This window comes from Streptomyces sp. HSG2, assembly GCF_016598575.1.
Classification (GTDB): domain Bacteria; phylum Actinomycetota; class Actinomycetes; order Streptomycetales; family Streptomycetaceae; genus Streptomyces.
In genome coordinates, this window is record NZ_CP066801.1 from 2,667,135 (window position 1) to 2,723,654 (window position 56,520).

Annotated in this window: 51 protein-coding genes, 5 tRNA genes, 1 other RNA gene and 3 pseudogenes (2 of these 60 running past the window's edge); 21 read left to right on the plus strand and 39 right to left on the minus strand. The window is 72.3% G+C overall.

Features of this window, described 5'->3' with window-relative positions; genetic code table 11:
* Positions 1-543: the start of a PAS domain-containing protein gene (locus JEK78_RS11180; protein ID WP_200258072.1), read on the minus strand. Its footprint begins 3,897 nt before the window's first position; the window shows 543 of its 4,440 coding nt (coding positions 1-543); it begins with the start codon at positions 541-543; its stop codon lies beyond the left edge, outside the window.
* Positions 544-799: 256 nt separating this feature from the next.
* Complete coding sequence (locus JEK78_RS11185; protein ID WP_200258075.1) at positions 800-1,372, minus strand: SSI family serine proteinase inhibitor; 573 nt, start codon at positions 1,370-1,372, stop codon at positions 800-802.
* 172 nt (positions 1,373-1,544) lie between these two features.
* Here JEK78_RS11185 and JEK78_RS11190 point away from each other — a divergent pair.
* Positions 1,545-1,635, plus strand: a tRNA-Ser gene (locus JEK78_RS11190).
* Positions 1,636-1,852: 217 nt separating this feature from the next.
* Here JEK78_RS11190 and JEK78_RS11195 read toward each other — a convergent pair.
* Positions 1,853-2,224, minus strand: a complete 372-nt coding sequence (locus JEK78_RS11195) for a hypothetical protein (protein ID WP_200258078.1) — start codon at positions 2,222-2,224, stop codon at positions 1,853-1,855.
* 543 nt (positions 2,225-2,767) lie between these two features.
* Here JEK78_RS11195 and JEK78_RS11200 point away from each other — a divergent pair.
* The 6 genes from JEK78_RS11200 (at position 2,768) to JEK78_RS11225 (ending at position 10,039) form a co-directional block, all read left to right on the plus strand.
* Positions 2,768-2,840 (plus strand) — tRNA-Arg (locus JEK78_RS11200).
* Between the two features lie 180 nt (positions 2,841-3,020).
* Positions 3,021-3,971: an amidohydrolase family protein gene (locus tag JEK78_RS11205; RefSeq protein WP_200258080.1), complete on the plus strand. Its 951-nt coding sequence runs from the start codon at positions 3,021-3,023 to the stop codon at positions 3,969-3,971.
* A 132-nt stretch (positions 3,972-4,103) separates the two neighbouring features.
* Positions 4,104-4,844, plus strand: a complete 741-nt coding sequence (locus JEK78_RS11210; protein ID WP_200258083.1) for a response regulator transcription factor — start codon at positions 4,104-4,106, stop codon at positions 4,842-4,844.
* The gene (locus tag JEK78_RS11215; protein ID WP_200258086.1) at positions 4,841-6,394 is read left to right on the plus strand and encodes a HAMP domain-containing sensor histidine kinase; all 1,554 of its coding nucleotides are present in this window, start codon (positions 4,841-4,843) and stop codon (positions 6,392-6,394) included. Before JEK78_RS11210 ends, JEK78_RS11215 begins: the two co-directional genes overlap by 4 nt.
* 40 nt (positions 6,395-6,434) lie before the next feature.
* Complete coding sequence (locus JEK78_RS11220; RefSeq protein ID WP_200258088.1) at positions 6,435-7,910, plus strand: bifunctional glycosyltransferase family 2/GtrA family protein; 1,476 nt, start codon at positions 6,435-6,437, stop codon at positions 7,908-7,910.
* The gene (locus JEK78_RS11225; RefSeq protein ID WP_200258091.1) at positions 7,907-10,039 is read left to right on the plus strand and encodes a glycosyltransferase family 39 protein; all 2,133 of its coding nucleotides are present in this window, start codon (positions 7,907-7,909) and stop codon (positions 10,037-10,039) included. Before JEK78_RS11220 ends, JEK78_RS11225 begins: the two co-directional genes overlap by 4 nt.
* A 482-nt stretch (positions 10,040-10,521) precedes the next feature.
* Here the strand turns inward: JEK78_RS11225 and JEK78_RS11230 are convergent.
* Both JEK78_RS11230 and JEK78_RS11235 read right to left on the minus strand, forming a co-directional pair.
* A pseudogene (locus tag JEK78_RS11230) lies at positions 10,522-12,090 on the minus strand (MDR family MFS transporter); the annotation flags it as partial.
* Positions 12,091-12,108: 18 nt separating this feature from the next.
* Positions 12,109-12,627 (minus strand): MarR family transcriptional regulator, encoded by a 519-nt coding sequence (locus JEK78_RS11235; RefSeq protein WP_200258097.1) that lies wholly within the window; start codon positions 12,625-12,627, stop codon positions 12,109-12,111.
* Between the two features lie 359 nt (positions 12,628-12,986).
* On the opposite strand from JEK78_RS11235, the gene JEK78_RS11240 reads away from it, so the two are divergent.
* Complete coding sequence (locus JEK78_RS11240; RefSeq protein WP_200258099.1) at positions 12,987-13,181, plus strand: hypothetical protein; 195 nt, start codon at positions 12,987-12,989, stop codon at positions 13,179-13,181.
* A gap of 63 nt (positions 13,182-13,244) precedes the next feature.
* Here JEK78_RS11240 and JEK78_RS11245 read toward each other — a convergent pair whose 3' ends face one another.
* The 7 genes from JEK78_RS11245 to JEK78_RS11275 all read right to left on the minus strand — a co-directional run bounded on the left by JEK78_RS11245 (position 13,245) and on the right by JEK78_RS11275 (position 17,646).
* The gene (locus JEK78_RS11245; protein WP_200258100.1) at positions 13,245-14,147 is read right to left on the minus strand and encodes an RNA polymerase sigma factor SigF; all 903 of its coding nucleotides are present in this window, start codon (positions 14,145-14,147) and stop codon (positions 13,245-13,247) included.
* Positions 14,148-14,505: 358 nt separating this feature from the next.
* A complete protein-coding gene (locus JEK78_RS11250) occupies positions 14,506-15,363 on the minus strand; it encodes an RNA polymerase sigma factor SigF (protein ID WP_200258102.1) in 858 nt (285 codons plus the stop codon).
* Between the two features lie 405 nt (positions 15,364-15,768).
* Entirely contained in the window at positions 15,769-16,062 is a 294-nt protein-coding gene (locus JEK78_RS11255) for a Dabb family protein (protein ID WP_200258104.1), read from the minus strand.
* Positions 16,059-16,238: a hypothetical protein gene (locus tag JEK78_RS11260; RefSeq protein ID WP_200258106.1), complete on the minus strand. Its 180-nt coding sequence runs from the start codon at positions 16,236-16,238 to the stop codon at positions 16,059-16,061. The genes JEK78_RS11255 and JEK78_RS11260 overlap by 4 nt, the downstream gene beginning before the upstream one ends.
* 166 nt (positions 16,239-16,404) lie before the next feature.
* Positions 16,405-16,492: transfer RNA gene (locus JEK78_RS11265), tRNA-Ser, on the minus strand.
* 117 nt (positions 16,493-16,609) lie between these two features.
* The gene (gene tadA / locus JEK78_RS11270; protein ID WP_200258108.1) at positions 16,610-17,041 is read right to left on the minus strand and encodes a tRNA adenosine(34) deaminase TadA; all 432 of its coding nucleotides are present in this window, start codon (positions 17,039-17,041) and stop codon (positions 16,610-16,612) included.
* Positions 17,042-17,109: 68 nt separating this feature from the next.
* On the minus strand, positions 17,110-17,646 hold the full coding sequence (locus JEK78_RS11275; protein ID WP_200258111.1) for a hypothetical protein: 537 nt from the start codon (positions 17,644-17,646) through the stop codon (positions 17,110-17,112).
* Positions 17,647-18,156: 510 nt separating this feature from the next.
* Here JEK78_RS11275 and upp point away from each other — a divergent pair.
* Entirely contained in the window at positions 18,157-18,792 is a 636-nt protein-coding gene (upp, locus tag JEK78_RS11280) for a uracil phosphoribosyltransferase (RefSeq protein WP_200258114.1), read from the plus strand.
* Between the two features lie 54 nt (positions 18,793-18,846).
* On the opposite strand, the gene JEK78_RS11285 is transcribed toward upp, so the two are convergent.
* From JEK78_RS11285 to JEK78_RS11300, 4 genes are all read right to left on the minus strand, one after another.
* Complete coding sequence (locus JEK78_RS11285; RefSeq protein WP_200264109.1) at positions 18,847-19,479, minus strand: LytR C-terminal domain-containing protein; 633 nt, start codon at positions 19,477-19,479, stop codon at positions 18,847-18,849.
* Between the two features lie 174 nt (positions 19,480-19,653).
* A complete protein-coding gene (locus tag JEK78_RS11290; RefSeq protein ID WP_200258117.1) occupies positions 19,654-19,950 on the minus strand; it encodes a type II toxin-antitoxin system VapB family antitoxin in 297 nt (98 codons plus the stop codon).
* Between the two features lie 228 nt (positions 19,951-20,178).
* A complete protein-coding gene (locus JEK78_RS11295; protein WP_200258118.1) occupies positions 20,179-20,844 on the minus strand; it encodes an HdeD family acid-resistance protein in 666 nt (221 codons plus the stop codon).
* A 142-nt stretch (positions 20,845-20,986) separates the two neighbouring features.
* Positions 20,987-21,940, minus strand: coding sequence for a LysR family transcriptional regulator (locus JEK78_RS11300; RefSeq protein WP_200258119.1), 954 nt, complete (start codon positions 21,938-21,940; stop codon positions 20,987-20,989).
* Between the two features lie 352 nt (positions 21,941-22,292).
* On the opposite strand from JEK78_RS11300, the gene JEK78_RS11305 reads away from it, so the two are divergent.
* Positions 22,293-23,327 carry a zinc-binding alcohol dehydrogenase family protein gene (locus tag JEK78_RS11305; RefSeq protein ID WP_200258120.1) on the plus strand — a complete coding sequence of 345 codons (1,035 nt, stop codon included), beginning with the start codon at positions 22,293-22,295 and terminating at the stop codon, positions 23,325-23,327.
* Positions 23,328-23,388: 61 nt separating this feature from the next.
* Here the strand turns inward: JEK78_RS11305 and JEK78_RS11310 are convergent, their stop codons facing one another.
* From JEK78_RS11310 to JEK78_RS11325, 4 genes are all read right to left on the minus strand, one after another.
* Positions 23,389-23,970 (minus strand): HhH-GPD-type base excision DNA repair protein, encoded by a 582-nt coding sequence (locus tag JEK78_RS11310; protein ID WP_200258121.1) that lies wholly within the window; start codon positions 23,968-23,970, stop codon positions 23,389-23,391.
* Positions 23,971-24,168: 198 nt separating this feature from the next.
* Entirely contained in the window at positions 24,169-26,592 is a 2,424-nt protein-coding gene (locus JEK78_RS11315; RefSeq protein WP_200258122.1) for a helicase-associated domain-containing protein, read from the minus strand.
* Between the two features lie 231 nt (positions 26,593-26,823).
* Positions 26,824-27,783, minus strand: coding sequence for a phosphorothioated DNA-binding restriction endonuclease (locus JEK78_RS11320; protein WP_200258123.1), 960 nt, complete (start codon positions 27,781-27,783; stop codon positions 26,824-26,826).
* A 670-nt stretch (positions 27,784-28,453) separates the two neighbouring features.
* The gene (locus JEK78_RS11325; RefSeq protein ID WP_200258126.1) at positions 28,454-29,011 is read right to left on the minus strand and encodes a helix-turn-helix domain-containing protein; all 558 of its coding nucleotides are present in this window, start codon (positions 29,009-29,011) and stop codon (positions 28,454-28,456) included.
* Positions 29,012-29,088: 77 nt separating this feature from the next.
* Here JEK78_RS11325 and JEK78_RS11330 point away from each other — a divergent pair, with 77 nt between their 5' ends.
* Positions 29,089-30,741 carry an SAM-dependent methyltransferase gene (locus JEK78_RS11330; RefSeq protein WP_200258128.1) on the plus strand — a complete coding sequence of 551 codons (1,653 nt, stop codon included), beginning with the start codon at positions 29,089-29,091 and terminating at the stop codon, positions 30,739-30,741.
* Positions 30,742-30,825: 84 nt separating this feature from the next.
* On the opposite strand, the gene JEK78_RS11335 is transcribed toward JEK78_RS11330, so the two are convergent.
* Both JEK78_RS11335 and JEK78_RS11340 read right to left on the minus strand, forming a co-directional pair.
* Positions 30,826-31,128, minus strand: a complete 303-nt coding sequence (locus tag JEK78_RS11335; protein WP_200258131.1) for a hypothetical protein — start codon at positions 31,126-31,128, stop codon at positions 30,826-30,828.
* On the minus strand, positions 31,125-31,373 hold the full coding sequence (locus tag JEK78_RS11340; RefSeq protein WP_200258134.1) for a hypothetical protein: 249 nt from the start codon (positions 31,371-31,373) through the stop codon (positions 31,125-31,127). The genes JEK78_RS11335 and JEK78_RS11340 overlap by 4 nt, the downstream gene beginning before the upstream one ends.
* Positions 31,374-31,559: 186 nt before the next feature.
* Between JEK78_RS11340 and JEK78_RS11345 the strand changes: the two genes are divergently transcribed.
* Positions 31,560-31,787, plus strand: coding sequence for a winged helix-turn-helix domain-containing protein (locus JEK78_RS11345; protein WP_200258136.1), 228 nt, complete (start codon positions 31,560-31,562; stop codon positions 31,785-31,787).
* A gap of 170 nt (positions 31,788-31,957) precedes the next feature.
* Positions 31,958-32,488 carry a chloramphenicol phosphotransferase CPT gene (cpt, locus tag JEK78_RS11350; RefSeq protein WP_200258137.1) on the plus strand — a complete coding sequence of 177 codons (531 nt, stop codon included), beginning with the start codon at positions 31,958-31,960 and terminating at the stop codon, positions 32,486-32,488.
* A gap of 45 nt (positions 32,489-32,533) precedes the next feature.
* On the opposite strand, the pseudogene JEK78_RS11355 reads toward cpt, so the two are convergent.
* A pseudogene (locus tag JEK78_RS11355) lies at positions 32,534-32,923 on the minus strand (transposase); the annotation flags it as partial.
* Positions 32,924-32,927: 4 nt separating this feature from the next.
* Between JEK78_RS11355 and JEK78_RS11360 the strand changes: the two are divergent.
* A pseudogene (locus tag JEK78_RS11360) lies at positions 32,928-33,065 on the plus strand (acyl-CoA desaturase); the annotation flags it as partial.
* Between the two features lie 280 nt (positions 33,066-33,345).
* Here JEK78_RS11360 and JEK78_RS11365 read toward each other — a convergent pair.
* From JEK78_RS11365 to JEK78_RS11385, 5 genes are all read right to left on the minus strand, one after another.
* Complete coding sequence (locus JEK78_RS11365; protein ID WP_200258138.1) at positions 33,346-33,783, minus strand: hypothetical protein; 438 nt, start codon at positions 33,781-33,783, stop codon at positions 33,346-33,348.
* A gap of 67 nt (positions 33,784-33,850) precedes the next feature.
* Positions 33,851-34,582 (minus strand): hypothetical protein, encoded by a 732-nt coding sequence (locus JEK78_RS11370; protein WP_200258139.1) that lies wholly within the window; start codon positions 34,580-34,582, stop codon positions 33,851-33,853.
* 7 nt (positions 34,583-34,589) lie between these two features.
* A complete protein-coding gene (locus tag JEK78_RS11375) occupies positions 34,590-35,396 on the minus strand; it encodes a hypothetical protein (RefSeq protein ID WP_200258140.1) in 807 nt (268 codons plus the stop codon).
* 196 nt (positions 35,397-35,592) lie between these two features.
* Complete coding sequence (locus JEK78_RS11380) at positions 35,593-36,723, minus strand: pyridoxal phosphate-dependent aminotransferase (RefSeq protein WP_200258141.1); 1,131 nt, start codon at positions 36,721-36,723, stop codon at positions 35,593-35,595.
* Positions 36,720-37,373 (minus strand): PAS domain-containing protein, encoded by a 654-nt coding sequence (locus tag JEK78_RS11385; RefSeq protein ID WP_200258143.1) that lies wholly within the window; start codon positions 37,371-37,373, stop codon positions 36,720-36,722. Before JEK78_RS11385 ends, JEK78_RS11380 begins: the two co-directional genes overlap by 4 nt.
* Before the next feature lie 252 nt (positions 37,374-37,625).
* Between JEK78_RS11385 and JEK78_RS11390 the strand changes: the two genes are divergently transcribed.
* A complete protein-coding gene (locus JEK78_RS11390; RefSeq protein WP_200258146.1) occupies positions 37,626-38,669 on the plus strand; it encodes a zinc-dependent alcohol dehydrogenase family protein in 1,044 nt (347 codons plus the stop codon).
* 447 nt (positions 38,670-39,116) lie between these two features.
* Here JEK78_RS11390 and JEK78_RS11395 read toward each other — a convergent pair whose 3' ends face one another.
* The 8 genes from JEK78_RS11395 to JEK78_RS11430 all read right to left on the minus strand — a co-directional run bounded on the left by JEK78_RS11395 (position 39,117) and on the right by JEK78_RS11430 (position 45,078).
* Complete coding sequence (locus JEK78_RS11395) at positions 39,117-39,749, minus strand: YIP1 family protein (protein WP_200258149.1); 633 nt, start codon at positions 39,747-39,749, stop codon at positions 39,117-39,119.
* Positions 39,746-40,003: a hypothetical protein gene (locus tag JEK78_RS11400; protein WP_200258152.1), complete on the minus strand. Its 258-nt coding sequence runs from the start codon at positions 40,001-40,003 to the stop codon at positions 39,746-39,748. The genes JEK78_RS11395 and JEK78_RS11400 overlap by 4 nt, the downstream gene beginning before the upstream one ends.
* Before the next feature lie 21 nt (positions 40,004-40,024).
* Positions 40,025-40,546 (minus strand): stage II sporulation protein M, encoded by a 522-nt coding sequence (locus JEK78_RS11405; RefSeq protein ID WP_200258155.1) that lies wholly within the window; start codon positions 40,544-40,546, stop codon positions 40,025-40,027.
* Positions 40,543-41,250: a heme ABC exporter ATP-binding protein CcmA gene (ccmA, locus tag JEK78_RS11410; protein WP_200258158.1), complete on the minus strand. Its 708-nt coding sequence runs from the start codon at positions 41,248-41,250 to the stop codon at positions 40,543-40,545. Before ccmA ends, JEK78_RS11405 begins: the two co-directional genes overlap by 4 nt.
* On the minus strand, positions 41,237-42,907 hold the full coding sequence (locus tag JEK78_RS11415) for a hypothetical protein (protein ID WP_200258161.1): 1,671 nt from the start codon (positions 42,905-42,907) through the stop codon (positions 41,237-41,239). Before JEK78_RS11415 ends, ccmA begins: the two co-directional genes overlap by 14 nt.
* A gap of 103 nt (positions 42,908-43,010) precedes the next feature.
* Positions 43,011-43,346: a hypothetical protein gene (locus tag JEK78_RS11420; protein ID WP_200258163.1), complete on the minus strand. Its 336-nt coding sequence runs from the start codon at positions 43,344-43,346 to the stop codon at positions 43,011-43,013.
* 170 nt (positions 43,347-43,516) lie between these two features.
* A complete protein-coding gene (locus JEK78_RS11425; protein ID WP_242483039.1) occupies positions 43,517-44,119 on the minus strand; it encodes a response regulator transcription factor in 603 nt (200 codons plus the stop codon).
* A gap of 871 nt (positions 44,120-44,990) precedes the next feature.
* Positions 44,991-45,078 (minus strand) — tRNA-Ser (locus JEK78_RS11430).
* Positions 45,079-45,150: 72 nt separating this feature from the next.
* On the opposite strand from JEK78_RS11430, the gene ffs reads away from it, so the two are divergent.
* The 6 genes from ffs to JEK78_RS11460 all read left to right on the plus strand — a co-directional run bounded on the left by ffs (position 45,151) and on the right by JEK78_RS11460 (position 54,651).
* Positions 45,151-45,249, plus strand: an RNA gene (ffs, locus tag JEK78_RS11435) — signal recognition particle sRNA small type.
* Between the two features lie 60 nt (positions 45,250-45,309).
* On the plus strand, positions 45,310-47,592 hold the full coding sequence (locus JEK78_RS11440) for a DNA polymerase III subunit gamma and tau (protein WP_200258165.1): 2,283 nt from the start codon (positions 45,310-45,312) through the stop codon (positions 47,590-47,592).
* A gap of 199 nt (positions 47,593-47,791) precedes the next feature.
* Positions 47,792-49,078, plus strand: coding sequence for a phosphoribosylamine--glycine ligase (gene purD, locus JEK78_RS11445; RefSeq protein WP_200258167.1), 1,287 nt, complete (start codon positions 47,792-47,794; stop codon positions 49,076-49,078).
* 526 nt (positions 49,079-49,604) lie between these two features.
* Complete coding sequence (locus tag JEK78_RS11450) at positions 49,605-51,551, plus strand: hypothetical protein (RefSeq protein ID WP_200258169.1); 1,947 nt, start codon at positions 49,605-49,607, stop codon at positions 51,549-51,551.
* Between the two features lie 559 nt (positions 51,552-52,110).
* Positions 52,111-53,670: a N,N-dimethylformamidase beta subunit family domain-containing protein gene (locus JEK78_RS11455; protein WP_200258171.1), complete on the plus strand. Its 1,560-nt coding sequence runs from the start codon at positions 52,111-52,113 to the stop codon at positions 53,668-53,670.
* A gap of 81 nt (positions 53,671-53,751) precedes the next feature.
* A complete protein-coding gene (locus tag JEK78_RS11460; protein ID WP_200258173.1) occupies positions 53,752-54,651 on the plus strand; it encodes a phosphoribosylaminoimidazolesuccinocarboxamide synthase in 900 nt (299 codons plus the stop codon).
* 66 nt (positions 54,652-54,717) lie between these two features.
* Here JEK78_RS11460 and JEK78_RS11465 read toward each other — a convergent pair.
* The 3 genes from JEK78_RS11465 to JEK78_RS11475 all read right to left on the minus strand — a co-directional run.
* A tRNA-Gly gene (locus JEK78_RS11465) sits at positions 54,718-54,790 on the minus strand.
* Positions 54,791-54,957: 167 nt separating this feature from the next.
* Positions 54,958-55,755, minus strand: a complete 798-nt coding sequence (locus JEK78_RS11470) for an ABC transporter permease (protein WP_200258175.1) — start codon at positions 55,753-55,755, stop codon at positions 54,958-54,960.
* Positions 55,752-56,520, minus strand: the 3' portion of a protein-coding gene (locus JEK78_RS11475; protein WP_200258177.1) for an ABC transporter ATP-binding protein. Its footprint extends 191 nt past the window's final position; the window shows 769 of its 960 coding nt (coding positions 192-960); the start codon falls outside the window, past its right edge; its stop codon occupies positions 55,752-55,754. The genes JEK78_RS11470 and JEK78_RS11475 overlap by 4 nt, the downstream gene beginning before the upstream one ends.

Consider the following 56,520-nt stretch of genomic DNA (forward strand, 5'->3'; position numbering starts at 1 on the left):
ACCCAGTATCTGGGCGGCGGCCGGGTTGACCAGCACGATCCGACCGTCGGTGTCGGTGCCCACGACCCCCTCCGCCGCGGCTCGCAGGATCATCTCCGTCTGGCGCTGCGAACGGGCCAGTTCGGCCTCGGTGTCGACGGTGCCGGTGAGGTCGCGGACGACGAGCATGAGCAGCTCGGCGCCGGAGTGTCCGTAGCCGTCGTACGCCTGCTGGCCCGATTCGAGGTTGGCGCTCGTCACCTCGACGGGGAACTCGGAGCCGTCCGTCCTTCGCGCCCGCATCCGGGTGGGCTTGGTCCGGGCCCGGGGGTCGAGGTGGTCCGGTCGCCTCATGGACCCGGGGATGAGCTTGGAGTCGAAATCGGGCAGCAGGTCCAGAAGACCCCGCCCGACCAGAGCGGTTCCCGGGGCCTCGAAGGCCTCCAAGGCGATGGTGTTGGCGTTGACGACGGTGCCGTTGGCGTTGACCAGGACCAACGCGTCGGGGAGGGCGTCGAGTATCGCCGCGAGGCGAGCAGCGCCTCGGGATGGCCTGCTGCTCACGAGACGCCTTCCTCCCATTTACCGCACCTGCCGACCGCTCGGGCCATCTTGCCAAGCGGCCCGCGGGGTGTCACGCGAGGGAGTCTACGGGCTGGGGCGGGGTTCGCGGCGACGGACGAGGGGACGTCGCGCGAGGTGGCGGGAGCGAACGCGCGGCCCTGCCCGGGCGGCCTCACGGCCCCTCGCGGGCCGCCCGGGCCCCGTGCCATGTCGGGCTCCCACGCCACGGCGCACCCGAGCCCGCGAGGACCGGGGCCTAGCGGAGCGCGCCCGGCCACGCGCCACCGAGCACCTCTTCGAGCCTCCACGCTCCCGTCGCCTCCCGAGCCGCGGACCGGCGAGTGTCGTCCGTCGCCTTCCAGATCCCCCGGTCCGACCGCATGTCGGGCAGGAGGGGCACCAGTCGGTCCCATCGCGCGATCTCGCAACCGTCGCCGCGGTCGTAGCGGGCGTCCACGTCGACGCCGCCCCAGGTACCCGAGACGCGTGCCACCGCCGGACCGCCGTACTGGAGGGTGCAGACGGTTCCTTCCGGCACGGGGGCGAAGACGTCGGCACCGGAACGCGTTTCCCGCTCGACGGCGGCGCAGGCGGCCTCCGGGGCCGGGTGGTTCCCGCCGGTCGGCCGGCAGCGCAGTTCGTGGACCCCGTCCGACGTCGCGCCCGCGCCCGTGATCGTCACGATCAGTCGGTCGGCGTCGCGGGCGGGCGGCGTCGCCGGCGTCGGACGGTCCGGGGCGTCGGGTGTCGCCGATGCCGAGGCGGAGGGGACGAGAGCGATGACGCCGGACAGGACGGCGGCGCCGATGGCGCGAGTGAGTCGGAACATGTCCTGTCCAACGCACCGGGGCCCGGTACGTTGCGCGGGAGGTGTTCCACCGGGTGACGGGCTTTGCCCCGCCGCCCGCCCGCCTAGTACGGTAGGGGGCGATTGGTGACACCGCGATCGGCTGTGTCATCATCGGCACGCACGGCGGCGCTCGCGCGAGACCGTTGCGTGGGGAGGCGTCGCCTAGTCCGGTCTATGGCGCCGCACTGCTAATGCGGTTTGGGGTTTACCCCCCATCGAGGGTTCAAATCCCTCCGCCTCCGCCCCAGACACAGGGAGTCCGGCTGATTCGCCGGACTCCCTGTGTGGTTTTCACCGTCTCGCCGCCGCTGTCGCCTGCCCGGGGCTCGCCGCCCGTGGCCGTGAACGCCTCCACGGCGCGACCGATGCCCCCGCACCGCCGTGGCGGCGCGGTCTCCGGCGACAGGTGGGCGCCGCGAAGCCCCCGCTCCGCCGGGGAGCGGGGGCGTCGGGGGTGGGTCAGGACGGGTAGGCGCAGATCGCGTACACCGAGATTCCGACGCTGCCGTACATGTTCTGGCGGCCGAGACCGATCCAACCGCGCCCGTCGTCGGTCGGGAACGAGCCGACGAGGATGGCGTCGCTGCCCTGGGCCTCGGCGCCTCCGCCGATGACGACCTTTCCGGCCGGGCAGTACACCGTCCGACGCTGGAAGTTGGGCACGTTCGCGTTCGGCAGCCTGATCAGCTGGTAGCCGTTGATCGCGGCCCCGGCGACCGAGGCCGCCTTTGGCTCGGCCGGGGTCTTGGTGTCCGCGGCCTGTGCCCAGCCGACCCCTGACACGAGAGCCAGCGCCAGAGCGCCGGCGCCGAGAGCCTTCTTGCCTCGCATCCTGCTCCTTCGTCCCAAGCGGAGGCCCCGCCGACCGGGGCCCCGTCGCGGGGAACAGCATGCCGGACAAATCCCCCCTCCATCTCAAAACCGGTCAGACTTCCCCGAAGAGGAGTAAGCGCGCGTAGCGGGGTGGACGGTCGGGCTCGCGGGCGTCCCGTCGTCACCGGGTCCATCGGCGGGCTTTGCGAGGTCGCCTCGCCTTGGGCCGGGGCGGGCGCTCGGCGGTGGCGGCCCGTCGGGCGCCCCTCTGTCGGGGCTCTCCGGCCCCTGAGGTCGATGGGCACGCGGGGTCTTCGTTCGAACGCCCGGCGTGACCACGGGTGGCGACCGTCGGATCTCCCGTTCGCGTGACGGGCGTCGGGCGGTGCCGCGAGCACCGGTCGCCCGACGCCGGGGCGCGGGCCTTCGTCGAGTGGTCTTCCCAGCTCACAACAGGTGTGAGGGGTGGATTTCACATGGCGGCGGTGGTCATGTAGTGTTCTTTCTGTCGCCGGAGCGGCGACCGGCGGAGCCGGAAGCGGCAGACGGCGAGAAAGACAAGCACTCGTAGCTTAACGGATAGAGCATCTGACTACGGATCAGAAGGTTGCAGGTTCGAATCCTGCCGAGTGCGCACAGGCGAGAGGCCCCGGAGAGATCCGGGGCCTCTCGCGTCTCGGGGGGCTGACGGCGAAGTCGGCCGCCCCCTGCGGTACCGCCCACGCGCGCCGAGCGTCGAGGGAGCCCGCCGTGTCCGTGGCCCTTGGCCTGCTGGTTCGGGTTCGCCGAGTCCGAGGCGGGGCATGGTGGACTCATGTGCGACCACGAAACGGGGTCCGAGAACCTCGCCCGAGCCTCCCAGGCTAGGGAGGGCGGACACGGCGACACCGAAGAAGCGGCGGAGGTGCGCGCGTTCGCGGCCGACTTGGGCGTGCCGGGCCTCGTCGACGTCCACACGCACTTCATGCCCGAGAGCGTGATGCGGAAGGTGTGGAGCTACTTCGACGGCGTCGGGCCGCTCACCGGGGGGATCCTCTGGCCGATCACCTACCGAAGGGCCGAGGAGGAGCGCGTGGCGCTGCTGAGGAGCTTCGGCGTGCGCGCCTTCACGGCCATGATCTACCCGCACAAGCCGGGCATGGCCACCTGGCTCAACGACTGGGCCGCCGACTTCGCCGGCCGCACACCGGATTGCCTGCGCACCGCCACGCTCTACCCGGAGCCGGGCGTCACCGCCTACGTGGAGCGGGCGGTGGCCTCCGGGGCGCGGATCTTCAAGGCGCATGTGCAGGTGGGAGCGTACGACCCGGCGGACGAGGCGCTGGACGCGGCCTGGGGTGTCCTCGCGGACGCCGGTGTGCCCGTGGTGATCCACTGCGGCTCGGGCCCGGCCCCCGGCAAGCACACCGGGCCGGAGCCGATCGCGCGCGTGCTGGCGCGCCATCCCCGGTTGCGGCTGATCGTCGCGCACCTCGGCACACCGGAGTACGAGGACTTCCTGGACCTGGCCGAGCGGTATCCCGCCGTGTGCCTCGACACGACCATGGCCTTCACGGATCTGTGCGAGCGGCTCGCCCCCTTTCCGCGGCGGGCGCTCCCGCGGCTGGCCGGGCTCGGGGACCGCGTCCTGCTGGGAAGCGATTTCCCCAACATCCCTCACCCCTACTCCCACCAGCTTCGGGTCCTGGAGCGCCTGGGGTTGGGCGACGCGTGGTTGCGGGCGGTCTGTCACGACAACGGGGCGCGCCTGTTCGGTATCACGTGACGGACGGTGCGGGGGCGCCGGCCCGTCGTCATCACCGACTCCGCTGACTTCGCCGCCATCCTGTGCGAATTCTCAGGAGAATCACAGAATGGCACAAGAGTGTTCTCAGCGCGGCTCGCCATGGTGTCCGGCATGACCACGACCTCGCCCCAGGGGCGCACCGAACTGCTGAGGCCGGACGGGAGCCCCGTCCGGGTACTCGTGGTGGACGACGAGCAGTCGATCACCGAGCTGCTCTCCATGGCCCTCCGCTACGAGGGCTGGCAGATCCGCAGCGCCGGCGACGGACACGGGGCCCTCCGGTCCGCGCGGGAGTTCCGGCCGGACGCCGTCGTCCTGGACATGATGTTGCCCGACATGGACGGGTTGAGCGTGCTCGGCCGGCTGCGCCGGGACCTGCCCGAGGTGCCGGTGCTGTTCCTCACGGCCAAGGACGCCGTGGAGGACCGGATCGCGGGTCTCACCGCCGGTGGTGACGACTACGTCACCAAGCCCTTCAGCCTGGAGGAGGTGGTGGCCCGGCTGAGGGGGTTGATCCGCCGCTCGGGCGCGGCGGACCGGCGCTCGGAGTCCCTGCTGGTCGTCGGCGATCTCACCCTGGACGAGGACAGTCACGAGGTGACCCGTGCCGGGGACGGCATCCACCTCACCGCCACCGAGTTCGAGCTGTTGCGTTTCCTGATGCGCAACCCCCGGCGGGTGCTCAGCAAGGCGCAGATCCTCGACCGGGTCTGGTCGTACGACTTCGGTGGGCAGGCGAACATCGTCGAGCTGTACATCTCCTACCTGCGCCGGAAGATCGACGCCGGGCGGGAGCCGATGATCCACACCCGCCGTGGCGCCGGTTACATGATCAAGCCAGCGGCGTCGTGACGGTGCGTCGGCGACCTCGGCCGCGGACCTTGCGGACGCGGCTGGTCGTCGCGTCCGTGGTGTTGATCGCCGTGGTGTGCGCGGTGATCGGCACGGTCACCACCGTGGCGTTGCGCTCCTATCTGTACGAGGAGCTGAACGGGCAGGTGAGGGACGCGGCGTCACGGGTCGCGGGCAAGCCGATCGCCGACGGTCCCTACCGTCCGGACACGGGGGCCGGGCAGAGCGCCCTGATGCCCTTGGTGACCACGGGGCCGCAGGACGTCAGCGCCATCGGCGCGACCGTCGAGGGCGGCCAGGTCACCGGGGGCATGGTCGGCCAGGCCAAGTGGGAGGAAGGCGTCAAGCGACCGGACCCCGTCGAACTCGACGCCGACCAACTGGCCGCGCTCGCCGACGTCCCACGGGACGGCGAGCCGCACACCGTCGACCTGCCGGGCCTGGAGGAGTACCAGGTGGTGTTCCGTCGGGGAGCCAACGGCTCCTTCTACGTGGGACTGCCCACCGAGTCCGTGACCGACACCATCAACACGCTCGTCCTCGTGGAGGTCAGCGTCACCGCGGCGGGTCTGGTCGCCGCCTCACTGGCGGGCACGGTGTTGGTCGGGTTGGCGACCAGGCCGTTGCGCAGGGTCGCCGACACGGCCACCCGTGTCTCCGAACTGCCCCTCCACTCGGGAGAGGTGAACCTGCGGGAGCGGGTCCCGGAGAGCGAGTGCGATCCGCACACCGAGGTGGGTCGGGTCGGCGTGGCCCTCAACCGGATGCTCGACCACGTCCACGGCGCGTTGGACTCCCGTCAGCGCAGCGAGACGCGGGTGCGGCAGTTCGTCGCGGACGCCAGTCACGAGCTGCGCACCCCGCTCGCCTCCATTCGCGGCTACGCGGAACTGACCCGCCGGGGCGGGGAGCCCGTCGGGCCCGACACGCGCCACGCGCTGAACCGGATCGAGTCCGAGGCCGGACGCATGACGGGGCTGGTGGAGGACCTGCTGTTGCTCGCCCGGCTGGACGCGGGGCGTCCCCTGCGGTTCGAGCCCACCGACCTGGTGCCGATCGTGGTGGACGCCGTCAGCGACGCCCGCGTGGCGGGGGACGGCCACCGGTGGCGGCTGGAGTTGCCCGAGGAGCCGGTTCATGCCTCGGTCGACGCCGCCCGGATGCAGCAGGTGCTGGTGAACCTGCTGGCCAACGCCCGCACTCACACCCCGCCGGACACGGTGGTCACCGCGCGGGTGAGGGGGGAGGGCTCCTGGGTCCGCGTGGACGTCGAGGACGACGGTCCGGGCATCCCGGCCGACTTGCTCCCTCGCGTGTTCGAGCGGTTCGCCCGGGGTGACTCGGCGCGCTCCCGTGCCACCGGGTCGACCGGCCTCGGGCTCGCCATCGTGCGGGCCGTGGCGTCGGCCCACGGCGGAACGGTGACCGTGGCGAGTGTGCCCGGGCGCACCGTCTTCACCCTGTGTCTGCCGGCGCTCTCCGCCGCTCCGGAGGCGTCGGGCGCGTCCGCGAACGGCGACCCGTCACCTCACAGCTCCACCACAGCGTGACCACATGGGCGGAACAGACGTCCTGAGCACATTGGGACGCATGCGAACCGACTCTTCTCCCGGCACCCTGCCGGCGCGGGAGCACCTCCCGGCCGGGGGAGCCGGAGCACCCGTCCTGGACGTAGTGATCCCCGTCTACAACGAGGAGACGGACCTGGGGCCCTGCGTCCGCCGGCTCCACGACCATCTGGCCCGGACCTTCCCGTACGCGTTCCGGATCACCATCGCGGACAACGCCTCCACCGACGGCACCCCGCGCGAGGCCGCCCGGCTCGGCGCGGAACTGCCCGAGGTCGTCTCCGTCCGCCTGGAACGCAAGGGGCGGGGGCGGGCGTTGCGCACCGTCTGGTCCGCCTCGGACGCGCCGGTCCTCGCCTACATGGACGTTGACCTGTCCACCGACCTGAACGCCCTGCTGCCGCTGGTGGCCCCCTTGATCTCGGGCCACTCCGACCTGGCGATCGGGTCGCGGCTGGCGCGCAGTTCCCGGGTGGTGCGGGGAGCGAAGAGGGAGTTCGTCTCCCGTTCCTACAACCTGATCCTGCGCGGTTCCCTCCAGGCGCGGTTCTCCGACGCCCAGTGCGGTTTCAAGGCGATCCGGCGCGACGTGGCCCAGGTGCTGCTGCCGCTGGTCGAGGACAGCGGCTGGTTCTTCGACACGGAGATGCTGGTCCTGGCCGAGCGCGCGGGTCTGCGAATCCACGAGGTGCCCGTCGACTGGGTCGATGACCCCGACTCCTCCGTCAACATCGTCCGGACGGCGACCGACGACCTCAAGGGAGTCTGGCGGGTCGGCAAGGCCCTGGCCACCGGCGCCCTGCCGCTGGAGCGGCTCACCCGACCCTTCGGCGACGATCCGCGCGACCGGGAGTTGGCGGACGTGCCGCGTGGCCTGCCCCGGCAGTTCGTCGGCTTCTGCGTGGTCGGTGTGCTCTCCACGCTCACCTATCTGCTGCTGTACAGCGGATTCCGGCTGCTTGCCGGCCCACAAGTGGCCAACGCCCTGGCACTGTTGCTCTCGGCGGTCGCCAATACCGCCGCCAACCGGAGGCTGACCTTCGGCGTCCGGGGACGCGGCGGGGCCATGCGCCATCAGGCGCAGGGTCTGGTGGTGTTCGGTATCGGGCTCGCGCTCACGAGTGGTTCGCTCGCCGCGCTGAACGCCGCGACCACCGATCCCGCCCACTCGACCGAGCTGGCCGTGCTGATCGTGGCCAACCTCGCGGCGACGGTCCTGCGCTTCCTGCTCTTCCGTGCCTGGGTCTTCCGCCCCGCCGCCGGGGACGGCCCCGACCCGACGCGGGCACCGGGTCACGAGCGATCCGCGTACGCGACCGGTCCCGACGCGGCCCGGGTCCCGCAGGCCCCCGGCGTGTCCGTTCCCGCCGGCTCCGCGTACCCGGCGAACCTCAGCGGCGCGACGCCTCCCGCTCGCTTCCCCGACGCACCCGACACCACCGGTTCGACCCGTTCCACCGGTTCAGCCCGTTTCTCCAGTCACCGGGACACACGATGACCCTTCAGGACCACCCGACCCCGCAGCGGAGCGCGCCGAGCGACGATCCGCCCGAGGCGAGGGCCTCCGATCCCCGCTGGGCGCGACCGGCCCTCATCGTCCTGCTGCTCGCCACCGGCTTGCTCTACCTGTACAACCTCAGCGTCTCCGGCTACGCCAACTCCTTCTACTCGGCCGCCGTCCAGGCGGGCAGCGAGTCCTGGAAGGCGTTCTTCTTCGGGTCCCTGGACGCGGCGAACGCCATCACGGTGGACAAGCCCCCGGCCTCGTTGTGGCCGATGGCTCTGTCGGTGAAGATCTTCGGACTGAGTTCGTGGGCGATCCTCGTCCCCGAGGTCCTCATGGGCGTCGGCACGGTCGCCGTGGTCCACGCCGCCGTCCGTCGTCGGTCGGGCCCCGCGGCGGGACTGATCGCGGGCGGTGTCCTGGCGCTGACCCCGGTCGCCGCCTTGATGTTCCGGTTCAACAACCCTGACGCCCTGCTGGCGCTGCTGCTCTCCCTGGCCTGCTACTTCGTGGTGCGGTCACTGGAGGACGGGCGCACCAAGTGGCTGGTGTGGGCCGGGGTGGCCATCGGCTTCGCCTTCTTGACCAAGACTCTCCAGGCCTTCCTGATCCTTCCGCCGCTCGCCCTGGTCTACGCCGTGTGCGCGCCGGTGCGGGTACGGAAGCGGATCGGGCAACTGGCCCTCGCCGCCGTGGCGATCGTGGTCTCCGGCGGTTGGTGGGTGGCGATCGTCGAGCTGTGGCCGGCCGCGTCCCGCCCGTACATCGGCGGCTCGCAGGACAACAGTTTCCTGGAGCTGACCTTCGGCTACAACGGCCTCGGTCGGATCAACGGCGAGGAGACCGGCAGCGTCGGCGGCGGCGGTGGACGCTGGGGCGACACCGGTATCGGCCGTATGTTCGGCGACTCCATCGGCGGCCAGATCTCCTGGCTGTTGCCGGCCGCGCTGATCCTGTTGGTCTTCGCGTTGGTGCTGACCCGCAAGGCGCGGCGGACCGACCCCACGCGTGCGTCCCTGCTGGTCTGGGGCGGCTCCCTGGTCGTGACGATGCTGGTCTTCAGCTTCATGGCGGGCATCTTCCACGAGTACTACACGGTGGCGCTGGCGCCCTACCTGGCCGCCGTCGTCGGCATGGGCGCCGTGATCCTGTGGCGCCGGCGCGAGGAGACCTGGGCGGCGCTCGGCCTGGCGGCGGCGGCCACGGCGACCGCCGCGTGGGGATACGTGCTCCTGAACCGCACGCCCGACTACCTGCCCTGGTTGAAGTGGCTGGTGCTGGTCGGCGGTCTCGCGGCGGCCCTCGGCCTGGTGTTCGTGGGCCGGCTCGGAAGCCGGCTGGCCCTCGCCGCGGCCGGCCTCGGCCTGGTGGCCGCCCTCGCCGGTCCCACCGCCTACACCCTCAGCACACTCCAGGAGCGGCACACCGGATCCCTTGTCACGGCCGGTCCGGCCGGAGCCGCCACCACCCGAGGCGGCGGGGACGACGCCCGCGCCGCCGCGCCGGGCGGGGCCGGTGCCCCGGCGGGCGGGGTCCCCGGCACCCAAGGAGCCCAGGGCGGCCAGGGGCAGCCCGGCGGCAAGGGCGCACCCGGCGGGCAGGGAAGGCCGGACGGGGACGACACCGGCGGAGCCGGCGCACCCGGAACGGACGGCGCGCCCGGCGGCCAAGGCGGCACCCAGGGTGGTGGCGCGGGTGGCGGACGCGGCGGTGGGGGTGGCGGTATGAGCGGCCTCCTGAACGGTTCCCAGGTCGGCACCGAGGTCGAGGAGATGCTGTCGGCCGACGCGGACGACTACACCTGGGTCGCCGCGGCCGTCGGGGCGCAGAACGCCGCCAGCTACCAGCTGGCCGTCGAGAAGCCGGTGATGGCCATCGGTGGCTTCAACGGCACCGATCCGTCGCCCACGTTGGCCGAGTTCCAGGAGTACGTGGACGCGGGGAAGATCCACTACTTCGCGGCCGGCGGCGGCGAGGGCGGCGGCCGGGGAGGTGCCGGAGGTCCCTCTGACGAATCGTCCACGTCGAGTCAGATCACCTCGTGGGTGGAGGAGAACTTCACCCAGGTCACGGTCGGTTCCGCGACGTTCTACGACTTGAGTCAGCCCGTGTCCGCCGACTGATCCGATCACCGGTGCGTCCAGGGGTGCCCCGACCGGGGCACCCCTGCACGCGCACCGCGACTCCTCGCGAAGGCCCCGGAACGGATCCGTCACGTAACCGGCCCGGGGCCTTCGACCGTTTCCGCCCGGTCCCCGTGCCCCGGCGGGCGGGAGCGGTCCCCGATCGGCGGCGGCGTGGGGAGCGTCCCGGAAGCGTGCCGCGTTTCCGACTCGGCACCCCGGTCTCCCGCTCCGGACCCGGACGGGCCCGGGCCCAGCTCGGGCTACTCGCGACCGCCCACGCGGCCCGTCGCCCGCCGGGCGACGGAGGCCCGCCCCGTCGCCACGTCGAATGGCGGCGGCGTCGTGTTCCGCGTGGCGGCGGTCGCGAGGTTCGCGGCGTGAGCCGTGGCCGGGACGGGGGCGGGCGCGCCGACCGGCGAGGACATCGAGGCCGCACCGGCCGCCCCGTCCTCCGGAACGTCCCCCGCGACGAGGGCGGCGGACCCGGCGGAGCGCAGCGGGACCTCCTTGATGAACACGGTGACGAGGAGAGCGAGCGCGGCGAGCGGCGCCACGTAGAGGAAGACGTCGGCGATGCCGTGCCCGTAGGCCGCTTCCAGCCAGGACCGGATGCCCGGGGGCAGCAGGGACATGTCCGGGATGGCGCCGCTCTCGGCGCTGCGGGCCGCCGCTCCCCTTTCCTCGGGGGCGAGTAGCCCGATGGTGTCCCGCGCGTGTTCGCCGATCCGGGTCGACATCACCGAGCCCAGCGCCGAGACGCCCACCGCGCCGCCGAGCGAGCGGAAGAAGGTCACCACCGAGGAGGCCGCGCCCAGGTCCGAGGCGGCCACCTGGTTCTGGGTGCTCAGGACCAGGTTCTGCAGCATCATCCCGACGCCGACACCCGTGAGGGCCATGAAGACCGCGAGGTGCCAGTAGGGGGTGTCGTGACGCATGGTGCCCAGCAGGGCCAGGCCGACGGTGAGCAGCACCCCGCCGCTCCACAGCCACCTCTTCCACCGACCGGTCCGGGAGATGATCAGACCGGAGGCGGTCGACGCCACGAAGAGCCCGCCGATCATCGGGATGGTCAGCACGCCCGACATCGTCGGGGTGGCACCGCGGGCGAGTTGGAAGTACTGGCTGAAGAAGACGGTGGCCGCGAACATCGCGACGCCGACGAACAGCGAGGCCAGGGAGGCCAACGCGATGGTGCGGTCGCGGAACAGCCGGAGCGGCATGATCGGCTCGCTCGCCCGCGACTCGACCAGGACGAAGGCGACCGCCAGCACGCCGGATCCGCCGACCATCGCCCCGGTCTGCCAGGAAATCCAGGCGTACCGGTCCCCGGCGAAGGTCACCCAGATCAGCAGCAGGGAGACGGCCGCGGTGACGAGGAAGGCCCCCGTCCAGTCGACCTTGACCCGCCGGGTGGTCGTGGGCAGCCGCAGCGTGCGCTGGAGCACGACGAGCGCGACCAGCGCGAACGGCACACCGACGTAGAGGCACCAACGCCAGCCGAGCCAACTCGTGTCCGTGATCACCCCGCCGAGGAGGGGACCGCCCACGGTGGCCAAGGCGAAGGTGGCGCCCAGGTAGCCGGAGTACCGACCGCGTTCCCTCGGGGCGATCATCGCGGCCATGATGATCTGTGCCAGGGCGGCGAGTCCGCCGGCGCCCAGGCCCTGCACGGCCCGAGCGGTGATCAGCATCCCCGGGTTCGGTGCCGGTCCCGCCAGGACCGACCCCAGGACGTAGACCGACAGGGCGACTTGTACCAGCGTCTTCTTGTCCACCAGGTCGGCGAGCTTGCCCCACAGCGGGGTCGAGGCGGTCATCGCCAACAGCGACGCGGTGACGACCCAGATGTAGGCGTTCTGGCCGCCGCCCAGATCGGTCACGATCGCCGGGAGGGCGTTGGTCACGATGGTCGAGGACAGGATGGCCGCGAACAAGCCCAGCAGGAGGCCGGAGAGGGCCTTCATGATCTGCCGGTGCGTCATGCCCCCCGAAGGGGCCTCGTCGTGCTGGGCAGGGGCTCGCACGCCGGCCGGTGAGGTCGTTGCCATGGGTTTCCTTCGCGGTCGCTACAGGGTGGAGGAGGGAGCCTGATCCGGATTCGGCGCCGTGTCCGGGTGGTCCTCGGAGCGAGCGGGGAGGCGCCCCGCGGCGCAGGTCCGGCCGTCGTCGAAGCTCGCTCGGAGCCTGGCCATCAGGTGGGAGAGCTGGTCGACCTCCTCGTCGGACCAGTCGCCGAGTCGGTCGGCGAACAGGCGGCCGGCGCGTTCGGACAACTCCGTGAGCTGGGCTCGTCCCGCCGGGGTCAGTCGCAGGATGCGGGAGCGTCGGTCGGCGGGGTCGGGAGAGCGCGCGATCCAGCCGTGCTCCACGAGGTGACCGACGTGCCGGCTGGCCACCGACAGGTCCACGACGAGCAGCTCGGCCAGCCTGCTCATGTGCATCGCGCCGTGGCGCTCCAGGAGGACCAGGGCGGTGGCGGACCCGCCGGGGCACTCGGGGGGCAGTGCTCGACCCAGCTCCCGTCTCACCGCGCCGAGCGAGCTGAATTGGCGGATCAGCTCTTCGTAGTGTGTCCGTCCGGCCAATGCCCGCACCTCCGCATTCGTTGCTTGAGGCAACCGTAAGCGTATTGGTTGCCGCAGGCTAATAATTCTGGGCGGAGCCGGGTCAAAAGTTGGCAAAGGCAAGTATCTCGCGAGTAAACGTCCAGGTGGGGCGCGTGGTGCCGGGCTCCATGGGCGGCTCCACCGCCGTCGGGGTGTCCAGGCGGCCCTGGGGCGCGGGCATGAAGGGGGGTGTCGCTCGCTTCGGTGGTGGGGCGACGGTCGACCCCCGTAGAGGCTCGGGGGCGCTCGACGCGGCGCGCGCCCACTCCCACGACCCCACGACCCCACGACGGCCCCCCGGTTGGGCGACCCCCGCCGATTCGCTAGGGTCTCGGGCCATGGCGAACAACCAGGGCCCCCAGGGCCAGCAAGACCCTGCCGGCAGCACCCAGATGTTCCGCGCGTTCGTCGACGAGGGAGGTCCGGCGTCTCGTCCGGCCGCCGCCCCGGCGGGGCCGCGAATCGGACTGATCATCGGTGCGGTCGTCGCCGTTGCCGTCGTCGCCGCGGTGGTCTGGCTGGCGGTGTCCTGACACCGGACCATGGCGGTCCGAACGCCCGCTCGACCGGGGCCCCATGGGGCCCCGGCGCCCGACTCAGTCCGAGATCAGGCCCTCGCGGAGCTGGGTGAGTGTGCGCGTCAACAGGCGTGAGACGTGCATCTGGGAGATTCCGACCTCCTCGCCGATCTGTGACTGCGTCATGTTGGCGAAGAAGCGCAGCATGATGATCCGGCGTTCCCGAGGAGGGAGTTGGGCCAGCAGCGGCTTCAGGGACTCCCGATACTCGACGCCCTCCAGCGCCGAGTCCTCGTAGCCCAGACGGTCCGCGAGCGACCCCTCGCCGCCGTCGTCCTCCGGGGCCGGCGAGTCCAACGACGAGGCGGTGTAGGCGTTTCCGACGGCCAGGCCGTCGACGACGTCCTCCTCCGAGACCCCCAGCGCGACGGCCAGTTCGCCGACGGTCGGCGAGCGGTCCAGACGCTGGGACAGCTCGTCGCTGGCCTTGGTCAGCGCCAGCCGCAGCTCCTGGAGCCGGCGCGGGACCCGCACCGACCACGACGTGTCCCGGAAGAAGCGCTTGATCTCGCCGACCACCGTCGGCATCGCGAAGGTCGGGAACTCCACCCCCCGCTCGCAGTCGAAGCGGTCGATCGCCTTGATCAGGCCGATGGTGCCGACCTGGACGATGTCCTCCATCGGCTCGTTGCGCGAGCGGAAGCGGGCCGCCGCGTAGCGCACCAACGGGAGGTTGAGCTCGATGAGCGTGTCCCGGACGTAGGCGCGCTCCGGGCTGCTCGCGTCCAGCGCGGCCAGTCGCAGGAAGAGCGAGCGGGACAGGGTGCGGGTGTCGATGGCCGCCGGCACCGAGGCTTCCGGAGCCGGCCCTGTCGCCGGGGACGGGACGTCTTCGACGGGACCGAGCGTGGCGCACGCGTCGGGTGCGGTCTCGCCTTCCGCGAGCGCGAGCACCTTCGAGCTGCCCTGGTCTGCGGACATGCCACCCCCTTTGGGTCGCGGGACGGTCGCGGCGCGATCCCGTGTCGGGAACGCGGCCCTCACCTGAATACCGGAGCCGGGACCCCGGTAAACGCATTGCCGGAAGAATGTCACATGTCGGCAACGCGCTGTAGTGACATGTCGACATCCTAGAGGTGAATCCCGCCTGGAGACAGGGGATCTGAGGGGTTGTCGGCACAGGAGTCGGGAGAGGGGCTCCCGCCGTTCCCTCGCCCCGGTGACGCTTCGATCAAGCTTTCCAAGGGTGCCCCCCCACGGGGGTCGGCGGGGGCGCCGCGCGTCGGCCCGTCGGTCGATGCCCGGTGCCGCCGCGACCCGGGGCGGGTCCGACGGCGGGTCAGGCGTCGATGCGGTTGGCGGACCTCAACCGTTGAAAGCTGCGGGCCAGCAACCGCGATACGTGCATCTGGGAGACGCCGAGCTCGGCGCTGATCTGCGATTGGGTGAGATTGCTGTAGTACCGCAGCAACAGGATGCGTTGCTCCCGCTCGGGGAGCTGGACCAGCAGGTGACGCACCAGGTCGCGGTGTTCCACCCCGTCCAGCGCCGGATCCTCGTAGCCGAGCCGGTCCAGCAGCCCAGGCGGCCCGTCGCCTTCCTGGGCGGCCTCCAGCGAGGTGGCGTGGTAGGAGCGCCCGGCCTCGATGCAGGACAACACCTCGTCCTCGCCGATGCGCAGCCGCTCGGCGACCTCGGCGGTGGTGGGCGTCCGGCCGAAGGCGGTCGTCAGGTCCTCGGTGGCGCTGTTCACCTGCACCCACAGCTCGTGCAGGCGGCGCGGTACGTGCACGGTGCGGACGTTGTCCCGGAAATAGCGCTTGATCTCGCCGACCACCGTGGGCATGGCGAAGGTGGGGAACTGCACCCCGCGATCCGGGTCGAAGCGGTCGATGGCGTTGATCAGGCCGATGGTGCCGACCTGGACCACGTCCTCCATCGGCTCGTTGCGGGAGCGGAATCGGGCGGCGGCGTAGCGGACCAGCGGGAGGTTGGCCTCGATCAGGGCGCCGCGGACGCGATCGTGATCCGGGGTGCCCGGCGACAGGTCCTTGAGCTGGGCGAAGAGGACCTGGGTCAGGGCGCGGGTGTCGGCGGCGCGGCTTGCGCGACCACTGCGCTGGGGCGCGGCTTCCTGGGGCGGGGCCTCCTGAGGCGGCGCTTGGGGCGCAGTACTGGCCGGCACGGTCAACCCCACCTCGTATCCGTCAATTCATCCGTCAAAAGCGGTCATAGCATCACAAGACATGTCCACTGTGCGCAAGCACCCGATCACACCGTGTTGTGTGCGAGGTGCCGGCCGGAAGGGCATGCCGGACAATGCGCCCTTGGTGAGGGGCGTTCACGCGGAAACGGGGAGGAGGGGAGGCGAGGAGGGGACGGTGGCGATGGCCGGCCCGGCGCGGTCCGATGCGGTCCGGCGCCGGACAGGCGCCGGTCGAGAGTGGGCGGCGGTTCCGGAAGTGCCGGAAGGGGCGCCGGCCGTCCACGAGCGCCCGAGCGGGGTGGGGTGGGTCGTGCGACCGGTGAGCGGGCGAGTCCGGGAACGCCGACCGCGGGGCGCTCAGTCGGTCCGGGGGGTTCCGGCGGGGCCGGCTCCGGATCAGATCTCGTAGTCGGCGATCACCCAGGTGGCGATCTCCCGCCACAGGGCCACTGCCGCCCGGTGCGCCGGATGCTCCAGGTAGCGCGCCAGCGCCTCGGCGTCTGACACGGAGGAGTTGACCGCGAAGTCGTAGGCGATCGGGCGGTCGCTGACGTTCCAGCCGCACTCCCAGGACAGGAGCTCGGGAACGCGGTCGCCGAGGGCGCCCAGGGCCTCGGCGCCCCGGAGCGCGCGCGGGTCCTCGGGCGTCACGCCCTCGTGGAGCCGGAAGAGGACGAGATGCCGGATCATGAGTCGCCTCCGTTCGCGATCCAGGTCATGAAGTCTCCGACCGCCTTGGCGGCGTCGGAGATGGCTTCGAACACCACCTTGACGTACTCGGCCGCCTTGGCCGGGTCAGTGATGATCAAGTAGAGGGCGAAGGCGGACAGGAGGAGGACCGCGATCTTCCTCGCGTTCACCGCCACCGTGACCTCCTCCGTCCCCCGCCGACGCGGACACGTCCGACCCCGCCCATGATCGCATGCTGCCGTCCGCTCCCCGACGTGGCCTTGCCCGACCCGGCGTGAGGGGGGCGGGACGCGAGCACGCGCGAGGGGCCCGGTCCACAGGACCGGGCCCCTCGTCTACCCGCGGTAGCGGTGGGATTTGAACCCACGGTGACGGGTTACGCCACACTCGCTTTCGAGGCGAGCTCCTTCGGCCGCTCGGACACGCTACCGGGAGAGACCCTACAGCAGCCGGGGCGTGATCCGAAATCGCGTCATCGCTCCCCGTCCCGTCCCGTGCGGGGCCCGGACGGGACGGAGGCCGAAGGCTCCGGGCGGGGATGTCGGCCTCAGCGGTCCCGGAAGAAGTCGGTGAGGATTCGGGAGCACTCGGGCGCCAGCACACCCTCGACGACCTCGGGCCGGTGGTTGAGACGACGGTCCCGCACGACGTCCCAGAGCGAACCGGCCGCGCCCGCCTTCTCGTCGCGCGCCCCGTACACGACCCGGTCGACCCGAGACTGCACCAGCGCGCCCGCGCACATCGTGCACGGTTCCAGGGTGACCACCAGCGTGCAGCCGGTGAGCCGCCAGGAGCCGAGTCGGGTCGCCGCGCCCCGCAGCGCCAGGACCTCCGCGTGGGCGGTCGGGTCGCCGGTGGCCTCGCGTTCGTTGTGCCCGGCTCCGAGCACGGTCGAGCCGTCCGGGGAGAGGACGACCGCGCCCACGGGCACGTCGCCCCGGGCGCCCGCCAGGCGCGCCTCGTCGAGGGCGAGCCGCATCGCGGGCTGCCAGGGGTCGCGTACGGGGTCGGGGAGGTCCCCGCCCCGCCCGGTTCCGATCGGTGCGGTCAGCGGACGGTCTCCAGTACCTCGGAGGCGCCCAGCGCCTCGGCGATCTGGCCGAGCGCCTCCCCGGTCATCGAACGGAGATCCGCCTCGCCCACGCCGAACTCCTTCAACAGCCCCGCGTCGCCCACCGGGGCGTGCGGGATGGTCGAATCGGCCTCGGTCGCGACGCCGTCGGCGCCGTGGGCGACCTCCGGTTCGCCGTCCTCGGTGCCGTCGAGATCGAGGGCGTCCAGGTCGGCGCCGTCGTCGCTCGGTTCACGCCCCAGCAGTTCGTCGGTGAGGAGGATCTCGCCGTAGCCGCTGCGTGCGGCGGCGGCGGCGTCCGAGACGTACACCCGGGGGTCCTCCTCCCCGTCCACGCGGACGAGGCCGAACCATCCCTCCTCCTGTTCGATGAGGACGAGCACCGTGTCCTCGTCGGGGGACGCCTCCCGGGCCAGGTCGGCCAGGTCCGACAGGGTCTCCACATCGTCGAGCTCCGTGTCGCTCGCTTGCCATCCGTCTTCGGTTCGCGCGAGCAGTGCGGCGAAGTACACCGTGACTCTCCCACTGGTCCTAGGCGTGCCGGTCGGGGTTCCCCCGGCGGAGGTCGCGGGCGGGGGGAGCGGGCTCCGAGCCCACCCAGTCGGAATCGTGGCAGAAACGGAGCGGCCGAGGGGAGTCTTCGGCTCCCCGCCTCCGGCCGTTTCCGCCGCGAGCCCGAGGGCATGTCCCGGTTGCCACCGGTGAACGCGCCCCGGCGGGACGCACCGGCGCGCTCCATGCCGCCCTGTGCGGATCGTACGCGGATTCGTCCGGAGCCCGCGCGCGTCGACACCGGAGGTCCCGGCGCGCCGTGCGACCGGGCCCCAACCGGGCCCGTCGGTGGTGTCGTTCGCCGAGCCGTCGTCGGCCGCGGGCGGGCGCTTCGGCGTGCCGCGCGACTGTCCGCGGCGGTGATGTCACTCGGGTGGCGGCTTGACTCCGGCGGGTCGGGGCCGACCGGACCCCGTGTCCTCGGCCGGACCGCGCCAGGGCCCCGAGCGGCGCCCGGCTACTGTGGGGACATGCGTCTCCACGTCGTCGACCACCCTCTGGTCGCCCACAAGCTCACCACGCTGCGCGACCGGCGCACCGACTCCGCGACCTTCCGTCGCCTGGCCGACGAGCTGGTGACCCTGCTCGCCTACGAGGCCACCCGCGACGTGCGGACCGAGCGGGTCGACATCCGGACGCCGGTGGAACGGACCACCGGGGTCAAGCTGTCCCACCCCCGTCCGCTGGTGGTGCCCATCCTGCGCGCCGGCCTGGGCATGCTGGACGGGATGGTCCGGTTGCTGCCGACCGCCGAGGTGGGCTTCCTCGGCATGATCCGCAACGAGGACACGTTGGAGGCGTCGACGTACGCGACCCGGATGCCCGAGGACCTCTCCGGGCGTCAGGTGTACGTCCTGGACCCGATGCTGGCCACGGGCGGCACTCTGGTGGCGGCGATCAGGGAGCTGATCGAGCGTGGCGCGGACGACGTGACGGCCGTGGTGTTGCTGGCCGCGCCCGAGGGAGTGGCGGTCGTGGAGCGCGAGCTGGCCGGGACGCCGGTCACGGTGGTGACGGCGTCCGTCGACGAACGTCTGGACGAGCGCGGCTACATCGTGCCGGGGCTGGGCGACGCGGGGGACCGGATGTACGGCGCGGCCGAGTAGGGCCGAGTGGGACCGGGGTCCGGGCTCCGCCGTCCCCGAGCGCGTGATCGGCGCTCAGCACTCGCGAGCGGGTGACTCGGCGGGCTTCGGCGCGGTCGCGGCGGTAAGGGCCGCCTCCGCGTCGGCTCGCTTCCGCAGTCCCGTGAAGGCGTCGCCCAGGACCAGGTCGACCTCGGCGCCCTCGCGTGCGGTGTCGGCCCGCCGTTCCGCGTCGGCCACCTGGAAACCGAGCAGCCGCAAGGCGGTCTTCTCCGAACCGGTCGACCCCAGCAGGATTCCGGTGCCCGACACCTTCTTGTCGAACTCCGCCGGCGCGTTGGCGACCTCCCCGATGGCGAAACCGCGCTTCTCCAGCTCGTCGGCGGTCTTCTGGGCCAGGCCGCTTCGCGTCGTCGCGTTGAGCACGTTGACGGTGACGTCGCCCGGTTTCGGCAGTGCCGAGATCGCCGGGGAGACGGCGGCGGGCGAGGGGCTCGTCCGGGCCGCCGCGGTCGCGCACGCCGGCTTGGCGCCGGCGGCCGAAGCCGCGTCACCTTGGCCGAAGACGTGGAGGAGTTGCAGCGTGCCCCAGCCGAGCAGGCCGAGGCCGGCCAGGCAGGCCGTCACCAGGAGGGCGAGCCTGCCGCGCCGCCGGGGCGTCCGCATCCGCGGGTGGGTGTCCCCCGTGACGCGGTATCGACCACCCATACCGGGAGGAGTCAGCATGCTCATGAGCGCAGCGTAGTGCGGGAGGGCGATACTGCCTACCGGATGATCATCAGATATTGACCCGAGCCGCTCGATCCCCACCCGAACGGGGCATTCCGGGGGCTCGGGTGTCCCCTCGATCGAGTTCCCGGCCGTCGACCTCGCGACCGGCCGTCAGTCGAGTTCGAGAACGCGCGCGTGCAACACCTGGCGCTGCTGGAGGGCCGCCCGGACCGCGCGGTGCAGGCCGTCCTCCAAGTAGAGGTCGCCTCCCCACTTCACCACGTGGGCGAACAGATCGCCGTAGAAGGTGGAGTCCTCGGCGAGGAGGGTCTCCAGATCCAGCTGCTGTTTGGTGGTGACGAGCTGATCGAGGCGGACCGGGCGCGGCGCGACGTCCGCCCACTGCCGGGTACTCTCCCGGCCGTGGTCGGGGTACGGCCGGCCGTCTCCGATGCGCTTGAAGATCACACGGAAAGCCTACCGGCCCCGTCGTCTCCCGCGCAGCCATGAACGAGCAGTGAGCGCCGGAGAAGACGAGGGATAGAGGGGCAAAGGCGGGCAGTCGGCCGAGGCGCGCGTCCGAGTCCCGCGCCCGATTGGCTCGTACGTGCCGTGCGGGCGCCGTCCGTGTCGCCGGAGCCCTTCGGCGTGTCCGTGCCCGTCCTTGCCCCGCCGGACGCGTTCGTCCTCGGTCGGTCAGAGGGGGCGCGGGACCTCGCGGGCCAGAGCGCGGATCCGGAAGGCGGTGATCACCTCGACGAGACCCACCGCGATGAGCCAGCACCCGGCCAGGACGGTGAGGACCGCGACGGACTTGAACGGCGACACGATCAGCACCACGCCGGCGAGCGCGGACACCACACCGACGAAGATCTGCCAACCCCGGGCCGGCATCGCCGGGTCCTGAGCCGCGGCGACCGTCTGCGTGATGCCCCGGAACAACCACCCGATGCCGATGAAGAGGGCGAGCAACAGGACCGATTGCAAGGGCCCCCGGAAGCAGAACAGTCCGAGCAGGACCGACAGCGCGCCGCTGACGAACGCCAGCACCCGCAGCGAGGTGGTCCGGTGGGTACCGAAGGCGGACGCCAACTGCAGTACACCGCCGACGAGCAGGTAGAGCCCGAAGAGGACGCCGGCGACGCGGACCGACGCCTGAGGCCAGGCCAGGACCAGGGAGCCCAGGACCAGCGACACGACGCCGGTGACCAGTACGGCCTGCCAGGCCACCCGGGACAGCGGGTGCGGCGGCCCCTCGTCGGGGAGTTCGGGCGCGGGCGCGTCGGGTGGCGTGGGGCGGACGTCGCCCGCACGGTCGTCGTCCCCCGCGTCGCGGGGGGATCCGCTCGGTTGCCGGCTCATGCCCCATCCTCCGCCCGCGCGGGAGCGCCCCGCCACTCCGGGCGTCCGAGCGGGCGAGGTCGGGGACGGGGGACGTGGCGGGGCGGCGGCGCGCACCTCGACCGCCCCCCCACCGGGGAGGCGGGGTTCGTTCGGGGCCGCCTCACGCCAGGCGCTCCGCTCGGGAAGCGGTTCTTCGGTCCCCAAAGCCCGCGAAGAGCGCCCGGATGTGCCCGGGCGTCAGCGGGATGTCACGGCGAAGCAGGTCGAGGAAAGCCGAGGAGGCCGGGTCGGGGCTCGCCCGGGTATAGGCCGTGAGCCGTCGCGCCAAGGGCGGATCGGGCCGCAGCAGTCGGCCGGGGAAGTGCTCGGGTATGACGTTCCCGGGCACCAGGGCGACGCCCGTCCCGGTCGCCGCGAAGGCCGCGGCGGCCGGCGCCTGCCGGGTACGGACGCTGCCCGTCGGGCGGAAACCCGCTCCCGCGCAGGCCTGGTCGACGAAGTCAGCGAGCCCGCTGTCCTGGGTGAAGAGCACCCACTCCCGATCGGTGAGGTCGGCCAGACGGATCCGGCCTCCGTGAGGAGGGAGCCCGGTCGCGTCGGCCGAGGCGACCAGGAAGAACTCCTCGGATCCCAGCTCTCGCACGACGCCCGGCCAATCCTCGGGCGCCGGGCCGATCGCCACGTCCGCGTGCCCCGCCGTCATGGACTCCACGACGTCCGAGGTGTGCGCGTACTCGAACAGCGTCACGCGCATCCCCGGGTGACGCCCGCGCCACAAGGCCAGCGCCTCGGGCAGCACACCGTGGCTGATCGAGTACAGAGTGGAGACGTGCAGTTCGCCGGAGGCGAGTCCGGCCGCGCGGCGGGCCGCGGCGGTGCCACGCTCGGCGTGCGCCAGCGCCGACCTGGCGAAGGGGAGCATGGCGCGCCCGGCGGGGGTGAGTCGAATCGCTCGTGGCAGACGCTCCACCAGGGCGCTGCCCACCTCCTCCTCCAGCGCCCGGAACTGGTGGGACAACCCGGGTTGCGTGACCCCGAGGCGAGCGGCGGCGCGGGTGAAGGACCCCTCGTCGACCAGGGTCACGAAGTACTCCAGCTGCCTGAACGTCGCCATGCGCACAGCTTATCGATTTCTGATTTCTCTTTCTTTGTGTTCATGTGCGCTCGGGTGCACGATGGGCGGCGTTAGGGCGCTCCCTTCGGGGCGCGCGAGCGGTGAGAGGCGGGTGGCGTCCGGCCACCTCGGCTCCGGAGAGCGGCCCGGCCTGGCAAGCGACCGACCCACCCGCTCGCCGCGACGGCGAGTGGCGTTCGCGCAGCGCGGACCAGGACCGACCCGGGGACCGGCACGACGCGGAAGACGCGGGCGGGGTGCGCGAGCGGCGGCGCGCGCACCCCGCCCACCCCCGCGGCGGCCCGTGCGTCGTCGCCGCCCGATCCCACACCGGAGAACGGAGAAAAACACGATGGACATCCCGAGCACCATGCCCGCCGTCGGATACCGCGAGAACCGGCCCGTCGAGGACCCCGAGAGCCTGCTCGACCTGGAGGTCCCGGTACCCCGTCCCGGCCCGCGCGACGTGTTGGTGCGGGTCGAGGCGGTGGCCGTCAACCCGGTCGACTACAAGACCCGTGAGGGCGCGGACCCGGCGGGGCGGGACCGGATTCTCGGGTGGGACGCCGCCGGCACCGTGGTCGGCCTGGGGTCCGAGGTGGAGACCTACGCCCTGGGAGACGAGGTGTACTACGCGGGGGCCCTCGACCGCCCCGGGGCGAACTCCCGCTACCACGTGGTGGACGAGCGCCTGGTCGGGCGCAAGCCGTCCCGCCTCTCCTTCACGGAGGCCGCCGCACTGCCCCTGACCGCGCTCACGGCCTGGGAAGGTCTGTTCGAGCGGCTCGGCCTGTCCACGGAGAGCCGGGAACGGTCCGGCACCCTGTTGATCACGGCCGCGGCCGGTGGCGTCGGCTCGATCGCCGCACAACTGGCCCGTGCCCTCACCGGCCTCACCGTGGTCGGGACCGCTTCCCGCCCCGAGACCGCGGAGTTCGCGCGGGCGATGGGCGTCGAGCACGTGATCGATCACCACAAGCCCATGGCCCCGCAACTGGCCGAGGTGGCGCCGAACGGCGTGGACCACGTCTTCTCCACCGCCGGGACCGCCCGCAACCTGCCGGTCTACGCGGAGGTCCTCCGGCCGTTCGGCGGGATCGTCGCCATCGACGACGACGAGAGCCTTCCCCTGGGCGTTCTGAAGGCGAAGAGCATCTCCTTCCACTGGGAGTTCGTGTTCACCCGTTCCCTGTTCCGCACCGCCGACCGGGCACGACAGCGCGACATCCTCGACCGGGTCGCCCGTCTGGCGGACCGGGGAGACGTGGTCAGCACCGGCACGACGGATCTGGGGCCGGTGACGGCGGCCAACCTTCGCGAGGCGCACCGGATCCAGGCCTCGGGCACCGCCGTCGGCAAGATCACGCTCACCGGGTTCCCGGACTGACGCGGCCGGGCCCTGCCCTGAGCCGTCGACGGCGGAGGGGCCACCTCCCCGGCGGGCCGTGCTACTCCGCCCGCTTCGCGGCGGCCTTCAGCTCCCGCTTGTGGGCCCGCACCTTCGCCAGGGACTCGGGCCCGGTGATGTCGGCGACCGAGCGGAAGCATCCGCTTCCCCCGTACTCGCCGGCCGCCTCGCGCCATCCGTCCGGGCGGACGCCGAGTCGCTTGCCGAGCAGGGCCAGGAAGATCCGCGCCTTCTGCGGCCCGAATCCCGGCAGCTCGCGGAGGCGCCCCAGCAATTCCTCGGCCCGCTCGACTCCCCGCCACACGGCTTCGGCGTCGCCGTCGTAGGCGTCCACGAGGTGCCGGCACAGCTTCTGGACGCGTCCGGCCATCGCGCCCGGGTAGCGGTGCACGGCGGGCTTGGCCGACAGCAGCGCGGCGAACTCCTCGGGGTCGTACGCCGCGATGTCGTGGGCGTCCAGATCCTCGGCGCCCATCCGTTCGGCGATGGTCGCGGGGCCCCTGAAGGCCCACTCCATCGGTACCTGCTGGTCGAGCAGCATCCCGACGAGGGTGGCGAGGGGACTGCGCCCCAGGAGCGCGTCGGCCTCGGGGTCCTGGGCGAGGTGCACGGTGACGTCCATGCATCGATGGTCGCCCGCCCCGGCGCGTCCCGCGCGCGGTGCGGGCGGAGGGAGCGGGGCCGGGCGGAGGGAGCGGGTGCGCCTCCGCCCGTTCGGGCGGCGTGTGCCGGTCCCCGGGCGCGCCCCGGTCCGCTCCCGGGACCGTGCCGATGCGCCGCCCGGCGCCCGCCGGGATCCGTGGGCTTCGCCCCCCGCCGCTCACTCGGGGGCGACGCCCATGACCCCCCGGATACGGGAGAGGGTGAAGACGCGCTCGGCGTCCCTCAGACCGCACCAGGCGTCCAGATACGGCGGGTCGAGTTCCAGCTCGCTCAGCGTGCGCACCGTCCTGTTTCCCGAGGTCGCCACGTACTCGACCGTGACGGGGCGACCCGTGTCGACGGCGTGGGCGAGCTGGCGCACATCGCTGGGAGAAAGTCTCTTGGCCCAGTGCGCGACGCTCTTCTCGGTCGCCGTGGTGAACGGGACCTCGTCGTCTGAAGCGGTGGCGTCGGCGGAGGATTGCCGCGACAGCCGCGCCGCCAGCCGCTCCGGGTCCACCGGTGTGGCCGCTTCGGCCGCGCCCTTGCCACCGGGCCTGCCGCGTGTGCGGCGTGTGCGGCGTGGGGCCGGAACGGGGGCCTTCGCCCGCCGCGGCCGGCTCTTCTCGATCCGCACCGTGCCCGTCGCCGTCTCGGAGACGGGGGCGTATCCCTCCGCCCGGAGCGCGGCGAGGGTCGCGTCCAGGGACGTGCGAGCGACCAGGACGGTCGGTGCCAAGCGCCGGAGACCCAGCTTGCCGAAGCGACGGTGGGCCGCGATCTCCGCCAGGAGCGCGGGGTCGTCGCCGTGCAGAACACAGCCGGCCGGAGCCACCCGGACCCGCCCGTGCCCCCGCGCGGTGTCCGCGATCAGATAGGACAGCGGCTGCGGCAGCGGGCCCGCGGCGACGGCGGCCAGGTCCTTCGTGATGTCGGCCGGGTCCACGCCGGCGTCGAGCGCCCGGCGGATTCCGGCGGCGCTGAACCGCCACACCGACGCGGTGCCGCTGGTCTCCCGGTCGGCGACGGAGTCCAGCAACGTGGCCAGCCGACTGGACGGGGTGCCGGTGACGACGGCGGTGAGATCCGCGCCGATCCGCGCCGTCGAGGTGGCCGAGGGCAGCAGCCGACGGCACTCGGCCTCCAGGTCCCGGGCGGTGCCGGCGCGCAGGGCGCGCCCCAGACCGGACAGGGCGCCGCGCGCGACGACGCCGAGGAGTTCGGCCTCGCGCGCCACGGTGGCGAAGGGCGTCCCGTCCGACGCGGACATGTGGGCGAACGGACGGTGCCAGCCCACGGCGTGGCCGAGGTCGGAGAGGGACTTCGCCCCGTGGTCCGCCGGCAGCCGCGCGGCCGTGGCGAGCAGTCCGTCACGGGCCTGCGCGCAGCCGCCGCAGGGAGGCGCGCCCGCCAGAGCGGGAACGGGCTTGTCGTCCTCGTCGCGCGCCTGGGTGGGGGTGAGCGGCAGGTCGCGCCAGGACCGGAGGAGCACGGCGAACCTGTCGGCGGGCTCCTGTTCCGCCCAGGCGTCGTAGGCGGGGGTCGGGGCCACGTGGTCGTCGCTCCGGTTCAGCAGCCCGGCCCGGTGAGCGGTTTCCAGGACGAGGCGCACCACGGCGGCCTCGGCCTGCGTCGCCTTGCCGAGGCGGGCCAGCTCGCGCGCGCCGATCCCGCCGGACTTCAGCGTGGTCGGAGGGGTCGTCGAGCACGCGGATAGGACCAAGGCGGCCTGCGAGGCGAAGGCCGTCGCCGCCGCCGACGCCTCGCTGTCCACGTCCGTGGAGGTCACGGGGGTCGACGCCACGGTGGGCGGATCGGGGTCGAAGGGGGCGTGCCAGTCCGGCCCACGCAGGGCGCGCGCCACCTCGGCGGGCATGCGGGCGGGGCCGTAGCCGTACTGGTGGCGGACCAGCAGCCCGCGCTCCACGGCCCAACGCTCGGCGCGATCGGAGGGTTCGGGGAAGCCGAAGGAGAGGAACGCCGACCGGCTCGACTCTTCGTCGGCGAGGCGTTCGAGCAGCTTCCTGGTGGCCGTCGGGGCCTCGGCGACCACCGAGGCGACCCGCTCCGGGTCGCCGTGGTGCGCTACCAGCGCCGCGAGCCGTGTCGCCTTGTGGGCGGGCGGTTTCACGCCCAGCCTCGTCAGCATGGCCCGCAGTTCCTCGGAGGTCAGTCCCGTGAGCAGCTGCTCCGTGGGCTCGTCCAGCCCGAGGGGCTGTCCCCATGCCTGTCGCAGCGCCTCGGACATGTGCAGCCGACCCGCGTCGTCCGGCCAGATCAGAGCGAGATCCGCCAGCGCCCCGAGCGTCGTCCTCAGCCCGACGGACGTCGGCTCGTCCGTGACGCCCAGCAGCTCCGTCAGGGCGTCCGGCGAGGCCGGCTCCCGCAGCGACGCGAGCGCCTCGGCGACCTGGAGACAGGGCATGGTCAGCCGCGGCAGAGCCAGGGCGACCGACCCCGGTCGTCGCAGCCGGTCCGCCAGTTCCCCGAGCGAGCGCGGCTCGGGAGGGGCCGCGGCGTCCTCACGGGCGCGGATGACCTCCGCCAGACGTGAGCCGTCGAGGCCGCCCAGCCATTTCGCCAACGTCGATCGGGACTTCACGCGGGGAGCACCTCGCCAGACCAGGGGAACATCGAGCCGGAGCCGGAGCCGGAGCCCGGCTCCGCGACCAAGCATGGCGCATACGGGGCGGGCCTGTCCGGGGGGTGCGGAACACGCGGGCCGGCCGGGCTCCACGGGCTCTCCCCTCTCATCCGCGGAGGGTGGCCCGCGCCCCGCGGTGGCCGGTGGGTCGGGCTGTCACGTGGTCGTTTGACGGCCGCCGGGCGGTGTCTACCCGGTGGAGGCGGCGAGCGGGTCCGTCCCGCGCTCCTCCGGTGATTCCTCGGGCGAGCGGGTTCGGGGCACACCGCCGCAGGGGCGCGGCTGGCCCTGGAACACCTGCCGGGTGTGCCAGGAACGATGGCGACTCGCCACCGATGGCGTCCCCGGCTGGGGGCCGATGACGGGTCGCCCGGCGAGAGCGATGACGTGGTCGCGAGCGGCGGCGCCCCGCCCGACGAAGTCTCGTGACACCAGGACTCGGTGGCTCTCCCCGATACCGAGGACGCCCTTGTCGAAGAGCTTGTGGTGCATCGCGCACAGACACAGTCCGTTGTCGACCTCGTCGGGACCGCCCAAGGCCCACCAGCGCACGTGCGCGGCCTCCAGCCCGACGGGGGTGGCGCCGATCCGGCCGTCGTAGCCGCAGAAGGCGCACTGGTATTCGTAGGCCGTCAGGACGAGTTCCCGCATCCTTCGGTTCCGCCGCCGCGCCGGTGGGGCTTGCCCCGTCACCGTCGACTCCCCGTCGAGTCCGATCGCGTCGCGAAGCTCGTCGTGCAGGGAAGGAGGGAAGTGCCGGTCGAGCAGAACACTCGCCATGCGCCCCGCCAGCGACGGCTCCCGTCGCAGGGCCGCGCGCAGCTCCGGGGCCAGCCTGCCGGCGGCCCCGGTCGCCCGCAGCTCCCTCACCCCCGTCCCGGGACTGCCGGGTCCGCGCCGGGTGCGCACTTCCCACACGCCGTCGCTGACCAGGTGATGGAACGGGTAGGCGGGCGTGGTCCTGTGCGGTGGACCGTACTCGGACAAGAGCCGCTTCAGGTCCTCCTCCACGGCGCTGTACCGCAGTTCGTCCTCGGAGTCCGCCACGAACCGACCGAGCGCGTAGAGCAGCAGCAGCGGCTTGTGGGGAGCGCGCGCCCCGCCCTTGGTCCACTGCCGTAACGTCGCGACCCGCTCCAGCCAGTCCATGGCCGCCGATCGTACGGTGGAAGCGACATCCACAGCACGGAGATCGGCGACACGCCATGCCCCAGCGGCGCCGGGCGTGCGGCGGTGAGGGCGACCTGGACCACCGACTCGTCCAGTTCGCCGGCGAACCGTGGGAACTGATCCACCGCGCCAACCAGAAACGCACGCGCGGCGAGACCTACTTGCCCAAGCGGATCAAGAGCGTGCGCGGCCTGCGCGTAGCTGCCCGCATCGCCCTGGCCGTGACCACCCGCATCGACGACCAGCGCCCCGGTGCCCGCAAGACTCGCCTGACGAAGCATCCACGAGGGTTCTCGCCACCGCACCTGCGCCCTGAGCCGAGGGGCGAATCGGATTCGTGGAGATGTGGAGATGCCTCTGATTTCCGTGACCGGTGGCTGCGGACGCGTCGCTTTTCTCTCGGTGCCCGGGGACCCCTCATGCGACGTCGTGCGGGGAGGTGGCGGACACCGTCCGGTGGTACGTCAGTGTCCAGGTGGCGGACCCCGAGAGGGCTCCGTCGCCCACGATCTATGCCGAACGACGGTCCCGGATGTCACCCCTTCCCGGTGCGTCGCGTGATCGTGAGGTCGAGAAGGGCATGGCGCGCGAGCCGTGGGCGGCCGGGCAGGGGATCGGGAGGGGTGGGCCGTCGCGGCGGACGGCCTCCTCACTGGTGCACGTGGGCGCGCCGGCCGTCGCGGTCGAAGACCATGATCAGTTCGGCGGGGGCGTCCAGGGCCGTGATCGCGTGCGGCACCATCGTCTCGAACTCGGCGGCCTCCCCCCGCTCGACGTCGATCCGTCGATCGCCCAGCCACAGGCGCGCGCGCCCCTCCAGTACGAGGAACCAGTCGTGGCCCGGGTGGACCCGTAGGCCGGGGGGTGTCTCGGTCGGTTCGAGGCGCATCTTGACGGCTACCGTGCGCCCGTCCGGTCGGCTCAGTGGCCACGTCGTCCGCGTGCCGCTGCTGTGTGGGACGGGACGGATGACGACGTCGTCGTCGCTGGGGACCTCGAAGAGCGCGTCGAGGCTGATGTGGAGGGCGTTGGCCAGCGGCACGAGCACGTCGAGGCTGAGCGTGCGCTTGCCGGTCTCGACCCGGCTGATGGTCGACGGACTGAGGTTGGTGCGCTCGGCCAGTTCTTCCAGGGAGTACCCCAGCGTGGTGCGCATGCCGCGCAGGCGAGATCGTGCCAGGGCCTCGATGTCGGCGACTCCGTTCATGTGGTTCATCCTGGAGTCGTATTGCTGATTCCGCAAGCCGCGTTGCTGAATGCGCGTGGAGTTGTACTGTCGAAGGCATGAGCGAACACCCCGCACGCTGCGGCCACTCCACCTCTTCCGGCCACCCCGAGCAGGCCGGACCCGCCTCGCTCCCCGCCCAGGAGCGCCACTGCGACGTGGCGGTCATCGGCGGTTCGGCCGCCGGTCTCGCCGCCGCCCTGCAACTGGCGCGCCAACGACGCGGCGTGGTCGTGGTCGACGACGGCACCCCGCGCAACGCCCCGGCCGCGCACATGCACGGCTACCTGGGGTACGAGGGCGCCGCCCCCGGCGAACTGACGTCGGCCGGGCGGGAGGAGGTACGCGCCCACGGCGGCGACGTGCTCCCCGGACGGGTCCTGGGGGTGAGCCGTCGCGACGACGGCCGGTTCCGACTCGACCTCACCGGTGGGCACGCCCTGGTGGCGCGGCAGGTGCTCGCGGCGACCGGCCTGTCGGACGAACTGCCCGCGATCGAGGGTGTGGCGGAGGGGTGGGGGCGTGGCGTGATCCACTGCCCGTTCTGCCATGGTTTCGAGGTGCGGGACCAGCGCTTGGTGCAGATCGTCACGCACCCCCTGGGCCTCCACTCGGCCCCGCTCTTCCGACACCTGACGAAGCGGCTGACCGTGGTGCTGCACGACCCCACCGGACTCGACGAGGAAGTGGTCGAAGCGCTCGCCGCCTCCGGCGTCGGCGTCGAGCGCGGCGGCGTCGCCCGGGTCGTCACCGGGCCGGAGGGAGAGGTGTCCGGGGTCGAGATGAGCGACGGTCGTACCCTCGAAGCGGACGCCGTCGTGGTCGGCGCGCGGTTCCGCGCCCGCGCCGACGTGTTGGCGGGAGTCGGCCTCTCCACCACCCCGCACCCGAACGGTGCCGGCGACATCCTGGCGGTCGACGCGAGCGGCGAGACCGACGTGCCGGGGATCTACGCGGCCGGCAACGTCACCGACCCCAGCCTGCAGGTGCTGCCTTCGGCGGCCCACGGCAGTCAGGTCGGCGCGATGATGGCCTTCCGCCTCGCCGAAGAGGACCTGCGCGCCGGGGTTCGGCCCTCGGGCGCGGAGGTCGAGTGGGATCAACGCTACGGAGGCCCCGACCGGGCGTGGAGCGGCAACCCCAACGGCACGCTCGTCCACGAGGTCACCGACCTGGCGCCTGGCCGGGCCCTCGACGTCGGAACGGGCGAGGGCGCCGACGCCCTCTGGTTGGCCGAGCACGGCTGGAAGGTCACCGCCACCGACATCTCGGGCAACGCCATCGCCCGGGTGGGCGCCGAGGCCGAACGCCGCGGCCTGAGCGTCGACCTCGTCCACGGTGACGTCAACGACCCCGAGCCCTTCGGAACGGCGACCTTCGACCTGGTCTCGTTGCAGTACGGGTCGTTCAAGCGCACCCCCGACCGGCGCGGCCTGCGCGGCCTCCTCGGCGCCGTCGCCCCCGGAGGCACCCTCCTGGTCGTGCACCACGACCCCGCCGTCATGCGCGCGCCCGTGGACGTGGCGACGCGGACCCGCGGCTACGACCCGGAGGCGTACGTGGGGGTCGACGAGATCGCCGAAGCGCTCGCCGCCGACCCCGACACCTGGCATGTCGAGACCCACGAGACCCGACGACGACCCCCCGGCGCGGCCAGTGTCCACCACGTCGACGATGTCGTCCTGCGCGCGACTCGACGACGCCAGGACTGACACGCCCCGCCCCGCCGGGCCCTCGCCTTCCGGGCGAGGGCCCGGTCTCGGTGTCCACCGGCGGAGCTGTCCGGTGGGCGTCGACTACGCGTCGGTCCGGTAGGGCGGGATGCGTTGCGCGCGGCACTCGGCGACGTTGAGAACGTCCGTGAGGCTTTCGAGGAGGCGGCGCGCGAGCCGGCGAAGCTCGTCGGCGCCGAGGGCCGGGGTGCTCTCGATCATGGGTTCGGCCAGGTCGCGGACGGTGGTCGCCGACTCGACCTGTTCTTCCTCGACGGTGTCGGCCAGGCGCGAGAGGAACGTCTCGGTGCCGTCGGTGACGATGTAGGCGGGCTTGCCGTTGGCGGTCCAGGACAACAGGCGGACGTGCGAGGAGGAGAGGGTCATGCCGCCGCCCTGTGGTGGCGGATGCCGTGGGCGTTCTCCCAGGCGATGAGGTACGGGCGGACGAGCGGTGGCTCGTGGGCGGGTGGGTGCCCGACGGGTCGCGGGAGGCCGGTGCCGGTCACCGAGCGTGTGATGATCAGTCGGAGGGGCGGGGCGCTCGGAGCGCCGGGGTGTGGGGCGATGCCCCGCCGCTTGCCCCGAGGCGGCATGAGCCACGTCAGGACCAGAACCAGTAGGGTTCGCACGTCTGCACTCCTTGTCGGTGCGGGCCATGCCCCCGGACCGGTAGTGCGGTCGCGGGGGTCCCTGTTTCGCGCGTTGTCTTCGCTGTCCGTCGTCGCGCTTCGACTCAGAGTAGCGCGCTAGGTGTACTAGGTGCACCAGAGTTTCTCATCTCGCGAAGGGGCGGTGGTGTGCTTAGGGTTACTCGAATGGAGTTCGAGCCAGAGATCCCCAGGTGGCGGCAGGTGTACGAGGTGCTGTGCGCTCGGATCGAGAGTGGGGAATACCCGCCTGGTTCTCGGGTCCCGTCCATCGTTCAGGTGGCCGCGGAGTTCGGCATCGCCAATGCCACGGCTCAGAAGGTTTTGCGTGCTCTCAAGGACGAGGGTCTGACGTACACCGAACCCGGCCTCGGTTCGTCGGTCCGGAAGCGGTAGCCCCTGGGCGTGGGAGCCTACGACGGCCATCCCGCGCCCGCTCACTCCGAGTGCGTGTACCCGGTCGCTAGTGCTCTGACCGGGAAGGTTCCCCGGGTTGTGGCGGGCGGTGCAGCGTTCGCGGAAATCCGTTCAGAGCGTTGCTGCGGTGCCTCTATTGTGGCGCGGTGATGACTGAGGTGATCGTTCTCAACGGTGGTTCCAGCTCGGGGAAGTCCGGGATCGTTCGGTGTCTGCAGGCAGTCCTGCCGGATCCGTGGCTGGCCCTGGGGACGGACACGCTGGTTGAGGCCATGCCCGCGTCCATACAGGCGTCGGATACGGGGATCGAGTTCGCTCCGGACGGACAGGTGATCGTCGGGCCGGAGTTCCGGACGCTGGAAGCGGCATGGATCGAGGGGGTCGCCGCGATGGCCCGTGCGGGTGCCCGGGTCATCGTTGATGAGGTCTTTCTCGGCGGAGCGGACTCGCAGAAGCGATGGCAGAAGGCTTTGGGCGAACTGCGGGTGCTGTGGGTTGGTGTCCGATGCGACAGTGCGGTAGCCGCAGGTCGTGAGGTCGCACGAGGTGATCGGGTCATCGGCATGGCGGCGTCCCAGGCGGACGTGGTCCACCGGGGCATGGTCTATGACCTGGAGGTGGACACCACGCATGCCGAGTCGATGGAGTGTGCACGGATCATCGCCGCGCATGTCAGCTGATCGGCGGCCCGGCTGTCTGCCGCTGTGACCGCAGTCCCGGGACGGTCAGGCCGCTGTGGCCAGGGGCCGTCCTCCCCAGCGGATGCCCTTCTCCGCGCGGATCCGGGCGCGTTCGCGTCGTTGGGCTGCCAGCACGTCGGGGTGGCGGGCGTTGGCGTTGCGCCAGCGTAGGTACCGGTGCAGCTCGCGGGTCTGGACGGTGTGGTTGGAGTGGTGGGAATTGGCGAGGGTGAACTGCCGCAGGGGCCCGAAGTGCGCCTCGATGGGGTTGGCCCAGGAGGCGTTGGTCGGGGTGAAGCACAGCTCGACCTTGTTTTTCTTCGCCCAGCGGCGGATCTTGGCACCTTTGTGGGCGGAGAGGTTGTCCAGGACGATGTAGATCGGGGCGCCGTCGGGGCGGGCGGCCCGGATCGACTTCAGGGCTGTGAGGGTGTTGGCCGCGCAGGTGATCGTGCGGCGGTACTGCGCGGAGATCGGCGTGCCGTACCACGAGACCGGGCTGATCCGGTCCTACGGGGAGGCCCTCGCCCACCTGCACCGGGTGGGCGAACCCATCAGGCGGCGCGAGGCGGCGTGACGGATCGCGGGAGGCTCGCGGCGACCGCCCGAGACGAGGCCGCCCACTCGAGAAGCCCCCATGACGGCCGGCCGACGGTCGACTCGGGCGAGCGCGCGGATCACGCACACCGCCCACACGCGGCACCGCCCCGCCCCGCGGAGAGGACGGCCGCCCGCGGCCGACGGAGGCGCGGGGCATCCGGGTGCGGCAGGGCCGTTCCGCGCCGTCACCGACATCGACGGTCACCGGACCGCCCGGCCGTCGCCGCGGCGATCCTGGACGATCGACCGCCCGAGCCCTACGAAGCCTCCGTCCCGGGCGGCACGATCTCGAAGAACTCGATGTCCAGGGTCTCCCCTGGACGCCCGACCGCGTTCGCCAGCGCGGCCCGTACCCGCTGCCACGCGATCTCGTAGCTCGCGGCCGGCTGGATGGACAGGCCGGTGGGCAGATCGTGCTGTGCGGGAAACTGAGTGTGCCAGAGCCTGCCGTCGAACACGGCCGCGCCTCCGTAGACAGGGGTATCACCGCCTTCGCTCCCGAAGAGGTGTACATCGATCTCGCTCGAACCACGGTCGAGGACGCGGCCGAGTTCCCGATCGACCGTGGCGATCAGGGCGCCCTCGGACACGCCGGACACGGTGACGGCCGGACGGTCGGGCACCTCGACTCTGGCGCTGAAGTGATCGCCCTCTCGGGACACGATGCCGAAGTAGATGTGTCGGAATACGCTCATGGGTCTCCGATTCCACAGGTCGGTGGAGCGTCCGTCTCGGCCACGGCGGTGACGGTGCCGGGTGAGGTCAGTCCGCCACCGGTCTCCACCGGCGAGTGGAGGAGGCCGCCGCCACAGCACCCCAGGCCGCGAGAAGGACGGCCCCGCACAAGGCTGCCATGGACATGGGGGCGAGGGCGGCGAGGGAGATGGTTTCGGGCCGGCCGAGCTGGATGGGCGTCGCCAGCCAGACCGAGGTCAGCACCCCCAAGGCGACGGCGAGAACGCAGGGGAGAAGGAAGGACCACACGGCGGTCACGAGGAAGACCGTGTGTCGTCCCGTCAGCATGCCCAGAGGAGCCAGTTCTCGCCCGCCGCGCAGGAACTCCCCCAGCGCGCCCAGTCCCGCCGCCAGGGCGATGGTGAACAGTCCGACCATCGACAGCAATCGAATCCAACGCGTGGCGGCGTCCAGACCACCGACGGAGGTCAGGTAGAAGCCGCCGGCAGAGGTCATCTCCGCCTCGGCGCCCAAGTGCTCGTAGGCCAACCGCTTGACCAGTCCGATCGGCAGATCCTGGCCCGAGCCCGCCGTGTTCACCACCACCAGGGACAGCGAGACCTCGTCAGAGGGGCGCCAGCCGGAGGTATCACCCTCGACGGTGGCCACTGAGGTGGGGTCGTAGGCGCTCCAGGAGACGAGTTCCTGGAGTCGGGGGTCGGATCCGCCGAAGGGCAGCCGCTCGGGACTGGTCCGGCAGGGGGCCCGCAAGGCGTGGAGGGTGACGCACGGTCCGATGAGCCGGGTCGCGCTGGTCATCTCCTCGTCAGAGGCCTCCACCCGCAGGACCGCGGTCCCGACATTCGGCGGGCGTACGGGGTCCACCGGCACACTCGTCGCGGGACGCAGGCTGTCGGCGCGCCCACAGGCCACGGTCCGACTCGTCTCCTCTCTGGTACTGGCGATCGGTCTGGCCGCCCAGACCCAACTCTGGGGCGGCCTCTTCGGCGAGAACGCCTCGCGGGCCGTCGCGACCCTGGACCAGGTCGGCAGCAGTGTGCTGACCACGCACTATCCGCAGTCCGAGGAAAGGCTGGCCCAGTGAGCTCAGCAGGGTGCCGACCTTGGCGCAGGCGACACCGACCACGGCGGGGAGTGTGGCGAAGACCAAGGCGGTGCCAGCGACGTAGTAGGGGAGTTTGAGATCGTCCGGCACGACCTCCGTGCCACGCACCACCAGCAGCAGGAGAGGGGCGAACGCGAGGACGCTCAGCCTGTGCGCCCGCCCGGGGCGCGCCGTCGGCCGAGTTCCGGTCCGCTGCGCACCGTCCGCTCGGGGTCCCAGGAGGACACAGGCCATGAGGACGAGCAGGGGAACCGTCGACAGAGTGAGGCCGAGCAGGGGCATCGCGGCGATGGCGTCCGGGTGGTAGAGGACGAAGTCGACCAAGGGCAGGGGCAGGTCCGTCAGCATGGCCGGCACGAACAGGGCCAGGGAGGCCAGGGTCCCGACACAAATCGGGAGCGCCGCCTCACCGATGGTGAAGGCCGTCCTCGACCGAATCCCGGCACCGAGGACGGCCAGCAGTCTGGACCGACGGTCTCGGGCCGCCGCCCCGGCACGTGCGGCCACGACGACGAGGAGGACAGTGGGTACGAGGACGAGCCCGACCAGCGCTCCGTAGAGTTGCTCGGTCGGCGCCAGGTTGTCGGACTCTCCGAAGGTGGCGGCCGTGGGGCCTCCGAATCCCCGTGCCGCGAACTCCGTCCACGGGTGAGCCGCGCGCCGACTCGTGGCCGGCCGCGGTGGCCTCAGGGGGGCGAAGGCGTCACTGGTTCCGCAACCATCGGGCGAACGCGGCCAGACCCTCCTCGGGGTTCGCGCGACCGACGCCGATGCGGAAACGGTCGTTCGGGCCGTCGGTGAGTTCGGAGCGGTAGACGCCGGCGGGCAGGAGCAGGACGCCCGCCTCCCGGAGCAGGCGGGCGCAGAACTCCTCCACTCCGTCCGGGCCGAGATAGCGAGGGTAGGCGACGCAGCCGCCGTCGGGGGCCCGCCAGGCGAAGAGGTCGGCGAACTCGGCGAAGAAGGCGTCGAAGAGGGGCAGGTTGCGAGCGATGAGCGCCCGGTTCCGGTCCAGGATCGTGGTGCGGGCCTTCAGCGCGACGCGAGCCAGGACCTCGCTCGGGGCGGAGTTGCAGATCGTGGTGTAGTGCTTGGCCCGCTCCAGTCGGGACAGCAGGTCCCGATCCCGACAGGTGATCCAACCGATCCGCAGGCCGGGCAGGCCGAGCGACTTGGAGGTGACGTTGAGCGACAGGGCGCGCTCGGACAGGTCTGCCGCCTGCGGCAGGGTACGGGCGGTGTCCCGCTCCAGCCCGCGATACACCTCGTCGCTGAACAGGTGGATGCCGCGCTCGTCGCAGAGCCCCGCCAGCTCGGCGAAGTCGGTCGCGCCGATGACCTTGCCCGTGGGGTTGTTGGGGAAGTTCACCGAGACGACCCGGGTGTTCGGCCGGATCGCCGCCCGCACCGCGTCGAGGTCCAGAGCCCAGTCCCGGTCGGGGTCGAGGGCGACGCCGGTGACCTCGCACAGCGCGAGCGGTACGGTCTCGGCCGCCTGGTAGTTCGGGGTCGCCACCACCGCGTGGTCGCCGCTTCCCAGCAGGACGTTCATCGCCAGATAGAGGGCCTCCTCGGCGCCGGCGAAGCAGATCACGTCGGCCGCGTCCGCCCGCTCGTACGTGGCCGCGATGGCCTCGCGCAAGGCCGGGTCGCCGTAGGTCTCGGTGTAGCCCAGCGACAGGTTCTCGAACGCGGCGCGGTCGTGCTCGTCGGCCAGGGCGAGCAGCTCGCCGAGTGTCATGGTCTGCGCGTCGGACGCGGTCAGGTGGTGGCGGGCGGTGAACTCCCAGCGGGAGAGGTGCGTCTCCAGGCGGAACTCGGGAAGTCTGGTCAAGGCGTGCGGTCCTTCGCGCCGGGAGCTCTGAGGTCGGCCAGGAGGGCGTAGAGGGTGGATCGCGACACGCGCAGGGCGGCGGCGACGGCGGGGGCGGCCCGACGCGCGGCGAAGACCTTGGCCTCGTCCAAGCGGGCCACGACGGCCAGGCGATCGGCGCGAGTCAGTCGCTCGACCGGACGGCCGCATTCGCGCACGTACGTTCCGACGATGTGTCGGACGCGCTCGTTCCAGTCCTCGTCGAACAGCGGCTCCGGTCGGGGCGCCGTCGGGGCTCCGAAGGCGGAGAGCACGGCCGCCGCCTGCTCCAGCGGCGTGCGGTCGAGGTTGACGCACAGCACGGCCGCGGCCCTGCCGTCCGGGTCGCGCAGGACCGCGCTGACCGACGACAGGCGTCGACCGTCCGCGAGCCACTTCTCGTAAGGGCCGAAGACGTCTCGCGCCGCCGGGTCCAGTCTGTCCAGCTCGCCGAGGAGCGAGGGGTCGCCCGGCTTGCGGGAGTCCATCGGGTTCCAGATCGCCAGGACGCGGTCGGTGTCCGGGTCGTGCAGCACCACCTCGGCATACGGTCCGAGCAGCAGCGCGACGGCCTGACCGGCGGGTCCCCAGGTGCGGACTCGATGGTCCGTGCTGTCTTCTCCGACCTCCATGGCTGGACTTTATATCCAGACTGGACAGAGTGTCCAGCATCAGGGTGAGTCGGTCCCGGGGAGTGTTCGGTCGAGCGCCCCCGGCCCGGCGAGCGCGGCGCGTGCGGGGGCGATGGCGGGTCCGGGGCGTCCGTGACCGCCGTTCCCGGCGAGGACGATCACGGGTGCGGGGAGCGTGGCTGGACACGAGAACACGTGCTCGGCGACCCTGGCCGCTTCGAGTCAGGTCCCGAGCAGTCCCAGGAGAACCGCGTGCGCGCTACCGTGATCAACGGCCCCCACGACATCCGGATCGAGGACGTGCCGGACCCGACGGTCCGGCGGCCGACCGACGCGGTGGTCCGGGTGGTCGCCGCCTGCGTCTGCGGCAGTGATCTTTGGGCGTACCGAGGCGTCGCCAAGCGGGCGGCAGGGCAGCGGATCGGGCACGAGTTCCTGGGTGTCGTCGAGGAGACCGGTTCCGAGGTGAGCGGTTTTCGTCGCGGTGACTTCGTGGTGGCCCCGTTCGTCTGGTCCGACGGCACCTGCGACTACTGCCGCGAGGGCCTGCACACCTCCTGCCCCGAAGGGGGCTTCTGGGGGGAGATCGGTTCCGACGGTGGTCAAGGCGAGGCCGTCCGCGTGCCGTTCGCCGACGGCACCCTGGTGAAACTGCCCAAGGAGGCGGTCCACGAGGAGAAGCTGCTGCCCGCGCTGCTCGCCCTCTCCGACGTGATGAGCACCGGCCACCACGCCGCCGTGGCCGCGCGAGTCCGCCCCGGCTCCACCGTCGCCGTGGTCGGCGACGGCGCGGTCGGCCTGTGTGGCGTGCTCGCCGCCCGGCGGCTCGGTGCCGGCCGGATCATCGCGATGGGCCGGCACGAGCGGCGCACCGCGATCGCCCGCGGCTTCGGTGCCACCGACGTCGTGCCCGAGCGCGGCGAAGCCGCTGTCGCGGCCGTCAGGGAACTGACGGGCGGCCGTGGTGCGCATGCCGTTCTGGAGGCCGTCGGCACCGAGGAGTCCATGCGCACCGCGATCTCCATCGCCCGCGACGGCGGCGCGGTCGGCTACGTCGGAGTCCCCCATGGTGGCTCCGCCGGCGTGGACCTGTCCCGGATGTTCGGCCGCAATGTGGCACTGTCCGGCGGCGTCGCCCCCGCCCGCGCCTACATCCCGGAGCTGCTGCCCGACGTCCTCTCCGGCGCGATCGACCCCGGACCGGTCTTCGACCGGACCGTCGGACTCGACGAGGTTCCGGACGGCTACCGCGCCATGCACGACCGCGAGGCGCTCAAGGTCCGCATCACCTTCTGACTCCACCACCGCGATCACGGAGGACGCCCGACTCCTCGGGATCGACTCCGCGCGGAGTCCTTCGGGCGAGCGGGCACGTGACACCGGACCGGATGCGGTGGCCGCCGACCGGCTCGGCCCTGGACGCCGACCGGCCGCGGGACGAGGTCCGCGGCCGTCTGGTGAAACACCTTGGTGAACCGGAGGCGTCGCTGCTCATCGACGACACCCAGGCGCAGAAGAAGGGTGCCGAGTCCGTCGGGGTGGCCTTCCGGCCCTGCGGGATGGCCGGTGATGCCACCGAACCGGAACTGGCCGTGTCGATGCCGAAGGACGGTGGCAACCGTCATGGCCCGCGACTTCTGGCGCCTCCTCCACCGGGCCCGCGCTACCGTCAGCCACTACCGACGGCGCGGCGCCCCCCTCCCACGGCCTGCGAACCCGACTACCGGCCCTGGGGCGGCGCCCCTACGGGAGTATGCCGACCAGGCCGATGAGGGTGGTGAGTAGGCTCACGACGCCGGAGCGCGCCCTGCTCAGTCCGAGCCCCTGACGGCAGCCGAGGAAGAGCAGCACGGCGACCGCGATCAGGAAGGGGTCCACGGTGCCTACGAGGCCGGCATGGGCCACGACCCAGTCGGGGGTCATCACGACGACGACGATGACGTAGCAGATCTGCCTCAAGACCAGTGGGAAGGCGGCGTATGCCCACAGCGCGAGGAGCTTCCGGTGGGTGACGCGCACCCGGCCGACGATACGGACGGACACCGCGAAGAGCGCGTAGTTGGCGACCATCATGGCCACCTGCACCAGGCACATCACCAGGCCCGCGAGCACGGCCAGGTAGCCTGCCGCGCCCGCTCGGTCGGCGAGGGCGGGATCCTCCATCAGGCTCGTACGGATACTGTCGTGGACCACCGCGGCGAAGACGACCGGCATGAGCGGCAGCACGATCAGCAGCGCCCGCAGCGCGTGCCGAGGAGGGGCGCCATCCGCCACGGCCCGGAACACCGTGCCTGGCGCGGCCAGTACCAGCCACGGCTGTGGTGCCTGCCGCCCCGCCGAGGTGGGTTCGGCTCCGGCGCGCGGGGTCGCCGTCACTGGATCATTCCTGTGACGATCACCGAGAGGCCCGCCAGCACGGCGATCGCGGCGGTCACCCGGGCGAACAACCGTTGGGCGGGTGGGAGAAGGACGGAACTCACCGCGAGGCCCATGCCCATCAGGCAGAACACGGTCCCGTACCCGTAAAGGCCGGGCAGCAGGATCAGGGAGATGAGGGATCCGGCCGACGGCAGGATCAGGCCGATGGCTGCGATCCCGCTGCGGGCAGCCTGGGTGCGGTCGGTGTCCAACAGGATTCTCCTCGAAGTGTTTTACGGTGTGACGGCCTCGAGCGCTTCGAGTGCCGAAGCGGGTGCGAGGAGGAGGAGCCCGGCCGCCGTGAGCACCCCGCTGTCGCGGATCCACGTTCGGCGGGGCGGCAGTGGCCGCTCGCGCACGGCGCTGAGGGCGCGAGCGCCGCCGGACAGCCCGACGGCGGTCACCAGGACGAACGCGGCGAGCTCCGGGAGGAGGTGGGGCAGTCGCACGAGGAGGTCGGTCATGTCGTGTCCGCTGCTCAGATAGGCGCCGAGAGCGTAGCCGTTGACGAACCATGCGCCGAACGCGGCAGCGAGTGCGAGCAACCCGAGCGTGAGCAGTCCCACGAACGCGGTAGCCACGGCGACGGTGGTGTTGTGTAGCCACACATCGAGAGCGCCGCGATCGCCGAGCCCCTTGTAGGAGGCTGTGTCGCCGAGCAGCCGGCCACACAGACCTCCGGCGACCAAGGGAAGCGTAACGACGGCAAGCGCGATGCCGAGGGGGAGCCGCTGCCGACGTATGACACCTCTCACCTGCTCGCCTCCGGTCCCGGCACGCTGTTGGCGAGGGCTTCGCAGAGCTGGGCGAGGGCGTGCGGCCCGCTGGTCACCTCGCTGACGCTGCCTCGGGCGACGTGCAGGGTGCGGGTGGCCAGCCCGTCGAGTGGGGCGAAGGCGTGCGTGGCCACGAGAACGGCTCCGCCGTCGGCGAGATGTCCGCGAAGCCGACCGCGCAGGAAGGCGGTGGTCGCGGCGTCGAGTCCGTTGAACGGTTCGTCGAGCAAGAGCAGTTCTGGCCGGTGCAGAGTGGCCAGGGCGAGCGCCAGGCGCTGCCGCTGCCCCAGTGAAAGTGTGCTCACCGGCCGGTCGGCGACCTCGGCGAGGCCGAGCTCGACGACGCGGGCGGCGGTGTCGGGCCCCTGCTCGGTCTGCCACAGGCGGGACAGGAAGTCGAGGTGCTCCGTCGGGCTGAGCACGTCGTACAGCGGCGGCTTGTCCGCCATGTGCCCGACGAGGGCACGGGCCGCCGGCGAACCGACGATGTGCCCGCTGACGCGCACTGAGCCTGTGGTGGGCTCGATCAGGCCCGCCGCGGTGCGCAGGATGGTGGACTTTCCGGCGGCGTTGGAGCCCCCCAGCACGACGCATTCGCCGGCTTCGACGCGAAGAGAGATCCGGTCCAGCGCGGGAGCGTCCGCCCGCGGGTAGCTGACGGTGACTGATTCAAAGGTGAGCATGGGCTTTCGTGGTGGCGTGGTCGGGTGTGTCGGCGGCTGGGCCGGTGGCGCATCCAGCGAATGCGCGGCGTTCGGAGTCTTGGGGCGCCTCACGAGCGTTGCCGAGGGCCCACACGCGCGGCAGCGCCGCTCCCGCCGGGTAGGCGACCGCCATGACGAGGAGGCAACACAGGATGGCCAGGATCGTGCTGTTCGGGGCGATGAAACCGATCGCGCCGGCGATCGGGCCCGCGACGCTGACCATGACCCCCGTTGTCAGCATGGTGGCGGCTCGTACCTGTGGTTCGGGCTCAGGCAGCATGACTTCGGGGCGCAGTGGGGCAGGATGATTGCCGGAAGCGACGACGAGCACGGTGGCCTCGACTGCCGCGCAGGCCAGCACGGCGGGAGCGAGTCCGATGACCGCTGACGCGGGCATTCTCAGGAGCAGCTGGACGACGATCAGCAGGACGGCGCCCACCGCGGTCACGACCAAGGTGTACGCGCCCGCGCGGACGGCACCCAGCCGTTCGAGGGAGCCGGGCACGGTACGCAGCAGATCGCGGGCCTGTCCTTCGGAGTCCATGCTGATGACGGGCGCGAGTACTTCGCCGAGAATGCCCAGCACGGTTCCGAGCATCGAGGCCGTGATGGCGGTGACCACGGCCTGGGTGAACGGGCCCGTCCCGGCGGACGGTCCGAGGACCTTGAAGATCACCACGCAGGCGGTCGTCACGGGCACGACCACGGTGGCTCCAGCGAGCAGTTCCCAGGCCTGCGGGCCACGGCGCACCAGAACCCGCACGTCCTTGGCCCGGATGGCCGCCTCCGGATTGCCCGGCAGGGGACGATGTACGCGCCAGGTCCCGGGGGTGGTCATGCGTAGTTGAGCGGTGTGCGGGTCGAGTCTGCTCAGCGCGACCAATGCGAGCACCACGGCGACGGTGGCCCCGGCAAGCAGTCCACCCGCCGTCGCGGCGAGGGGCGGTGTCGAAGTTCCCGCCGTCGAACCGACGGCGGACAGCACAGTGTGAGGCTGGGACCACCGGCTGAACACGAGGATGCATGCGGCAGCCGAGAGCAGCGAGCGCCCGGCGCTCAGAAACGGGATCAGGGGACCGCTCCAGGCGGGGGGCGCCAGCAGGGCGAGCCAGAACAGCACCATGGCACAGGACCGCGCCACGACCGCGGATGCGACCACGCCGCACGTACCCCACAGGAGCACGCCCACAGCGGTGGTGGTCGGGAGTGCCCCGGTGAGCACGGCCCCGGCGGTGCCGGCACCGCCGAGCACCAGCGAGGTACCCGCTGCGAGGAGCGCTGCGGGGGCAAGCAGCCGGGCGGTGGCTATCTCCGCTGCGGTCAGCGGGAGTTGGCGCAGCAGCACCGCGTCCGGCACCAGCATGGAACCCCGTACGGCCTGGATGGAGAACCCGGCCACTACGTTGACGATCAGAAGCCCGGCCCAGAGGATCCGCACCCCGGTGACGGCACGCTCGGCACCGACCAACTGCCACAGGCCGGCCCCGCACAGCAGAGCCACGAGCAGGGTTGCGGTCACGGCGGTGACCGCAACCCTCATGACCCGTGCGGGCGTTGTCAGTAGGCCGGGAAACCGCGCGCACCACACGCGCATGCGACGTCGCTGGTCCAGCCGCCAGAGCGTCCAGATGGCCATGCTTCCTCGGTTCCTGCCTCCGCACCTCGCACCCCGTGTCCCGGGTGTTCATGCGCGTGCTCGTGCTGATTCCTGCCCCGCGCTGTGGACACGTCCGGTTGGATCAGAACGTGACCATGGCGCCCTTGGCGGCCCTCGCGCCGAGCTTCGCGACGAGGCCGGCCCAGGTGGCGCGGATGGTCAGAGCGGCGGCGCCGAGGCCGGCCGGAACGAGCACGAGGCTCAGGGCCATCGCCCACGGGCTGTTGACCGCGTCGACGATCTTCTTGGCGGTGTAGCCGCTGACGCCGAACTGGGTGGTCAGGTCGGCCGAGAAGACCGCTGGCAGCACCGAGGACGTGCTGCTGCCCACGGCGAGGAGAGCGACGGAGGCGACGGTCAGCACGGTGGCGACCACCATGCCCGTCGCCACCTTCGGCAGGGTAGGGATGTAGGTCATCAGAGATTCCTCTGGATGGCTAAGTGGGTGTGGTGAGTTGCACGGATCGATCGGCGCGGTAGGCGCCCTTTCCGGAACTACGAGATCGAAGCTTGCCAAGATCGCCCCGGAAGCCACATCCTCCGGTCGGCCACCTCCGGAAGACGGGGGTCGAGTGGACGAGGGATGGATCACGCGGCTGTGCCGCCGTACGATGCCACTGCCTGTACCCGGTTGGCGACGCCGAGTTTGCGCAGGATCGTGCTTACATGGCTCTTCACTGTTGTCTCGGCCAGGAACAGGGACGTGGCGATCTCCCGATTCGTCCGTCCGTTCATCAGCAGTTCCATCACCTGGCGCTCGCGTGACGACAAGGGCAGCGAATTCGGCAGCGTGGCAACGGGCTTGGGCTGGCCGACGACATGTCTGTTCACGGCCGCGAACGCGGGGTCGAGTACGTAGCAGCCTGCTGCCACCAGCCGGGTGGCAGCGACCAATTCCAATCCGGTCACGTCATGGGTCAGCACACCCCGGACACCGGCTTCAAGAGCGGCCTGCGCTGAGGGGCAATCAGCCGCTGCCACGAGGAAGAGCACTTGGGTCGCCTTCGCCAATTCCTGCCCGACCGCCGTGTCCGACACCATGAGCTGCCGCCCGCGGGCCGACGACAGCCTCGGCGTCGCCTCGGCGCTGTCGGACTCCGTGACGACGGCGATTCCGTCGCATCCCGCCAACTGCGCCATGACGCGAGTGCGCAGATGGACATCCGCGATTGCTATCACTGCCTGGATCAACGTTCCACTCTGAACTTGTGTTTCCGCCCCGCCAGTCTCGGGGTTGGTCAACTCGGCGTGGACCCGGGACATGGACATCCGCTGAGAGTCTGGTATGTGGCATTCCATCGCTCTTGTCATCACTCGATGGTATGGCGCGAATATTGAGCTGATCTCGTGACTACCGGTTGAGGTGGCGAGTCGGCCCGCAACGCACGGAAGCGCCTCGACGTCGCAGGGAGCGTCAACCACGCGCCAACGCAGGGACCTTCGACGGTTCCCCATTGTTCCACCCCCGATGTCCCGTTCGATCTGGTTTCGTGGCTGGAGAACCCGATCGCCGTCCGAAGCGGGGGACACTCACCCTGCGACCCTGCGACAGGGGATCGTTCGAGCCGTGCGGAGCTGGACCGGTGACGGAACGGTGCACGAGGCACGTCGCCTCGAAGCCCGCGCCGAGGATGCCTCGGGTACCGAGCCCGCTGGATTTCGCCCGACCACTGCGGAGTGATCACGCTCACTCCTGGGGAACAGCCATGACGTCGCTCCGTGCCGCGTCCCACTGCCCCACAGGACGTGCGAATCCTCCTGGCTCTCCCAGGTTCGCGCCGTGGACGCGGTGTGGCTGCCGAGGCGGTGACGAGCGTCTGGGATCCTCGGCGTCCCGGACGTCGTGGTCGACGCGATCATCGGCTGGGAGCCGGGGGAGCGGCACGTATCCGCGCTCGGTACACGCACGTCACCGGAACGATGTCGCGGATGGTCGCCCAGCGAGTCGGCGTTGCGCTCTGGGAGCTGCCGAAGGCCGACTGGGACGGAAACTGGGACGGACAACGTCGAAGGGCCCCACCGCGAACGGTGGGGCCCTTCGACATCGTGCCCGGTGAGGCACTGGCGGAGGATACGAGATTCGAACTCGTGAGGGGTTGCCCCCAACACGCTTTCCAAGCGTGCGCCCTAGGCCTCTAGGCGAATCCTCCGCCGGGAACATTACATGACGGTGGGGAGTGGTCGCGAACTCGTCCCCGGTCACGAGCATCGGGTACTGTGTCGGCAGCCCCTCACGCGGCGCTATCTGACTGAACTCCCCCAGGGCCGGAAGGCAGCAAGGGTAGGTCGGCTCTGGCGGGTGCGTGGGGGGCGTTGGCGTTGCGGGCGGTGGCGTCCGGTCCGGACACTCGGTGTCGGCGGGCGCCTATAACCTCGTAGATGTGTCGTCTCTCGCGCTGTACCGCCGCTACCGCCCGGAGTCCTTCGCCGAGGTCATCGGTCAGGAGCATGTCACCGACCCGCTGCAGCAGGCCCTGCGGAACAACCGGGTCAATCACGCCTACCTGTTCAGCGGTCCGCGTGGGTGTGGCAAGACGACCAGCGCCCGCATCCTGGCCCGGTGTCTGAACTGCGAGCAGGGACCCACGCCGACGCCTTGTGGCGCGTGCCAGTCCTGTCGGGACCTGGCGCGCAACGGGCCGGGGTCCATCGACGTGATCGAGATCGACGCCGCGTCGCACGGTGGCGTGGACGACGCCCGTGACCTGCGTGAGAAGGCGTTCTTCGGGCCCGCTGCCAGCCGGTACAAGATCTACATCATCGACGAGGCCCACATGGTCACGCCGGCGGGCTTCAACGCCTTGCTCAAGGTCGTCGAGGAACCGCCGGAGCACCTGAAGTTCGTCTTCGCCACCACGGAACCCGAGAAGGTCATCGGGACGATCAGGTCGCGGACCCACCACTACCCCTTCCGCCTCGTGCCGCCCGGCACACTGCGCGAGTACCTCGGCGAGGTGTGCCGGGCGGAGGGGATCTCCGTGGAGGACGGTGTGTTGCCGCTGGTGGTCAGGGCGGGGGCGGGGTCCGTGCGGGATTCCATGTCCGTCATGGACCAGCTGTTGGCGGGTGCCGGCGCGGAGGGCGTCACCTACGCGATGGCGACGGCCTTGCTCGGGTACACCGACGGGTCCCTGTTGGACTCCGTGGTGGAGGCGTTCGCCTCGGGTGACGGCGCGGCGGCCTTCGCGGTGGTCGACCGGGTGGTCGAGGGCGGCGACGACCCCCGCCGATTCGTAGCCGACCTGCTGGAGCGACTCCGTGACCTGGTGATTCTCGCCGCCGTGCCGGACGCGGGGGACAAGGGGCTGCTCGATGTCCCCGCGGAGGTTCTGGAGAGCATGCGCGCCCAGGCGCGGTCGTTCGGCGCCGCGGAGCTGAGCCGGGCCGCGGACCTGGTCAACGAGGGGCTCACGGAGATGCGCGGCGCCACCTCGCCTCGTCTCCAGTTGGAGTTGATCTGTGCCAGGGTGCTCCTGCCCGCCGCCTACGGTGACGAGAGGTCCGTCATGGCGCGGCTGGACCGGCTGGAACGTGGCGGAGTGGTCCCGGCCGGGGGCGGACTTCCCGGGAGCGGTTACGCCGCCGCCCCCGCGTCGTCCTCCGGTCCCGGCGACGCCTCCTCCGACCGGCGGGCGCCCGCCACCGTCCCGGCCGGCGGCGCGGTGGCGGCGGCCCGGGCCGCGGTTCGGGGATCCTCGGCCGAAGGGCCGGGCGAAGCCGCCGCGGGGGGTGCCGGGTCACGGCGGTCGGACGATCGGGCGAGCGGGGCCGCGGGCGGCCCCCTCGGGACGGGCGCGGCTCCGACCGGGACGGACGTGTCCGATGCTCCCTCCCATTCCGGTCCGTCGTCCGACCCCGCTTCCCGCGTCTCCACCCCTTCTCCCGGTGGGTCCGGAGCGGCGGCCGGGGCGCCGGGAGACACACCCGGCGGGGGGTCAGGCGCCTGGCCGGCGGCGGCTTCCGCGGGGGGTGGGCGGCGGCCCGGCGGATGGCCCACCGCTCCCGGCGGGGAGGGTGGCCCGACGACGGGTGCCCGCACGGCGTCGGGCCCGGCCCCGACCGGGGACCGCGCCTCGGGGGTCTCCCCCGTGCCCCCTCTGGCCGGTGGTCTCGACCCGCGCGCGCTCTGGCCCGACGTCCTGGACGAGATCAAGAACCGCCGCCGGTTCACTTGGATCCTGCTCAGCCAGAACGCGCACGTGGCCGGGTTCGACGGGACCACCCTCGGCCTCGGCTTCGTCAACGCGGGCGCTCGCGACAACTTCCTGAGCAGCGGCAGCGAGGACGTACTGCGGCAGGCTCTGGCGGAGAGGTTCCACGTCCAGTGGAAGATCGAGGCGGTGGTCGACCCCTCCGGCGGCTCCGCGCCCCCGCCCGCGGGGCATGCCGAGGTGGGCGCCGCGGCCGATCCCGGAGGGGGACCTTCGGTCGCGCGTGCCTCGGCTCCGCCTCCCGCCGGGTCCGCGGCGCCGCGTCCGGCGGCCCGGCCCTCGGCTTCCTCGGTCGGTCCGGCGCCGGACCCCTCACCCGCGCCTCCGGTCTCGCCGGAGGACGACATCCCGGACGAGGACGACCCCGATCTCGACGAGTCCGCCCTCTCGGGCCAGGAACTCATCGTCCGCGAACTCGGCGCCACCGTGATCGAGGAGGTCGCCGCCGGGTGAGCGGGGCGGCGCCACCCGGGGGCCGGGCGGCCGGTTCGGCACGCCGCCGGCCCCCCGCCCCGGGCATGTCCGGGTCCGGCCACCGGTGCGGGCGGACACCGGGGAGGCCCGCGCTCTCGGAGGAACGTACGAGGGTCCGACCGCCGGCCGCTCGGCCACCCGTACAAGACGACGGAGTCGGGGCCGCTAGGCTGACCCCGTGAAGGTCCTCGTCATCGGCGGCGCCGGCCGCGAACACGCCCTCTGCCGCTCACTCTCTCTCGACCCCGCCGTCACCGCGCTGCACTGCGCCCCCGGCAACGCCGGTATCGCCGACATCGCGCGGACTCACCCGGTCGACACCTCGGACGGAGCGGCCGTCGCCGCGCTGGCCGCCGAGATCGGTGCCGATCTGGTGGTGGTGGGCCCCGAGGCGCCCCTGGTCGCGGGGGTGGCCGACGTGGTCCGCGCGGCGGGCTTCCCGGTCTTCGGCCCGTCCAAGGACGCGGCCCGACTGGAGGGCTCCAAGGCCTTCGCCAAGGACGTCATGGCCGCCGCCGGTGTGCCCACGGCTCGCTCGTACGTGTGTACGACCTCGGGTGAGGTCGACGCGGCCCTGGGCGCCTTCGGAGCGCCCTACGTGGTCAAGGACGACGGTCTCGCCGCGGGCAAGGGCGTCGTGGTGACCTCCGATCTCGAGGCGGCCAGGGCCCACGCGGCCGGTTGTCTGGCGGGGTCCGGCGAGGGAACCGCCCGAGGCGGCGTCGTGGTCGAGGAGTACCTGGACGGCCCCGAGGTCTCCCTCTTCGCCGTCACCGACGGCGTCACGGTCGTTCCGCTCCAACCCGCCCAGGACTTCAAGCGGGCGCTCGACGGCGGCGAGGGGCCCAACACCGGCGGCATGGGCGCCTACTCGCCCCTGCCGTGGGCCGACCCCAAGCTGGTCGACGAGGTCGTCGAGTCGGTCCTCCAGCCGACCGTGGACGAGTTGCGTCGTCGCGGCACCCCCTTCTCCGGTCTGCTCTACGCGGGTCTCGCGATCACCTCGCGCGGGGTGCGTGTGATCGAGTTCAACGCCCGCTTCGGTGACCCCGAGACCCAGGTGGTGCTGGCCCGGCTGCTGACGCCGTCGGCGGCACTGCTGATGGCGGCGGCCACCGGTACCCTGGCCGACCTGGAGCCGCTCCGCTGGAGCGACGAGGCGGCCGTCACCGTGATCGTCGCCGCGCGCGGCTACCCCGGTGCCCCGCGCACCGGCGACGTCGTCGGAGGTCTCGACGCCGTGGCGGAGTCGGACGCCCCGCACGCCTACGTGTTGCACTCGGGGACCCGGCGGGAGGGTGACGCCGTCGTCAGCGCCGGAGGACGGGTGCTGTCGGTGACCGCCGTGGGTCGGGATCTCGCCGAGGCCCGCGAACGCGCCTACCGGGCCGTCGGCCGCGTCGACCTGGCGGGCGCCCGACATCGCACCGACATCGCGGCCGAGGCCGCCGCCGAGGCCCGGTAGCGGGTACCGCGCGGAGGAGTCAGACGCGCCCCGCGAACCGGCCCGCACGGCGAGCCTCCCTCAGGCCCCGGCCCCTGCCCCCCGGCGTCCGGCGTTCGGCGAGCGACGCCGGTTCGCGGTCCCGGGGGGCTCGCCGGCGAGACCGACGCCGTCCGCGTCCGGGACGCGCCGCCGCCGCGCGCCGTCGACCCGGGCCCGTGGGGCATCCGTCCCCGGCGTCCTCGCGCCGTCCCCCCGATGCGGTCGGCCCGCCGGGGGGCGGCGGTGGTGCCGTCGGACGGGACACCCGCCGGCGCCGACCATGGCCAGGTGCTCACGCTCGGTCGCCCAGCTTTCCCCAAAGCCATTCCATCGGGTGGCCGATGCTCTATCCGGCTGACTGGCGCGGGGGCCCCAACTAGGGTGCGGCGCAGGCTTTCCGGCACTTGGCCCACCGGCATTGCGATGTCGGTGACGGGTGCCACAGTGGGGGCATGGTCCTCACGAGGCGGCGGCGCGACACACAGGGAGGGGGTGAGACGCGCTCATGACCGGTGCGGGTGTCGAGGAGTCCGGAGCGCGGGCGGCGCGGTTCCACGCCGAAGCCGTGCTGCGCGTCCGAGGCCGAGCCCTGGCCGTCGCCCTGCTGCCCGTCGCCGTCGCCGTCGTCCTGCTGGTCGGTGGGGCGACCGGCCGGCTGACCGGCACGGGCTGGGACGTGGCGCGAGGTGTCGTCTCCGCCCTCGCCCTGTCGGTGCTCCTGGGGGCGGCCGGTGTCGCCCTCCTGGTGGCCCGCGCCCGACCGGCCGTCAGCCCGACGGTGCCGATCCCCGAGGCCACCGCCCCGGACCTGTATCGGCTGGTGCGTGACCTCGCCGACCGCCTCGGCGTTCCGGCGCCCTCCGCCGTGGAGCTGACCCCGGACTGCGACAGCTGGCTGGAGGATCGCGGCCCGGCGGGCCGAGGAGGCGCGCGAGGAGGGTCCGCCCGTCACCCCGGCGCCACCTCGGCGACCCCCGAGGGTCGGTCGGCGCGGGTTGCTCGGGAGGCCCCCGTCCTGGTCATCGGCTCACCCTTCCTGTGGTGGATGCGCGTCGCCGAGCTGCGGGCCGTGCTCGCCCCCGTCGTGGCCGGCACGGGGCCCTCCGCGTATCCGGAGATAGCCGCCGCCCGGCGCTTCCTGCGCGGGCTGGACGCCGCCGTCGCCGTCACCGCGGCCCGGCACCGCCGCCTGCCGGCGCGTCTGGCCTCCCGGGTCGCGGGCCGCGTGGTCCGTCACCTGCTGCGCGGCTGTCGGGCGGACGCGGTGGAGATGGAGCGCGGGGTCGCCGCCGCGGCGGCCGAGCGGGCCCGGAGCGTCGACTACGGCCTGCGGATCGTGGCGCAGGAGCAGGTCGGGCTGGCGTACGCGGGCTGGGACAGGCTGCTCACCAGGGTCGCGTTGCCCGCTTGGCGAATGGGGCGCTGGCCGGCCGGACTGGACGCGGGGGTGGTCTCCGCCCTCACCGAGTTGTCCCGGCGCGACCGGCTGGCCACCGCGCTCTCCGCCCGCCTGGGCGAGCGCCCCGCCTGTGATCTCTTGGAGGAGCCCGGCGTGGTGGACCGGTCTACCTCGCTGCTGGCGGCCCGGCTCTTCCACGGCGGGCCCGCCGCGGAGAGCGGGGACTGGGAGCCGGTGGAGTGGGCCGACTACCCGGAGGAGATCGTGGACCGCATCTGGCGCACCGACGCGGCCAGGCTGCACCGGGTCCTGGACCGCCTCGGCGTACGGCGCGTCACCGGGGCGGGAGCCGCCGCGGGCCCGCCGCCTCCACCGTCGGAGGGGCCGGGAGTCGACGGCCCCACCCTGGCGAAGGTCCTCGACCACCTGGCCGGCCGGGGCCTCTCGGACGGCGCGTCCGCCCGGGCCGCCGACGGCGAGCCCGAGCCGACCCCGCTCCCCGACGATCCCCGCGGCATCGATCATGCTGCGGCCCCGACCCCTCGGCCCGATCCGGACTCTCCGGCCGATCCGGACGCCCAGGCCGATCCGGACTCCCCGGGGTCCGTGATCGCGGCGGGACTCCGTGCCGAACTGGCACGCGAGGAGGCGCTCGGTCCGATCCCGCCGATCTCGGACGGGGACCCCGGCACCACCCTCGGCGCCCCGGAAGATCCCCCGGTCACATGGGATCCGGCGGGCCTGCCGGTCCACGACCGGGTGCTCTGGGGCGACGAGGCCCTGCCCGTCTTCCCGCCTCCGCCCTCGCGATCGGGCCGGGAGCTGCTGGTGGATCACGTCACGGCCATGGTGTGCTGCGCCGCGGTGGACACGGCGGGGGCGGCTCCGGGGCTGGACTGGCTGGACGGGCCGTCGCTGCTGATCGAGGGGGAGCGGGTGGCCGATCTGAACCGGCGGGTCTTCAGCCTCGTCGACACCGGGGACGCGGCCCCGCTGCGCGACTGGTTGGCCGACCTGGGGATACGGCCCGAGAAGCCGGTGCGGCTCGCGTGAGGCGTCCGGCTCGCCTCGCGGAGGCGGAGGCGAGAGCGCGGGGCGGGTGCCACGGGCTGCATGCCCCGGACGAGCCACGCGGGAGCGGTGGGCCCGCCGGCGGTCCGCCGTCTCCCCGGTCGTGGTGGGCCCGGCTGCGGCGAGCAGGCCGTCGTCGGCCCGACATCGCGGCGATCCCCGCTTCGACGGTCGCGGGCCCGCCGGTCCCGGCCACCTCGGCCCGTGGCGTGCCGACCCGGCGCCGGGCGACGTCGTGCGTGGGCACGAGCAGTCACGGCCCGGGGCCACCGGCGCAGCGCCGGACTCCGGCCCGGACACATGCCTGGGGCAAGGGGCGGGCCGGCACCAGGCGTCGGCGCGCCGGACGAGACCGGTAGCGCCTGGCGATCCGCCCGCATACTCCGGATTGCCCTTTTCTACTTTCAGCCAGTTCGCGACGACGGGTGACCGCGCGCGTGCGAAATGTGATGTGCTGGGACCGGATCGCGTATTTGGCAAGCGCGTACGTCATACGCGTGGCGGGGCCGCGACCACGGGGGCACGAGGGAGGGGATGACCCATGGTCTCCGATCAGGTCCGCCGCTGGGAGTCGGGCGCGCTCGCGCACGGCGTCGCCGACCCCTTCGGCCAGGGCCCCGTCCCCTGGTTGCGCGGCGGTGAGACGTACGTCGGAGAGGACGGAAGGATCCTCCCCTGGTACGTGGGCGCCGGTCTGGACGAGGACGAGCGCGAGGACGAGCCGGGCGGCGTCGGGACGGGCGCGGCACCCTCCACCGCCCCGGGGGCTGTCCGGGTCCGCCGGCGTCCCGCCACCCTGTCGCGCTCCATGGGGGGGCCACGCGCGGCGGACGACGTCCACTGCCAGATCAAGGGCTTCGCCTCACCGGGAGCCGTCGCTCCCGGTGAGGCCATCGACTTCCACATCACGGTCGATCCGCCGCAGCAGTTCGGAGTCGACGTCTACCGCATCGGCCACTACGGCGGCGAGGGGGCGAAGAAGATCACCACAAGCCCCCGGCTCTCCGGCATCGTCCAGTCGCCGCCGCTCGCCGCCGAGCGGACCGTCTCGTGTCATCACTGGTGGCTTTCGTGGCGCTTGCAGATCCCGTCCCACTGGAGGGTCGGCGCCTACGTGGCCGTGCTGACGACGGCCGACGGGCACCGCTCCCACGTGCCGTTCACGATCCGGTCCACCACGCCCGCCGATCTGCTGCTGGTGCTGCCCGACGTCACCTGGCAGGCCTACAACCTCTACCCCGAGGACGGCCGCACCGGGGCCAGCCTCTACCACGCCTGGGACGCGGACGGACGTCTGCTCGGCGAGGCCGACGCCGCGACCACCGTCAGCTTCGACCGCCCCTACGCGGGGGCGGGCCTGCCCCTGCACGTCGGTCACGCCTACGACGTCATCCGCTTCGCCGAGCGCTACGGATACGACGTCGCCTACGCCGACGCCCGCGATCTGCACGCCGGCCGTGTCGACCCCACCCGATACCGGGCCCTGATCTTCCCCGGCCACGACGAGTACTGGTCGGCGGCGATGCGTCGGCGGACCGAGATCGCCAGGGCGCACGGCACCTCCCTGGTCTTCCTCTCCGCCAACACCATGTACTGGCGCGTCGAGTTGTCCCCCTCCCCGTCCGGCGCGCCGGATCGTTTGTTGACGTGCCGCAAGCGTCGCGGTCCTGGGAAGCCCACGCTCTGGCGCGAGGTCGACCGGGCGGAGCAACGGTTGCTCGGCATCCAGTACATGGGGCGGGTGCCGGAGCCCCATCCCCTGGTGGTGCGGAACGCCGGGCACTGGCTCTGGGCGGGGACGGGTGCCCACGAGGGTCAGGAGATCGACGGGTTGGTGGCCGGCGAGGCCGACCGCTACTTCCCGCGCACTCCGCTGCCCGAGCACGAGGAGCGGGTGCTCCTCGCCCACTCCCCCTACATCGACGCCCGGGGCGTCCGCAGACACCAGGACACCTCGTTGTACCGGGCGCCGAGCGGGGCCTGGGTCTTCGCGTCGGGAACGTTCGCCTGGTCGCCCGCCCTCGACCGGCCGGGGCACGCGGATCCCCGCATCCAGCGGGCCACCGCGAACCTCCTCGACCGGATCTGCGGGTGCGGCTGATTCCTCCGGCACCCCGCCCCCGGCGGGCCGTCCCGGATGCGGGAGAATCGCCTCACTCGTACAGAACCACGGGGAGGCACCGTGTCCGGATTCGTCGAAAAGCCCGTACCTCGGCAGGTTCCGGGTCTGGAGCATCTGCACACCGGCAAGGTGCGCGACCTGTACCGGGACGCCGAGGGGCATCTGGTGATGGTGGCCAGCGACCGCGTGTCCGCCTATGACTGGGTCCTGCCGACGGAGATCCCGGACAAGGGGCGGGTGCTCACCCGACTGTCCCTGTGGTGGTTCGAGCAGTTGGCCGATCTGGTGCCGAACCACGTGCTGAGCACCGACCCGCCCGAGGGCGCGCCGGCCGAATGGGCCGGGCGCACGCTGGTCTGCAGGTCCCTGCGGATGGTTCCGGTGGAGTGCGTCGCGCGTGGCTATCTCACCGGATCGGGACTGGCCGAGTACGAGAGGTCGCGGACCGTCTGTGGCCTGGCCCTGCCCCAGGGTTTGCTGGACGGTTCCGAGCTCCCCGCCCCGATCTTCACACCGGCGACCAAGGCCGAGGTGGGCGATCACGACGAGAACGTCTCCTACGAGGAGGTGGTCCGTCGGGTGGGCGCCGACACGGCCGCGCGGCTGCGGCACACGACGCTCGCCCTCTACAGGCGCGCCCGGGACATCGCCGGTGCGCGGGGCATCGTGGTGGCGGACACCAAGTTCGAGTTCGGTTTCGCCGGGGACGAGCTGATCCTCGCCGACGAGGTGCTCACCCCGGACTCCTCGCGTTTCTGGCCCGCGGACCGTCGGCGGCCAGGTGGGCCGCAGCCGTCGTACGACAAGCAGTACGTCCGCGACTGGCTGACGTCCGCCGAGTCCGGGTGGGACCGGTCGGGCGAGCGGCCCCCGCCGGCGCTGCCCGAGCGGGTGGTGGAGGCGACCCGCGCCCGCTACGTCGAGGCGTACGAGCGGCTGGTCGGCCTCGATTGGACCTGAGCCGCCCGAACGGCGGACCGGTGAAACGCCGCGGGCCCCCGTCGGAAACGGGGGCCCGCGATGCGGAGCGGACGACGAGGCTCGAACTCGCGACCTCAACCTTGGCAAGGTTGCGCTCTACCAACTGAGCTACGTCCGCCGGGCGCCGTGGCGCGGAGGCAACTATACCCAACCGCGACCGAGCGCGGCACGGGGGTCGGCGCGCCCCGGGGGGAGTGCCGCGCGGGCCGCGACCTCGTGCTGCGGCACGGCGGCGGGACGCACGCGTTTCTGCCGGCGCCCCGCCGTCCGCCGGGCGCCACGCGTTCAGTGGCGCGGTTCCCAGCGGAACCAGCGCTTGACGGCGAACAGGGCGAGCGCGGTCCAGCCGAGCGCGAGCAGGAGTGCCCGCAGTGTCTCGAAGCCGGTGAGTTCACCGGTCCAGCCGCCGCGCACCAGGGCGATGACGGGGGTGAGGGGGAGGAGTTGACAGAAGGCCGCGATCCGGTCCGGCAGCAGCTCCACGGGGAAGAACATCCCCGACCCCAGCATGGACACGAGCAGCAGTGGCATGGGTGTCACCTGCGCGCTCTCCGATGTCCTGGTGTAGGCGGCGGTGACGGCGGCCAGCGCCGCGCACAGGGCGAGTCCCGATGCGACGCCGACGACCGCGAGCAGGGGTGCCGCCGGCGCCCCGATGTCGAGCAGCACGGTGCAGCCGACGGCCAGCAACACGCACTGGGCCAGGCCGGTGAACACCGCCGGCAGCGCCGACCCGCCGAGGATCTCGGCGTCGCGCAGTTCGCCGGTGCGCAACCGCTTCAGGACCAGTTCCTCGCGTCGGGCGACGAAGACGCCGACGAGCGCCGAGTAGACGGCGAAGAGCAGCGAGAAGCCGATGGCGGAGGGCAGCACCAGGGTGCCCACCGACAGGCCGGCCTCCTCCAGGTCCAGGCCGGTCGCCGCCGAGCGCACGCTGAACGGCAGGACCAGGGGTACGAACAGGGCGGCGAACAACGTGCCCTTGCTGCGGACGAACAGGATGAGCTCGGCCCGGGCCAAGGAGGCCATGCGCCCTCGGGCGCTGGTGACCTGTCCTGTCGGCTCCGTCTTCGTCGTGCTCATGCCCTGTGCTCCCTCGTGTTCGGTCGCTCGGCGGCGTCCCGGGCGATGCCCAGGAAGGCCTCTTCCAGCGAGGCCGGACGTACGTCCAGTCCGGCCAGTTCGACCCCATCCCGCTCGGCCCAGACCAGGAGTCGGGTGGCCGATCGCTGGAGCTCACGCGTTCGCAGGCGGACGGACCGGCCCTCGACCCGCTGGTCGCAGACGGCCAACTCGGCCATGGAGGGAAGCTCGTCGACGGAGTGGCCTTCGGGTAGTTCGAAGGTGATCCGCGCGGGTCGGGAGGCGGTCACCTCGGACGGTGTCCCGGCGGCGGCGACCCGGCCGTCGTGCAGGATCGCCAGCCGGTCGGCGAGGGTCTCCGCCTCTTCCAGGTAGTGGGTGGTCAGCAGCACGGTCGTGCCGCCGTCGCGCAGCTCCCCGACCAACTCCCAGGTGTCCCGGCGCCCCTCGGCGTCCAGCCCCGTCGTCGGTTCGTCCAGGAAGAGCACCTCGGGTCGGCCGAGGAGGGCGAGGGCCAGGTCCAGGCGTCGCCGTTCGCCCCCGGACAGTTGTTTCACGCGGACGCGCGCCTTGTCGTCGAGTCCGACCAGGGCCAGGGCCTCGCCGGTGGGCCGGGCGCCGCTGACGCAGCCCGCCCACATCCGCGCGGTCTCGCCGACGGTCAGCTCGGTCGGGAATCCGCCCTCCTGCAACATCACCCCGGTCCGGGGTCGCAGCGCGGCTCGCTCGGTGTAGGGGTCGTGGCCGAGGACCCGGATCCGACCG

Coding starts and splice junctions, on each gene's coding strand:
- JEK78_RS11185 (WP_200258075.1), bottom strand. CDS start 1,372: ATGTTCCGACTCACTCGCGCCATCGGCGCCGCCGTCCTGTCCGGCGTC.
- JEK78_RS11195 (WP_200258078.1), bottom strand. CDS start 2,224: ATGCGAGGCAAGAAGGCTCTCGGCGCCGGCGCTCTGGCGCTGGCTCTC.
- JEK78_RS11205 (WP_200258080.1), top strand. CDS start 3,021: ATGTGCGACCACGAAACGGGGTCCGAGAACCTCGCCCGAGCCTCCCAG.
- JEK78_RS11210 (WP_200258083.1), top strand. CDS start 4,104: ATGACCACGACCTCGCCCCAGGGGCGCACCGAACTGCTGAGGCCGGAC.
- JEK78_RS11220 (WP_200258088.1), top strand. CDS start 6,435: ATGCGAACCGACTCTTCTCCCGGCACCCTGCCGGCGCGGGAGCACCTC.
- JEK78_RS11225 (WP_200258091.1), top strand. CDS start 7,907: ATGACCCTTCAGGACCACCCGACCCCGCAGCGGAGCGCGCCGAGCGAC.
- JEK78_RS11240 (WP_200258099.1), top strand. CDS start 12,987: ATGGCGAACAACCAGGGCCCCCAGGGCCAGCAAGACCCTGCCGGCAGC.
- JEK78_RS11245 (WP_200258100.1), bottom strand. CDS start 14,147: ATGTCCGCAGACCAGGGCAGCTCGAAGGTGCTCGCGCTCGCGGAAGGC.
- JEK78_RS11255 (WP_200258104.1), bottom strand. CDS start 16,062: ATGATCCGGCATCTCGTCCTCTTCCGGCTCCACGAGGGCGTGACGCCC.
- tadA (WP_200258108.1), bottom strand. CDS start 17,041: ATGCGGCTCGCCCTCGACGAGGCGCGCCTGGCGGGCGCCCGGGGCGAC.
- upp (WP_200258114.1), top strand. CDS start 18,157: ATGCGTCTCCACGTCGTCGACCACCCTCTGGTCGCCCACAAGCTCACC.
- JEK78_RS11285 (WP_200264109.1), bottom strand. CDS start 19,479: ATGGGTGGTCGATACCGCGTCACGGGGGACACCCACCCGCGGATGCGG.
- JEK78_RS11295 (WP_200258118.1), bottom strand. CDS start 20,844: ATGAGCCGGCAACCGAGCGGATCCCCCCGCGACGCGGGGGACGACGAC.
- JEK78_RS11300 (WP_200258119.1), bottom strand. CDS start 21,940: ATGGCGACGTTCAGGCAGCTGGAGTACTTCGTGACCCTGGTCGACGAG.
- JEK78_RS11305 (WP_200258120.1), top strand. CDS start 22,293: ATGGACATCCCGAGCACCATGCCCGCCGTCGGATACCGCGAGAACCGG.
- JEK78_RS11310 (WP_200258121.1), bottom strand. CDS start 23,970: ATGGACGTCACCGTGCACCTCGCCCAGGACCCCGAGGCCGACGCGCTC.
- JEK78_RS11320 (WP_200258123.1), bottom strand. CDS start 27,783: ATGGACTGGCTGGAGCGGGTCGCGACGTTACGGCAGTGGACCAAGGGC.
- JEK78_RS11325 (WP_200258126.1), bottom strand. CDS start 29,011: ATGAACGGAGTCGCCGACATCGAGGCCCTGGCACGATCTCGCCTGCGC.
- JEK78_RS11330 (WP_200258128.1), top strand. CDS start 29,089: ATGAGCGAACACCCCGCACGCTGCGGCCACTCCACCTCTTCCGGCCAC.
- JEK78_RS11335 (WP_200258131.1), bottom strand. CDS start 31,128: ATGACCCTCTCCTCCTCGCACGTCCGCCTGTTGTCCTGGACCGCCAAC.
- JEK78_RS11345 (WP_200258136.1), top strand. CDS start 31,560: ATGGAGTTCGAGCCAGAGATCCCCAGGTGGCGGCAGGTGTACGAGGTG.
- cpt (WP_200258137.1), top strand. CDS start 31,958: ATGACTGAGGTGATCGTTCTCAACGGTGGTTCCAGCTCGGGGAAGTCC.
- JEK78_RS11365 (WP_200258138.1), bottom strand. CDS start 33,783: ATGAGCGTATTCCGACACATCTACTTCGGCATCGTGTCCCGAGAGGGC.
- JEK78_RS11370 (WP_200258139.1), bottom strand. CDS start 34,582: ATGACCAGCGCGACCCGGCTCATCGGACCGTGCGTCACCCTCCACGCC.
- JEK78_RS11385 (WP_200258143.1), bottom strand. CDS start 37,373: ATGGAGGTCGGAGAAGACAGCACGGACCATCGAGTCCGCACCTGGGGA.
- ccmA (WP_200258158.1), bottom strand. CDS start 41,250: ATGCTCACCTTTGAATCAGTCACCGTCAGCTACCCGCGGGCGGACGCT.
- JEK78_RS11415 (WP_200258161.1), bottom strand. CDS start 42,907: ATGGCCATCTGGACGCTCTGGCGGCTGGACCAGCGACGTCGCATGCGC.
- JEK78_RS11420 (WP_200258163.1), bottom strand. CDS start 43,346: ATGACCTACATCCCTACCCTGCCGAAGGTGGCGACGGGCATGGTGGTC.
- JEK78_RS11450 (WP_200258169.1), top strand. CDS start 49,605: ATGACCGGTGCGGGTGTCGAGGAGTCCGGAGCGCGGGCGGCGCGGTTC.
- JEK78_RS11455 (WP_200258171.1), top strand. CDS start 52,111: ATGGTCTCCGATCAGGTCCGCCGCTGGGAGTCGGGCGCGCTCGCGCAC.
- JEK78_RS11470 (WP_200258175.1), bottom strand. CDS start 55,755: ATGAGCACGACGAAGACGGAGCCGACAGGACAGGTCACCAGCGCCCGA.